The sequence below is a fragment of the Mycobacterium appelbergii genome (assembly GCF_032883035.1).
Taxonomy (GTDB): Bacteria; Actinomycetota; Actinomycetes; order Mycobacteriales; family Mycobacteriaceae; genus Mycobacterium; species Mycobacterium appelbergii.
Window position 1 is genome coordinate 567910 of sequence record NZ_JAMQTH010000002.1, and the last position, 55325, is coordinate 623234.

58 protein-coding genes, 1 tRNA gene and 1 pseudogene (1 of these 60 running past the window's edge) are annotated in these 55325 nt (G+C 66.2%); 47 read left to right on the forward strand and 13 right to left on the reverse strand.

Going from position 1 to position 55325, the window contains the following annotated elements:
- Together M1247_RS07025 and M1247_RS07030 are read left to right on the forward strand one after the other, a co-directional pair.
- On the forward strand, positions 1-593 hold the 3' portion of the coding sequence (locus tag M1247_RS07025) for a cysteine hydrolase family protein (protein ID WP_317155542.1). Its footprint begins 4 nt before the window's first position; only the last 593 of its 597 coding nucleotides appear in the window; the start codon falls outside the window, past its left edge; its stop codon occupies positions 591-593.
- A gap of 90 nt (positions 594-683) precedes the next feature.
- Positions 684-1154, forward strand: a complete 471-nt coding sequence (locus M1247_RS07030) for an Rrf2 family transcriptional regulator (RefSeq protein ID WP_317155543.1) — start codon at positions 684-686, stop codon at positions 1152-1154.
- Between the two features lie 12 nt (positions 1155-1166).
- Here the strand turns inward: M1247_RS07030 and M1247_RS07035 are convergent, their stop codons facing one another.
- Complete coding sequence (locus M1247_RS07035; RefSeq protein WP_317155636.1) at positions 1167-1550, reverse strand: VOC family protein; 384 nt, start codon at positions 1548-1550, stop codon at positions 1167-1169.
- A 55-nt stretch (positions 1551-1605) separates the two neighbouring features.
- Between M1247_RS07035 and M1247_RS07040 the strand changes: the two genes are divergently transcribed.
- On the forward strand, positions 1606-2130 hold the full coding sequence (locus M1247_RS07040; RefSeq protein WP_317155544.1) for a GNAT family N-acetyltransferase: 525 nt from the start codon (positions 1606-1608) through the stop codon (positions 2128-2130).
- On the forward strand, positions 2130-3146 hold the full coding sequence (locus M1247_RS07045; protein ID WP_317155545.1) for a nitronate monooxygenase: 1017 nt from the start codon (positions 2130-2132) through the stop codon (positions 3144-3146). The genes M1247_RS07040 and M1247_RS07045 overlap by 1 nt, the downstream gene beginning before the upstream one ends.
- Positions 3147-3157: 11 nt before the next feature.
- Here M1247_RS07045 and M1247_RS07050 read toward each other — a convergent pair.
- Positions 3158-3901 (reverse strand): annotated as a pseudogene (locus M1247_RS07050) (AraC family transcriptional regulator); the annotation flags it as partial.
- 84 nt (positions 3902-3985) lie between these two features.
- Here M1247_RS07050 and M1247_RS07055 point away from each other — a divergent pair.
- The gene (locus tag M1247_RS07055; RefSeq protein WP_317155546.1) at positions 3986-4735 is read left to right on the forward strand and encodes a TSUP family transporter; all 750 of its coding nucleotides are present in this window, start codon (positions 3986-3988) and stop codon (positions 4733-4735) included.
- Positions 4736-4758: 23 nt separating this feature from the next.
- Here M1247_RS07055 and M1247_RS07060 read toward each other — a convergent pair whose 3' ends face one another.
- The 4 genes from M1247_RS07060 to M1247_RS07075 all read right to left on the reverse strand — a co-directional run bounded on the left by M1247_RS07060 (position 4759) and on the right by M1247_RS07075 (position 8095).
- Positions 4759-5637 carry a hypothetical protein gene (locus M1247_RS07060; protein ID WP_317155547.1) on the reverse strand — a complete coding sequence of 293 codons (879 nt, stop codon included), beginning with the start codon at positions 5635-5637 and terminating at the stop codon, positions 4759-4761.
- 32 nt (positions 5638-5669) lie between these two features.
- Entirely contained in the window at positions 5670-6314 is a 645-nt protein-coding gene (locus tag M1247_RS07065; RefSeq protein ID WP_317155548.1) for a response regulator transcription factor, read from the reverse strand.
- Positions 6302-7609 (reverse strand): sensor histidine kinase, encoded by a 1308-nt coding sequence (locus M1247_RS07070; RefSeq protein ID WP_317155549.1) that lies wholly within the window; start codon positions 7607-7609, stop codon positions 6302-6304. Before M1247_RS07070 ends, M1247_RS07065 begins: the two co-directional genes overlap by 13 nt.
- Positions 7610-7681: 72 nt before the next feature.
- Entirely contained in the window at positions 7682-8095 is a 414-nt protein-coding gene (locus M1247_RS07075; RefSeq protein WP_317155550.1) for a VOC family protein, read from the reverse strand.
- Positions 8096-8171: 76 nt separating this feature from the next.
- Between M1247_RS07075 and M1247_RS07080 the strand changes: the two genes are divergently transcribed.
- The 3 genes from M1247_RS07080 to M1247_RS07090 all read left to right on the forward strand — a co-directional run bounded on the left by M1247_RS07080 (position 8172) and on the right by M1247_RS07090 (position 10832).
- The gene (locus M1247_RS07080; protein WP_317155551.1) at positions 8172-9062 is read left to right on the forward strand and encodes an LLM class flavin-dependent oxidoreductase; all 891 of its coding nucleotides are present in this window, start codon (positions 8172-8174) and stop codon (positions 9060-9062) included.
- A gap of 65 nt (positions 9063-9127) precedes the next feature.
- The gene (locus tag M1247_RS07085; RefSeq protein WP_317155552.1) at positions 9128-9355 is read left to right on the forward strand and encodes a hypothetical protein; all 228 of its coding nucleotides are present in this window, start codon (positions 9128-9130) and stop codon (positions 9353-9355) included.
- A gap of 238 nt (positions 9356-9593) precedes the next feature.
- Positions 9594-10832 (forward strand): hypothetical protein, encoded by a 1239-nt coding sequence (locus M1247_RS07090; RefSeq protein WP_317155553.1) that lies wholly within the window; start codon positions 9594-9596, stop codon positions 10830-10832.
- Positions 10833-11416: 584 nt separating this feature from the next.
- On the opposite strand, the gene M1247_RS07095 is transcribed toward M1247_RS07090, so the two are convergent.
- A complete protein-coding gene (locus tag M1247_RS07095) occupies positions 11417-12691 on the reverse strand; it encodes an MFS transporter (protein WP_317155554.1) in 1275 nt (424 codons plus the stop codon).
- Positions 12692-13015: 324 nt separating this feature from the next.
- Here M1247_RS07095 and M1247_RS07100 point away from each other — a divergent pair, with 324 nt between their 5' ends.
- The 16 genes from M1247_RS07100 to M1247_RS07175 all read left to right on the forward strand — a co-directional run bounded on the left by M1247_RS07100 (position 13016) and on the right by M1247_RS07175 (position 25969).
- The gene (locus M1247_RS07100) at positions 13016-14200 is read left to right on the forward strand and encodes a tyrosine-type recombinase/integrase (RefSeq protein ID WP_317155555.1); all 1185 of its coding nucleotides are present in this window, start codon (positions 13016-13018) and stop codon (positions 14198-14200) included.
- Between the two features lie 232 nt (positions 14201-14432).
- On the forward strand, positions 14433-14654 hold the full coding sequence (locus tag M1247_RS07105; protein ID WP_317155556.1) for a helix-turn-helix domain-containing protein: 222 nt from the start codon (positions 14433-14435) through the stop codon (positions 14652-14654).
- A 217-nt stretch (positions 14655-14871) separates the two neighbouring features.
- Complete coding sequence (locus tag M1247_RS07110; RefSeq protein WP_317155557.1) at positions 14872-15093, forward strand: DNA-binding protein; 222 nt, start codon at positions 14872-14874, stop codon at positions 15091-15093.
- Between the two features lie 93 nt (positions 15094-15186).
- A complete protein-coding gene (locus M1247_RS07115) occupies positions 15187-17601 on the forward strand; it encodes an AAA family ATPase (RefSeq protein ID WP_317155558.1) in 2415 nt (804 codons plus the stop codon).
- Positions 17602-18096: 495 nt separating this feature from the next.
- Positions 18097-18582: a hypothetical protein gene (locus tag M1247_RS07120; RefSeq protein ID WP_317155559.1), complete on the forward strand. Its 486-nt coding sequence runs from the start codon at positions 18097-18099 to the stop codon at positions 18580-18582.
- Positions 18579-19088, forward strand: a complete 510-nt coding sequence (locus M1247_RS07125) for a flagellar hook-length control protein (RefSeq protein WP_317155560.1) — start codon at positions 18579-18581, stop codon at positions 19086-19088. The genes M1247_RS07120 and M1247_RS07125 overlap by 4 nt, the downstream gene beginning before the upstream one ends.
- Before the next feature lie 179 nt (positions 19089-19267).
- Positions 19268-19840, forward strand: a complete 573-nt coding sequence (locus M1247_RS07130; RefSeq protein ID WP_317155561.1) for a recombinase family protein — start codon at positions 19268-19270, stop codon at positions 19838-19840.
- Positions 19837-19989: a hypothetical protein gene (locus M1247_RS07135; RefSeq protein WP_317155562.1), complete on the forward strand. Its 153-nt coding sequence runs from the start codon at positions 19837-19839 to the stop codon at positions 19987-19989. Before M1247_RS07130 ends, M1247_RS07135 begins: the two co-directional genes overlap by 4 nt.
- A 261-nt stretch (positions 19990-20250) precedes the next feature.
- Entirely contained in the window at positions 20251-20496 is a 246-nt protein-coding gene (locus M1247_RS07140; RefSeq protein WP_317155563.1) for a hypothetical protein, read from the forward strand.
- Positions 20493-21209, forward strand: a complete 717-nt coding sequence (locus M1247_RS07145) for a hypothetical protein (protein ID WP_317155564.1) — start codon at positions 20493-20495, stop codon at positions 21207-21209. Before M1247_RS07140 ends, M1247_RS07145 begins: the two co-directional genes overlap by 4 nt.
- Complete coding sequence (locus M1247_RS07150; protein WP_317155565.1) at positions 21206-21451, forward strand: hypothetical protein; 246 nt, start codon at positions 21206-21208, stop codon at positions 21449-21451. The genes M1247_RS07145 and M1247_RS07150 overlap by 4 nt, the downstream gene beginning before the upstream one ends.
- A 92-nt stretch (positions 21452-21543) precedes the next feature.
- A complete protein-coding gene (locus M1247_RS07155) occupies positions 21544-22131 on the forward strand; it encodes a hypothetical protein (protein WP_317155566.1) in 588 nt (195 codons plus the stop codon).
- An 87-nt stretch (positions 22132-22218) separates the two neighbouring features.
- Positions 22219-22512 carry a hypothetical protein gene (locus M1247_RS07160; protein ID WP_317155567.1) on the forward strand — a complete coding sequence of 98 codons (294 nt, stop codon included), beginning with the start codon at positions 22219-22221 and terminating at the stop codon, positions 22510-22512.
- Positions 22512-24005 carry a terminase large subunit domain-containing protein gene (locus tag M1247_RS07165; protein WP_317155568.1) on the forward strand — a complete coding sequence of 498 codons (1494 nt, stop codon included), beginning with the start codon at positions 22512-22514 and terminating at the stop codon, positions 24003-24005. Before M1247_RS07160 ends, M1247_RS07165 begins: the two co-directional genes overlap by 1 nt.
- 286 nt (positions 24006-24291) lie before the next feature.
- Positions 24292-24855, forward strand: coding sequence for a hypothetical protein (locus tag M1247_RS07170; RefSeq protein WP_317155569.1), 564 nt, complete (start codon positions 24292-24294; stop codon positions 24853-24855).
- Positions 24848-25969, forward strand: coding sequence for an XRE family transcriptional regulator (locus M1247_RS07175; RefSeq protein ID WP_317155570.1), 1122 nt, complete (start codon positions 24848-24850; stop codon positions 25967-25969). Before M1247_RS07170 ends, M1247_RS07175 begins: the two co-directional genes overlap by 8 nt.
- Positions 25970-26092: 123 nt before the next feature.
- Here the strand turns inward: M1247_RS07175 and M1247_RS07180 are convergent, their stop codons facing one another.
- The 4 genes from M1247_RS07180 to M1247_RS07195 form a co-directional block, all read right to left on the reverse strand.
- Positions 26093-26338, reverse strand: coding sequence for a hypothetical protein (locus M1247_RS07180; RefSeq protein WP_317155571.1), 246 nt, complete (start codon positions 26336-26338; stop codon positions 26093-26095).
- A 127-nt stretch (positions 26339-26465) separates the two neighbouring features.
- A complete protein-coding gene (locus M1247_RS07185) occupies positions 26466-27803 on the reverse strand; it encodes a PIN-like domain-containing protein (RefSeq protein ID WP_317155572.1) in 1338 nt (445 codons plus the stop codon).
- Positions 27804-27901: 98 nt separating this feature from the next.
- Positions 27902-28549, reverse strand: coding sequence for an HNH endonuclease (locus tag M1247_RS07190; protein WP_317155573.1), 648 nt, complete (start codon positions 28547-28549; stop codon positions 27902-27904).
- 144 nt (positions 28550-28693) lie between these two features.
- Positions 28694-28769: transfer RNA gene (locus tag M1247_RS07195), tRNA-Arg, on the reverse strand.
- 104 nt (positions 28770-28873) lie between these two features.
- Between M1247_RS07195 and argS the strand changes: the two genes are divergently transcribed.
- From argS to rho, 6 genes are all read left to right on the forward strand, one after another.
- Positions 28874-30523, forward strand: a complete 1650-nt coding sequence (gene argS, locus M1247_RS07200) for an arginine--tRNA ligase (protein WP_317155574.1) — start codon at positions 28874-28876, stop codon at positions 30521-30523.
- Complete coding sequence (gene lysA, locus M1247_RS07205; RefSeq protein WP_458695190.1) at positions 30520-31941, forward strand: diaminopimelate decarboxylase; 1422 nt, start codon at positions 30520-30522, stop codon at positions 31939-31941. Before argS ends, lysA begins: the two co-directional genes overlap by 4 nt.
- Positions 31938-33263 carry a homoserine dehydrogenase gene (locus M1247_RS07210; protein ID WP_317155575.1) on the forward strand — a complete coding sequence of 442 codons (1326 nt, stop codon included), beginning with the start codon at positions 31938-31940 and terminating at the stop codon, positions 33261-33263. The genes lysA and M1247_RS07210 overlap by 4 nt, the downstream gene beginning before the upstream one ends.
- Complete coding sequence (gene thrC, locus M1247_RS07215; RefSeq protein WP_317155576.1) at positions 33260-34342, forward strand: threonine synthase; 1083 nt, start codon at positions 33260-33262, stop codon at positions 34340-34342. Before M1247_RS07210 ends, thrC begins: the two co-directional genes overlap by 4 nt.
- A 5-nt stretch (positions 34343-34347) precedes the next feature.
- Complete coding sequence (gene thrB / locus M1247_RS07220) at positions 34348-35295, forward strand: homoserine kinase (protein ID WP_317155577.1); 948 nt, start codon at positions 34348-34350, stop codon at positions 35293-35295.
- Between the two features lie 306 nt (positions 35296-35601).
- The gene (rho, locus tag M1247_RS07225; protein ID WP_317155578.1) at positions 35602-37683 is read left to right on the forward strand and encodes a transcription termination factor Rho; all 2082 of its coding nucleotides are present in this window, start codon (positions 35602-35604) and stop codon (positions 37681-37683) included.
- A 98-nt stretch (positions 37684-37781) separates the two neighbouring features.
- Here rho and M1247_RS07230 read toward each other — a convergent pair whose 3' ends face one another.
- Positions 37782-38387 carry a TetR/AcrR family transcriptional regulator gene (locus M1247_RS07230; protein WP_317155579.1) on the reverse strand — a complete coding sequence of 202 codons (606 nt, stop codon included), beginning with the start codon at positions 38385-38387 and terminating at the stop codon, positions 37782-37784.
- Positions 38388-38515: 128 nt separating this feature from the next.
- On the opposite strand from M1247_RS07230, the gene fadD1 reads away from it, so the two are divergent.
- The 16 genes from fadD1 (at position 38516) to M1247_RS07310 (ending at position 53181) form a co-directional block, all read left to right on the forward strand.
- Positions 38516-40102, forward strand: a complete 1587-nt coding sequence (gene fadD1, locus M1247_RS07235) for a fatty-acid--CoA ligase FadD1 (RefSeq protein ID WP_317155580.1) — start codon at positions 38516-38518, stop codon at positions 40100-40102.
- Positions 40103-40361: 259 nt separating this feature from the next.
- The gene (gene rpmE / locus M1247_RS07240) at positions 40362-40595 is read left to right on the forward strand and encodes a 50S ribosomal protein L31 (RefSeq protein ID WP_317155581.1); all 234 of its coding nucleotides are present in this window, start codon (positions 40362-40364) and stop codon (positions 40593-40595) included.
- An 84-nt stretch (positions 40596-40679) separates the two neighbouring features.
- Positions 40680-41753 (forward strand): peptide chain release factor 1, encoded by a 1074-nt coding sequence (prfA, locus tag M1247_RS07245; protein WP_317155582.1) that lies wholly within the window; start codon positions 40680-40682, stop codon positions 41751-41753.
- Entirely contained in the window at positions 41750-42595 is an 846-nt protein-coding gene (gene prmC, locus M1247_RS07250) for a peptide chain release factor N(5)-glutamine methyltransferase (RefSeq protein WP_317155583.1), read from the forward strand. The genes prfA and prmC overlap by 4 nt, the downstream gene beginning before the upstream one ends.
- Before the next feature lie 27 nt (positions 42596-42622).
- Complete coding sequence (locus M1247_RS07255) at positions 42623-43288, forward strand: L-threonylcarbamoyladenylate synthase (protein WP_317155584.1); 666 nt, start codon at positions 42623-42625, stop codon at positions 43286-43288.
- A gap of 7 nt (positions 43289-43295) precedes the next feature.
- Complete coding sequence (locus tag M1247_RS07260; protein WP_317155585.1) at positions 43296-44504, forward strand: glycosyltransferase family 4 protein; 1209 nt, start codon at positions 43296-43298, stop codon at positions 44502-44504.
- A 242-nt stretch (positions 44505-44746) separates the two neighbouring features.
- The gene (locus tag M1247_RS07265; protein WP_317155586.1) at positions 44747-45193 is read left to right on the forward strand and encodes an ATP synthase subunit I; all 447 of its coding nucleotides are present in this window, start codon (positions 44747-44749) and stop codon (positions 45191-45193) included.
- A 10-nt stretch (positions 45194-45203) separates the two neighbouring features.
- Positions 45204-45989, forward strand: a complete 786-nt coding sequence (atpB, locus tag M1247_RS07270) for a F0F1 ATP synthase subunit A (RefSeq protein WP_317155587.1) — start codon at positions 45204-45206, stop codon at positions 45987-45989.
- 81 nt (positions 45990-46070) lie between these two features.
- Positions 46071-46331, forward strand: coding sequence for a F0F1 ATP synthase subunit C (locus M1247_RS07275; RefSeq protein ID WP_003931026.1), 261 nt, complete (start codon positions 46071-46073; stop codon positions 46329-46331).
- Positions 46332-46340: 9 nt separating this feature from the next.
- On the forward strand, positions 46341-46856 hold the full coding sequence (locus tag M1247_RS07280; protein WP_317155588.1) for a F0F1 ATP synthase subunit B: 516 nt from the start codon (positions 46341-46343) through the stop codon (positions 46854-46856).
- Positions 46857-48194 carry a F0F1 ATP synthase subunit B/delta gene (locus M1247_RS07285; protein WP_317155589.1) on the forward strand — a complete coding sequence of 446 codons (1338 nt, stop codon included), beginning with the start codon at positions 46857-46859 and terminating at the stop codon, positions 48192-48194.
- 46 nt (positions 48195-48240) lie between these two features.
- Entirely contained in the window at positions 48241-49890 is a 1650-nt protein-coding gene (gene atpA, locus M1247_RS07290; protein ID WP_317155590.1) for a F0F1 ATP synthase subunit alpha, read from the forward strand.
- A gap of 7 nt (positions 49891-49897) precedes the next feature.
- Positions 49898-50821, forward strand: a complete 924-nt coding sequence (locus M1247_RS07295) for a F0F1 ATP synthase subunit gamma (RefSeq protein WP_317155591.1) — start codon at positions 49898-49900, stop codon at positions 50819-50821.
- A 46-nt stretch (positions 50822-50867) separates the two neighbouring features.
- Positions 50868-52298: a F0F1 ATP synthase subunit beta gene (gene atpD / locus M1247_RS07300; protein ID WP_317155592.1), complete on the forward strand. Its 1431-nt coding sequence runs from the start codon at positions 50868-50870 to the stop codon at positions 52296-52298.
- Between the two features lie 63 nt (positions 52299-52361).
- Entirely contained in the window at positions 52362-52727 is a 366-nt protein-coding gene (locus M1247_RS07305; RefSeq protein WP_317155593.1) for a F0F1 ATP synthase subunit epsilon, read from the forward strand.
- 7 nt (positions 52728-52734) lie between these two features.
- Positions 52735-53181 carry a DUF2550 domain-containing protein gene (locus M1247_RS07310; protein WP_317155594.1) on the forward strand — a complete coding sequence of 149 codons (447 nt, stop codon included), beginning with the start codon at positions 52735-52737 and terminating at the stop codon, positions 53179-53181.
- On the opposite strand, the gene M1247_RS07315 is transcribed toward M1247_RS07310, so the two are convergent.
- Positions 53175-53747: a cob(I)yrinic acid a,c-diamide adenosyltransferase gene (locus tag M1247_RS07315; RefSeq protein WP_317155595.1), complete on the reverse strand. Its 573-nt coding sequence runs from the start codon at positions 53745-53747 to the stop codon at positions 53175-53177. The genes M1247_RS07310 and M1247_RS07315 overlap by 7 nt on opposite strands.
- A gap of 96 nt (positions 53748-53843) precedes the next feature.
- On the opposite strand from M1247_RS07315, the gene murA reads away from it, so the two are divergent.
- Positions 53844-55100 (forward strand): UDP-N-acetylglucosamine 1-carboxyvinyltransferase, encoded by a 1257-nt coding sequence (gene murA / locus M1247_RS07320; RefSeq protein ID WP_317155596.1) that lies wholly within the window; start codon positions 53844-53846, stop codon positions 55098-55100.
- Positions 55101-55325 lie beyond the last annotated feature (225 nt).

The window sequence follows — 55325 nt, forward strand, 5'->3', positions numbered from 1 at the left end:
CTCGTCCCACGCTGCGCGAACTGACCGGTCTCCCCGCGGCCCCGGTCAGCCTCGCCGATGCCGCCCTGGTGCTCATCGACTGCCAGAACACCTACACCGAAGGTGTCATGGAGCTCGAAGGAGTGCAGGCGGCGCTGGCCGAGACGGCGGCACTGCTCGACCGGGCCCGCACGGCGGGCATTCCGGTCATCCACATCCAGCACTCCGCGGGCCCTGGGTCGCCCTACGACATCGATGGGCACTCCGGCGCGATCGTCAATGTGGTCGCACCGCGTGAGGGCGAGCCCGTGGTGGTCAAGGAGTTCCCGAACTCGTTCATGCAGACCGACCTGCACGACCGGCTGCAGGCCGTCAACGCGTCGAACCTGGTGCTCGCGGGCTTCATGACGCACATGTGCGTCAACTCCACCGCGCGTGGCGCATTCAATCTCGGCTATGCGCCGACCGTGGTGGCATCGGCCACCGCCACCCGCTCGCTTCCCGGTCCGGACGGGCAGGCGGTGCCTGCCGCGGCGATCCAGTCGGCGAGCCTGGCAGGCATGGCTGATCTGTTCGCGGTGGTGGTCCCGGACACCGGCAACATCCCCGACTGATCTGGCCTACCGGACAACAGACCGATTGCGCAACACGCCCCCGCGATAGCGTCGGGCCGCCCGTATCGTCCGACTGGCACAATCCACAGCATGCGGATGTCGGCGAAGGCGGAGTATGCCGTCCGAGCCATGGTGCAGTTGGCCACCGTCGCCGAGGGCGGCCTGGTGAAGACCGAAGATCTCGCCAAGTCGCAAGGCATACCAGCGCAGTTTCTCGTCGACATCCTCTCGGATCTGCGCACCGATCGGTTGGTGCGCAGCCACCGCGGCCGCGACGGCGGCTATGAACTGGCCCGCCCGGCCGCCGACATCAGCATCGCCGACGTGCTGCGGTGCATCGACGGCCCGCTGGCCAGTGTGCGGGACATCGGATTGGGCGACCTGCCGTACTCCGGTCCGACTGCGGCCCTGACCGACGTCTGGCGTGCCCTGCGGGCGAGCATGCGCTCGGTGCTGGAGGAGACCAGCCTGGCCGATGTGGCCTGCGGGGGCCTGTCCCCGCACGTCGCAACGCTGGCCGATGCCTACATCAGTCAGGAAGAGCAGCGTGGGCACGGGTGAGCCCGGGAGTGCTCAGCCGCCGTAGGGCCGGGTGATGATCTCCAGGTAGTGCCCGGACGGATCCCGGAAGTACACCCCGCGACCGCCGTCGTTGTGGTTGATCTCGCCGGGGCGGGCGCCACGTGGATCGGCCCAATGCTCAAGGCCCCGGTCGCGGATCTTGCCGTAGATCGCGTCAAACTCGGGCTCGGACACCAGAAATGCGTAGTGCTGTGGGTGGATCTCGGTGTCCGGCGGCGCCTGCGCGTAGTCCAGGCTCACGCCGTGATTGAGCGTGACGGCCAGGAACGGACCGAACTCCTGCGGGCTCGGCAGGCCGAACAACTCGGTGAAGAAGTCTGCCGATTTCTGCCGATCTTCGGCGGCGACGATGGTGTGGTTGAAGGTGATGGCCATGTTCATCCAGTAAACCCGCGATCCCGTGCGATCGGCAACGGTGCAGTATGAGGTCATGTCCTACGCCGAGATCCTGAACGGTTCGCGGGTGCGTCTGCGGACACCGGTCGCCGAGGACGCCGAAGCCCTGTTCGCCCGTGTCGCCTCCGACCCCGAGGTGACGCGGTATCTGTCCTGGCGCCCGCACCCGAGCGTGTCGGAAACACGGCGGGTCATCACCACGTTGTTCAACGTCGGCGAAGAACGGACGTGGCTGATCGAGTCGGAGGGCCAGGTGGTGGGTCTGTGCGGGTTGCGACGTCTGCAGCCGCACGTGGTCGAGATCGGTTACTGCCTGGCGCGCGATTGGTGGCGCAACGGCCTGGTGTCGGAGGCGGTTTCGGTGGTGCTGGAGGAGGCCCGGCGAGATTCCGCCGTGTATCGGGCGTCGGCGTACTGTCACGTCGACAACGTTGGATCGGTGGCCGTGTTGCGCCGGTGCGGGTTGACGCTGGAAGGTCGGTTGGTGCGGTACGCCATGTTTCCCAACATCAGTGACGAACCGCAGGATGTGTTGCTGTTCGGAAAGGCGGTGCGGTAATGGGCGGGTTCGATATGAGGGGTCTGCAGCACCCGGTGGTCGTGGCTCCGATGGCAGGCGGGCCGTCGACACCGGAGCTGGCCGCGGCGGGCACCAACGCCGGCGGTCTCGGCTTCATCGCTGCGGGGTATCTCACGGCCGCCGTCCTGGCTGAGCGCATCCGCGCTGCCCGCGGACTGACCACCGGAGCGCTTGGGGTGAATCTGTTTGCGCCACAGCCCAGTGCGGGTACACCCGCCGAGATCGCAGCCTACGCGTCGGCGCTGGCCGGTGAGTCCGACCGGTACGGTGTGGCGCTCGGGGAGCCGCGGTATGACGACGATGACTGGTCGGCGAAGCTGGAGGTGGTGCTGGAGCTACGGCCCGAGGTGGTGTCGTTCACCTTCGGGCTGCCTGACGACGACGAGGTCGCGCGCCTGCGAGGCGCGGGGATCACGACGGTCGCCACCGTGACAACCGTCGAGGAGGCGCAATTGGCGGTCGCCCGAGGTGTCGATGCGTTGGCGGTGCAGGGCCCTGCGGCCGGTGGTCACCGCGGCACCTTCGACCCTGGCGTGCATCCGGCCACCCAGCCGCTGGATCAGCTGCTGGGCGAGGTGCTCGGCGCCGTTGACGTCCCGGTGGCCGCCGCTGGTGGTCTGACGACGGGCCGAGACATCGCCGGTGTTCTTGCCGCAGGCGCCGTTGCCGTACAGCTCGGTACGGCGTTTCTCCTGGCCGACGAGGCGGGCAGCAGTCCGGTTCACCGCACCGCGCTGCAGAACCCCGATTTCACCGAAACTGTTGTGACGCGGGCCTTCTCCGGTCGTTATGCGCGCGGGCTGCGCAACAGGTTCATTGCCGAGCACGATGCGGACGCTCCGTTCGGGTACCCCGAGATCCACTACCTGACCAGCCCCGTGCGTAAGGCTTCGGTGGCTGCGGGTGACCCGCAGGGCACGAATGTCTGGGCCGGCACCGGGTTCCGGGACATCCGGACCGGTTCGGTCGCTGAGATCATCGCTGCGCTGATCTGACCTGTCATCCGCGACGGCGGCATCCCGAACTCGGTGGAGAACGCGGAGGTGAACGCGGCGGGCGTCGCGTAACCGAGTCGGCCGGCCACCTCGGTCACCGTCGCATCGCGCAACAGCGGCACCGCGGCCAGCAAGCGCGCGCGGCGGCGCCAGGCGGCGGGGCTGATGCCAGTCTCGGCGCGGAATCGCCGGCTGAACGCCCGCTCACCCAGTCCCAGCCGAGAGGCCCACTTCGCGTTGCCAATCCGTACGTCTGGCGTCGCGAGGTACTCCCGGCAGAGTGCGGCGAGGTCGGCAGCTACCGGCAGTGCCACGTGCAGGGACACCGGCGCCAAAGTAGCGATCTCGTGCAGGAGTAGTGCTGTGACCGCTCCTTCCCGTCCGGACAGATCGTAGTCAACCGCGAAATCCCCTGCGACGAGCAGAAGTTCACGTAGCAGCGGTGTCACCGCGACCACGGTGCAGCGGTCGGGCCACCACGGCACCGCGGCGGGATCCACATAGAGGCTGCGCGTGCTGACCTCGGATGTGCGCATCAGGTGTCGCACACCGGCCGGAATCATCACCGCGAGGTCGGTGGGCACCGTCCAGGTGCCGTCGCGTGTCTCAACCACCATCACGCCGGTCGCGCTGTACAGGAACTGCGCCCGTCGGTGCGAGTGCCAGTCGAGCACGAACCCGTCCGGATAGTCGGATCCTGCGGGAAGGACCGCACGCGGCACGTCGTCGTAGTCGTCCACGGAAACGTTGCGCACGGTCTCCAGATTACTGCCGGAACTCGAAGGTATTCGACTGATATTCGATTGTCGGCTCGCGTGCACCCGAGGTTGGCTGGGCACATGGAACTTCTGGTCCTGGTGGCGATCGGTGCTGCCTCCGGCGTGACGACCGTGTTGTTCGGGTTCGGCGGAGGCTTCGTCACGGTGCCGGTATTGGTGTGGGCGAACGCCGAACTCGGTCCTGCCGCCATGCGCAGCGCCGTCGCCACCTCGGCGGTGGTCATGGTGGCGGGCGCCGCATTAGCCACTGCCGCCACCCGGCGGGAGGTGCTGTCCGGCCTTCGGGGCGAACGTCGGCTGGTGGTGTTGCTGGGCGTCGGTGGGGTGCTCGGCGGTGTCGCTGCCCGGCTCGCCCCGGCCATGCTGGCGCAGTGGTGTTTCGTGGCATACCTGGGCGTGACACTCGTCGACACACTCGTGCGGCCCGGTTTTCTGCGGCCCGCCGGCACCGGGAGCGAACCGGCAGCCATCCGCGCCGCCTACGGTGTGCCACTCGGTGCGGTGGCCGCGTTCCTCGGTGTGGGTGGCAGCGTGCTCACCGTACCGCTGCTCCGTCGCGGCGGGTACCCGATGGAATGGGCGACCGCGCTGGCCAATCCGCTGACTCTGGCGATCGCGGCCCCGGCGGCGCTGTCGCTACTGGGATCGGTCGATGGCGCTGCGGCGGCGGCACTGCTGGCCGGGGCCGCACCGGTCATCGTCACGCTGCGTCGGCGTGGGCCCATGATCCCCGATGCCGTCCACGCGAAGGCGTACATTGCTCTGCTCGCCACAGTGACGGTCGCGATGGTGGCCGCCGTGCTCCGCTGAGGGTGCGCACCACCCCGGGTGGATCAACCGTCTTCCGCACGCAGGTCCTCCACCACCACTTCGCCGTTGTCAGATCGGGCGGTGATCTGCGCGACCGCGCTTGCGGGACTGGTGGTTTCGGATACCCTCACCTTTGTCGACTCTCCCGAACCGGCATGCACCAGATACGGGCCCGGTTCGGGTAACCCGAGCACCACGTCCCCATCGCGACTGGTGGCGTCCACGGTGGCCGGTGCGGTGCTGCGGAAGTCCACCACGATATCGGCGTCGGCGGTGTTGGCAGTGAACCGCTCGGTCACCGAGATCGGCTCTCGGGATGTCACTTCACCATGTACGACGTCCACTTCCATGCTGCGGGCGCTGCCACGTAGCATGGCCACCCCCTTGGAAATGCGCGCGGTCAGCCGATCCACGTCGGCATCGGCCAGCAGCACCCCGGCGTCCTGCTGGGTGCGTACCGACAACCGGCGGGCCTGATCGGGCGGCAGCGCCACGGTCAGCTCGCCGCCGCGGCCCCAGTCCATCGTGGGCGCCTCACCGCCGTCGATGCTGACGCGGGTGCCCTCGCCGTCAGGACTGACCGTCAGCCGGGATTCGCCTGCCCGGCCGGAGTTGACCAGCCGCAGCTTGACGCGGGCCTCGGTGGCATCGCGTTCGGTGGTGAGGCGGATCGCGACCGGCACGCCGCCGGTGTCTATTGTCAGTGCCCGCATGGCGGCCGGCAGGTTCTGGCTGTCGGCGATCACCCGGAATCCGCTCAGCCCCCAGGCGCCGAACCCCAGCGTGGCTGCTGTGGCGGCGATCAGGGCGGCGGCCGCGATGACCAGTGCGGTGCGGGTGGCAGTGCGCCCGCCCGGCGACTGTTGTGGCGGTGGGCTGGCTGGTGCGGCGATTGTGGTCACAATGAAAGTCCTTCCCGCAGTGGATGGCTGGATTACGACTCGAGGTAGCGCAGCACCGCGAGGACGCGGCGGTTCTCGCTTTCGCCGGGAGACAGATCCAGCTTGGTGAAGATCGATGCGATGTGCTTCTCGGCGGAGCCGACGGAGATGTGCAGCCCGGCAGCGATCGCCGAGTTCGTTTTGCCCTCGGCCATCAGCTGCAACACGTCACGTTCGCGTGGGGTGAGCTGGTCCAGGGCGCTGCGCCGGTGGGAGCGGACCAGGATCTGGGAGACCACTTCGGGATCGAGGACCGTACCGCCGCTGCCCACCACCTCGACGGCGTCAAGGAAGGCTGGTACATCGGCCACCCGGTCTTTGAGTAGATAGCCGAATCCTTTTGTGTCCGAGGAGATCAGGTCGGCTGCGTAGCGCTCCTCGACATAATGGGAGAGCACCAGCACCGGCGACTCAGGGTTCTGAGACCGCAGCAGGGCGGCCGCGCGGATACCTTCGTCGGTGAAGGTCGGGGGCATCCGCACATCCACAATCGCCAGGTCGGGTCCGTGTTGGTTGACCAGCCGCAGCAGGTTCGTGGCATCGGGTACCCCCGCCACGACGTCGTGCCCGGCGTCGGTGAGAATCCGTTCGATACCCGCCCGCAGCAGGGCCGAGTCCTCGGCGATCACGATGCGCATGGCAGCACCGCGGTCACGATCGTGGGGCCGGTGGCCGGACTGGACACCTCGAACGAACCGCCCGCGGCGCGGACGCGGTCCTGCAGCCCGTGCAGGCCGGTGGCGTTCTCGTCGTCGCTGATCAACGCCCCGCCGTGGCCGTCGTCATACACCGAGATGTGCACCCTGGCAGCGTTCTCGTCGAGTCGCACGGTGACGACCGCCTGGGTGGCGTCGGCATGTTTGGCGACATTGGTCAACGCCTCGGCGACGACGAAGTAGGCGACCGATTCGACTTCGTCGGGCAATCTCCGTGGCAGGTCGAGATGCAGCGTAGTGGGGACACCCGAGGTTTCGGCGCGTTGCGCGACCGCCGACAGCGCGGCGTCGAGGCCGCGGTCGGCAAGGATCGTCGGTGCGATACCGCGCACCACGTTGCGCAATTCGACCAGGGCGGCCTTGGCGTCGTCGTGCGCCTCGGCGATCAGTGTTTTGGCGGTGGGTGGGTCGGTGTCGAGTTTGGTCTTCGCCAAGCCGATCGTCATCGCCAGCGACACGAGCCGCGGCTGGACGCTGTCGTGCAGGTCCCGTTCGATGCGGGTGCGTTCGGTCTGGGCTGAGGACACCGCGCCCGCACGTGCATCGGCCAATGCGTTGACCTGGTGTTGCAGCGCCGCGGTGGGGGAAGCGGACAGCAACCACCGGTCGATCGTGGCGTCCAGTGCCGGGGCGAACACCACGATCGCAACCGCGCCGGCCAGCGCCACCGCTGCCAGCAGCCACACCAGCGGTAGCGGCAGCGGCAGGGACGGCAGGCCGGCGTCCTCGTCGCTGTGCTGTACAGCGATGGCGGCGGCAGGCCCGAGGAAGGCGAAGGTGAGCAGCGCCAGCGCAAGACCGACGGCCAAGAGGTCGTAGATCATCCGCAGGTAGTGATGCGCAGCGGCTTTCCAGAACCGCGTGCCGCTGATATCCAGCCACAGTTGATGCAACCAGCGCTGGAATCCGGTGTAGTGCGACAGCCGGCGCGGCGGTACGCCGATACCCAAACCGAACACCGCCTCGCTGCGGTGACGTTCGATCCATTCCGCGCCGCGGATCAGATAGATGAACACCACTGCGGACAGCGCGAACCCTATCACCGAGGGGATCGACGAGATGCCGATAACCATGACGGACAACGGAATCCAGAACCACACCGACGCGATCGCGGCGCCGGTGAGCATCGACGCCGACGGCACCAGACCGATATTGCGGCGCGCCCGCTCGGCAGGGGCCTGCACGGGCAGGGGGCCAACTTCGCTTATTGCGACCATGCATACAACTTACGAACCCGCACCGCCCGGCGACACAGAGTTTTCCCGAGAACCCGCTGGGGGATAACCCCCCTACTTGGGTGCAGTCAGTTCCAGGGCAATGTTGTCCGGATCGCGGAACTCCAGGATGTAGGACGGGCCGATGTCCTTGACCGGCTCGTGCGCGATACCAAGCTCATCGAGATGGCGTGCCGCATCGACGATTTCGTCCTTATCGGTAACCCGGAACGCCAAATGGTCCAGACCGGCACGGTCCTCGTGGAACTCATCGTCGGCGACGGGCCGCAACCCGATCAGCGCACCACCGAGGTCGTAGATGACCCCGCCGAACAGGAAGCCCAGTTGCGCGCGGGTGGCCGCGTCGGCGTCGGTGGGCAGTTCGACCAGCACCGGCCAGCCGAACACGCTCTCGTAGAACTGCCGTGAGCGTTCGATATCGGTGACAGTGAGCCGGACGTGCGCGATGGATGAGGTGGCTATCGGCATGAGTTCATGGTGCCAGTTTCGGTGAGGGCGCAGGGCCGATCCGGAAGCGTGCCAGAATCGCGGTGTGCGCGTAGGGATGACAATGCCGGTCATGGAACCCGATCTCGATGCCCGAATGCTCAGGGACTGGGCGAGGGTGATCGACGAGGGGCCGTTCTCCTCACTGTGCTGGGGGGAACGCATCGCCTTTGACAACCCCGACAGTCTCACGCTGCTGGGCGCACTGGCCGCCTGGACCGAACGGGTCCAACTGGTCACCACGGTCATCGTGCCGCAGCTGCACGATCCGGTGATGCTGGCCAAGGGCCTGGCCACCGGTGATGTGCTGTGTGACGGTCGGCTCACGGTCGGCATCGGCGTCGGCGGCAGGCATGAGGACTACCACGCCGTGGGTGCCGACCCGTCGACCCAGACGCGGCGGGGCATGGCCGAACGCGTCGAGATCATGCGGAGGGTGTGGGCGGGGGAGCGGGTGACCGACTCGGTATTGCCGGTCGGACCGCGACCCGCACGGGCCGGTGGTCCACCGTTGCATGTCGGCACCATCGGGCCCAAGACGGTCCGCGATGCCGCGGCCTGGGCCGATGGCGTGGCGGGCACGACCCTGGATCTGGACGTCGGTAAGCAGGCCGAACTGTTCGATATCGCGCGGGTCGCCTGGGCGCAGGCCGGTAAGCCCAAACCACATTTGGCCACCTCATTCTGGTTCGCCATCGGGCAACCTGAGGAGGCGCGCACCCAGGTGCACCGCCATCTGCGCCGCTACATGAACTGGATCCCCGCCGAGTATGTCGACGCAATGGCGCCGGTCACCGGCTGGGCCGGCACCGAAGAGGACCTGCTCGAGGTGCTCGGAAAATTCGCAGGCATCGGTACCGACGAGATTCACCTCATCCCGACCAGCTCCGACGTCGGCCAGCTGCGCCGGGCGGCCGAGGTGGTCAGTGAGCTGGCCCGCATTGGTTAACACCGGCACACCGGAGGACGATGTAGGTATACGGAGGCCGCAATTCGGCTGATGAGGAGTGAGAGATGTTTGTGAAGAAGATCGCGGCGGCAGCAGCCACCGTGGGCGCCATGGGCTTTGCCGCTGTCGGGCTCGGCGCAGGTCAGGCGAATGCCGACCCCGACTGGTGGGTGCCGATCCCACCGCCGGGCCACGTCGGCCAGATCGTCGGTGTTCCGCCGGGCCACATCAGCCACCTGCCGTTCGTCCCGCCGCCAGGGCATTGGGACAAGCCCGGCAAGTGGTGGCGGTAGCCGCACGCAGTCGACAGCCGCCCCGCTGATTACGCGGGGCGGCTTTCTCTTTGAGAAGCCTCTTTGAGAACCCTGCGGCCAGCGCTGAGCAGCATCGATCGTTGGTAACGGATCACGCGGTATTTCCCAAGAAAAACGACTGAATACGCGTTCAGTAAAGCTCTATACAAGCGAATCCGAACGGTGCCACAATTGGCGCGCCTGATACTGGGGCTCGTCAAGCGGTGGGGTAGTGGCGATGGGGCGGTCGTATATCCATGTTGTCGCGGGTACGTGTGTGCTCGCGCTGAGCGTGATGATCGGTGCACCGGGAATCGCGGTTGCGGACCCAGCTGCAGACGGTGCCGACAGTGTCGGCGTCGATGACAGCTCGGGCGTGACGGAACCGGTCACGACGGCGTCGACCGGCGTCCCCGAAACTGCCGCGGCGGAGCCGAGCGCCGCCGACAGCGCAGCTGACAGCGCGGCCGCCGCAGAGCGGAATGCGGTTGAAGGCGTGTCGAGCACCGTCGGATCGGGTCGTCAACCCGGTGACCCGGCGGTCACCGCCGGGTCTACGACGGAAGCCCCGATCGTCAGCACAAGCTCGAGCGCGGCCGTCTCCGGTACCGTCGCACCCGATCCTCTCGCGACGAGTTCGGATTCCGGATCCGTGCGCAGCGATTCCGACGCGAACACGGACTCCTCGACGGCCGACTCGCACACGTCGACCGGGGCCACGGGCACTGAGGTGGCGCCGGCAACCACAGAAGACGCAGCGGTGACCACGGATCTGGCGCCCGTCGCGGCGACGCAGGTGCCCTACCTGGCGCTGTTGGGGTCCAGCGTGATGGCGGCGATTTCCGATGTCGTCGAGGCCGTGACATGTCTGATCACAGACGTTGTGGTCGGTACGCTCGCGCAACTGCAGTCCGGCCTTGCCATGCTGTTCGAAATCGCCGGCGTCGAACCGGCGGTGGCCAGCCTGGCCCGAATCGGCATCGAACTGCCGGCACCGGTGCGGGCGGCGCTGGCGGTGAAGTACTCCGCGTCGGCGCCCCGCGCCCTTCCGTCGCACAAGACACTGCTGCCCGTCAATCCCACAACGACCAAGACCACAGCACTGCACGCGCTCGCGACTGTCGGCGCCACACAATTCGCCGCGGCCGCACCGTCGGCACCCGTAGGGCCGGCGCCGACCGGACCGCGGTCGTTGCTCGATGGCGTCGGCGAGAAACTGTTGGCGATACCGTCATTGATGGGGTTGGCCGTCGCCGCGCTACCGGGCCTCAGCGGGCTGGTCCTTCTCACCACCGCCGGCGTACGGTTGGGATATCGCCAGGCGAAAGCCGGCTTTGCGGCCCAGGCGTGTGGCGTCGCGCGCTTCGCTCGGGTGGAGCCGTCGGAAGTCGGGCGGGGCGCGGTATTGCTATTCCTGCGCCCGAGGTCGCGCGCGCAGTCGCTGACTGCCACAGCGACTCTGGACGAGGCCGCGTAAGGAATTCGGCTCGCGCACCCGCGCTGGTGCGATGTAACTCACAATGTGCTGAGCGGAATGCTCGGATTGTTGATCTGGTTCTTACACTCATCGGGCTGTTCTCCGCGGTCCGCGGGGGTTTTCTGTCCGCTGTTCGCGACCGGTACGCCCGAAACAGATTGGGGCCGACCGGCGCTGGGCGGTGAGGTAACGCCAGAACTTCGGGACTTTCGGAATATCGGCGGCGCCCGGCGGATTGAACTATTTGGCGCCGCACAATCCTGTGCGACAGAGCCGAGACCGAGTGAGACGGGTCAATGGTGAATTCGAACAACAAACGGACACAACTCAAATCGTGGTCAGCGGGCATTGGGCTGACGGCGGCAGCAGCGATGGCGGTGCTGGGCGTATTGACGAGTCAGACTCCTGCCGGTGCGCAGAATTGGATTGAGGCTCCGATGACGACCGGTGCAACGGTCACACAGTCGACGGCGGCAAATGCGCCGGAAGTCTCGGTGGCCAAGCCTCCGTTCACTTTCACGACACCAGAGGGCTTCGCGGTACCGCACTGATCGAAGCCTGCGCACGCTGGTGAAAGTTCCTGCCTACGAACAGCATTGCGTGCTCGACACCGACGGTGCGTGCCGGGCAACGATGATGGCGATCACGCTGAGCGCCAACATGATCGCAACCGGCCAGTGGCTGGAGTGGTTCTGGGCGATGTCACCGACAACCGCCCCGATGAGGCACGTCGCGATCGCGATCAGCGCTGACCCAAGACCGATCAGGGCGGCCCGGTCGCGGCCGTCGGCGAACAGGCCGACCCACGTCATCGACGCGGTGTAAACGGCCTGGTTGGCCATGGTCACCAGCAGAAACACGGTGGCGAGCAGCCATCCGGACGACCACATGTGCAGCAGCTCGGCGGTCAGGGCACCCGCGGCGGCGGCGGCGCTCATCACGGCGCTGCCCATCAGCATTCCGCGGACGCCGTAGGCGCGGTACACGGCCCGCCAGAGGGCGGAGCCCACCATCAGCGCGGCGCTGGAAACGACAATCAGGACAGGCAGTTTGTCCTGGCCCTGGGCGGCGCGCAGGCTGTAGAAGGTGGTGCCGAGGGAGACCGGGATGAATACGAGCTGGGTCAGCGCGTACCGGCGAAACCAGGGCTGGGACTGTGCGGCGCGGATGCCGTCGCGCATGGTGTCCTGCAGCGTCTGCCGCACCACGTTCGTCGACACCTCGACCGGTCCGACGAACAGCGCCGCGACTCCCGCTGCCGCCAGGCCTGCCGCACCGAACCAGAGCAGGGACAGGCACTGCGTGGAGGCGTCGCCGTTCACCAGCGTCGGAACCAACAGCAGCGTGACCGCGGCGGCCAGCAGTGATCCGCCCGCGCTCTGGCGGAGCAACAGGTCACCGCGACGGCCATCGGAGAGCCGGCTCGACGCAATGTCGTTGAACGCGACATTGGAGACACCGCTACCCAGTCCCAACAGTGCGGAGGTGCCGAGCAGCGCGACGGGCACGGCCCCGCCGATCGTCGACATCGCCGCGGTGAGTCCGACGAGCACCGCCATCGCCGCCACGGTGGCAGCGACCACGAGATGCCGTTGATGGCGTGACCACTGCAGGATGTACGGGGACACGGCGTTGCCGACCGCCTTGCCGATGCAGTAGGCGGGATACATCAGCGCCGCCAACCAGCCCATCCCTTGTCCTGCGCAGATGAACGGCAGGACCACCGACACATTGCTGAGTTGGCTGCCTGCGCTGTAGAACGTGCCGTGCGTGATCAGCTGACCGAACCCGCCACGCTGCGCCGCGTTGTCGAAGTTCGCGACCATCGGGCGTAACGAGGTGTCCAAAACTGCTGTCATACGCAAGAACTTATGGACGCCGGGAGGTGACCGGGATCGGGCAATCAGCCGGTCAACAGGATGACGAGCCGTCCACCGATCGGGGGACATCGGCACCAGGACCGAGACGGCCGGCCAGGGCATAATTCCAGCATTTCCGCTGGTAGAAGGAGTGCCCCCGGCAGGATTCGAATTAGCCGGAAGGGCGATATGCTCACCTGGTGCCACCTGCGGTGACGCGCGAAAAGCACCAACTAGCAGGTCAGATGCCTAAAGTTGCTGTTAGGTTCTGTTAGGTTCTGTCGGAACCACTGTTGCCCGCTAGTTGCCCACGGAGGAGTCGCCATGACGCGCCAGAAGCCGCCGACCAAGCCCGTCGGCGAACGCACCCGGCGGGCGTTCGGACGCCTGCGACAGCGCGACAGCGGGCGCTGGCAGGCGAGCTACTTGCACCGCGGCGTCGTCTACGCCGCCCTGGCCACGTTCCCGACGAAGGCGAGCGCGGTGGCATGGCTGGAGGACGAGCGTGAGTTGATCGAGCTGGACCGACGCAATCCCGGCACCTGGAGCCCGCCCGCCGAGCGGGCCGCCAGGAGGCAGGCCAAGAAGCTGACGTTGCGGAGTTACAGCAAGACGTGGTTGGACAACAAGACCAAGCTGGCTCGGCGCACCCGCGGCAACTACCAGGGCCACCTGGACAACAGCATCTTGCCGGAGCTGGGCGACCTCGGGCTGGCCGAAATCACGCCCGAGACGGTGCGCACCTGGTTCGCCGGGCTGGGCACCGTCAACGAGACACGGAACGCGCAGGCGTACGCGGTGCTCAACGGTGTGTTCAACACCGCCCTGGCCGATGACCTGATCGAGAAGAACCCGTGCCGCATCCGCGGCGCTGCTCAGGTGAAGCACGCCAAACGGTCGGTGGTGTTGCTCGACGCAGGGAAGCTGTCCGAACTGGCCGAGGCGCTGCCCGACGAATTGAGCCTGGCCGTCCTACTGGCCGGGTGGTGCGGGCTGCGCAAGGGGGAGGTGTTCGCGTTGCGCCGCGCCGACATCGCCGCTGACGGCTCCACCGTGCGGGTCGAGCGGGCGGTGACCTACCGGGATGGCAAGTTCGAGGTCGGCCCGACGAAGACGCGGGAATCGCGGCGCGCGGTATCGGTGCCGCCGCACGTGCGCCCCGCGGTGGTTGAGCACCTGGCTGCCCACGTCGGCGAGGGCAAGGACGCGCTGGTGTTCGTGGAACCGTCCACGGGATCGTTCGCGGGGGAGAAGCGGTTCCGCACGGCGTTCGAGGCCGCGCGGGAGACCGTCGGCCAGCCGCAGTTGCACTTCCACGATCTGCGCCACGCCGCGGGCGTGATGGCCGCACAGACCGGCGCGACGCTGCGTGAGCTGATGGACCGGCTCGGCCACACTTCGCCCAATATGAGCATGCGGTATCAGCACACTGCCGAAGGCCGGGCAGCTGCGCTGGCTGACCGCTTGTCGGCCTTGGCGACGGCACCGGGTGCGCCATCAGCACCATGACACGCCGTAGACGAGCGTCAAAGTGGTTGACTACCAACAATTCTGATCTGTTCGCTTAGAACCTCAGCCATTCCTACACCCTCGTGGGGTAACCTAGTGCCCGGCCACATCCTCCAGGCCCGCCTTCCGCAAAACGCACTCCGCTTCGCGCCATCGCGCACCCTGTCTCCCCGTCACACGCACTCCGCACCGTCCAACGCGCCGGAGGTAGCACCGACGACGGAGAAACACCGTGAGCCGCAAGACACCATCCGCCCCTGAGTTCATCTCTCTGCAAGACGCCGCCGACCGTACTGGGTTCTCGGTGTTCACCTTTCGCGATCTGGTCAGCTCCGGCAAGCTGTCCGCATACCGGCTAACTGAGAAGCCCGGCAGTGCCATCCGCGTGCGTGTGCGCGACGTAGACGCTCTGCTCAAGCCGGTCATCCCCGCCGAGATCGCGGCCAGCCGATAGACCGGGACCGGACCCGGCGCGCCCCTTGGATCGCCCGCAGCCCCGAGGGTAGTCGCGCCGGGTCCGGCCCCTTCGACCACGAAATCGCCAGGGCCACAATACGTCTGAACCGCTGCATTGTAGAAACGCTCGGCGGCGATGAGCGATGTTTGTGCACCACGAATCCGTAACGTCAACAAACACAACGTAATCGGCACTAACCGATAGGAGGCCGACCGTGGCCGTCACCCTCGACAACCCCGACGCCTTATATCCCCCCAAGGACGTTGCAGAGTTCCGGCACACGTCCCCCGGTGCCCTGGCCCAGGAGCGGTTCCGCGGAGCCGGGCCGCGATACATCCGCGTCGGACGCCGGGTGCTCTACCGCGCACGCGACCTCGCGGACTACCTCGATACGCACACCGTGACTCCGCAATCCGCCACCGCACAACAGGACTGACCTAGAAACAGCGATGCCGCCGAGGGCGTGGATTTGGCCTCGCACGCGATCCCCGACGGCATCACCACCATCGACACTCCGAGTGAGGGAGATATGAGCAACGATATCAAGAACGACGGCACACGCGCAGATTCGTTGACCGCGTTGCTGGCCGGGGCACCCGAGGCTACCGATCACGACGGCGTGCGCGCCTATTTGCACGCGCTGGCTGAGGCAAGCTGCGCGCCGCTGCTGGTCTACCCCAACAGCAAGCTGCCCGCCGACGGCCGCGCCAGCCGCACCAGGTTCGCCGCCGACGCCGCCGCCCAGGCCGCCGCCAAGGATGCCGGAAAACGCAACTGGCACAAGGTCAAGTCGCCTGCCGGTGTGCACCTGGCCACCGCCAACACCTCGGTGTTGGACGGCTACCTGGACGAATACATCCGGCTGTTCGGCGAGCAGTATCCCGACGAGGGCGTGCCGGTGAACGTCGCCGTCTCCACGGGCCGCAGCGGCCTGGTCGTGGTCGACTGCGACACCGCCGAGCAGCTGGCGGCGTTTCTGGCCGATGTCGGTGCGCCGCAGGACGCTGAGCCAACGGTGCGCTCACCCGGCCAGGCCAACGCCGATGGCGAGATGGTGCACAAGGACGGCGGGCATTTCTGGTTCGTGGTACCGGACGGCGTGGCACTGCCGGACAATCTCGGCGCGATCACCGACCCGGCGGGCGGCTACGCAATTCTTTGGGGCGCTGGCCGATACGTGCTGACGCCGCCCAGCGTGCGCCCCGAAGGGTCGTACGCCGCCGTCGGTGAGGTGCATGAGCTGCCGACGGGGTTGCGCGACCGCATCACCGCCGAGGGCGAGAAACGCGCGCAGCGTCCCGCACAGCGCCAGGAGCACGCCAGCCAGAGCGGAGACGGGATCACCACCTGGGGCGCGACGGTCACGTGGGCCGACATCCTCGACGGCACCGACTGGATTAACACCGGCAAGGCCCACAACTGCGGGTGCGATATCTGGACCGCGCCGGGACTGCACGCATCCGAGAAGTCGGCCACCGCTCACGAGCCCGGGTGCGCGTGGAGCGACTCGCCGGATCCACCGCTGCACTTCTGGACTGACCACGATGTCGCGCCGTTCGATGCCTATCTGGTCAACGGCACCAAGACGGTGTCCCGGCTCCAGGCCGTGGCCGCCATTTACTTCAACAACGACCTGGGAGCCGCAATGACCGCGATGGACCTGCACCCCACCACACCCGGGTTCGGGTTCGGCGCGGAGTTCGGCGCGACCGACGACGCCGCCGGGTCGGAAGGTGCCGACGCCGACCAGCCACATGCGGGCGGTCGTGCTCTGCGCATCACCTGGGCGTGCGAGATCGAACCCGAACCCGTTGTGTGGCTGTGGGTGGACATCTCCACCCGCAACTCCGCAGGCCTCGCACCCGAGGGCACCTCGGCTCCGGACCCCTTCTCGATTGAAGACATCGCGTGCGTCGCACCGGGGCACCCGTGGTCACCACCAGAGGTCGAAACCGATGGGCGCATTGCCTGCGGCATGGTGTCCATCGCCGCCGGGCGCGAGGGTTCGGGCAAGTCCAGCTTCGGAATATGGCTCGCGGCCAAGATCACCCGGGGCACGCTGCCGGGTGCGCACTACGGGGTGCCCAAACGCGTCTACTACCTAGCCACCGAGGACTCGTGGAAGCACACCCTGGTACCGCGCCTGATGGCGGCTGGGGCTGACCTGACGAAAATCGCCCGTGTCGAGGTCGCCGTCACCGAGCACTCGACGGTGACGCTCAGCCTGCCTGACGACGTGGACCTGCTCACGCAGTCGATCAAGGACAACGACGTTGCTCTGATCGTCATCGACCCGCTGATGTCCACGATGGGTGCAGGCCTGGACACCAACGGAACTCGTGACGTGCGCACCGCCCTGGAACCGCTGGCGGCAATGGCCGATCAGACGGGTGCTGCCGTGGTCGCCATCGCGCACTTCAACAAGGCGACCGGCCTGGACTCGTTGACCCGCATCAGCGGCAGCGGCGCGTTCAAAGACGTTGCGCGTGCCGTGATGGTGTTCGCCAACGGCGAGGACGACGAGCGGGTGTTCACCGAGCCAAAGAACTCCGTCGGGCGCACCGATCTGCCGTCGCTGGTCTACAAGATCACCGGGGCGGTGGTGGACACACCGAAGGGCAAGACATCCACCGGCAAGTTCACCTTCACCGGCGTGGCAGAGCGGTCGGTTGACGACATGTTGGCCGAGCAGCGCGGCGGGGGCCACCGCAGCTCGCCGGTGCGGGAGTTCCTGGTGGACTACATCACCGAGCACGCCGACGAGAAGACCGGCGAGGTTGACGCCGCCGAGGTGATCGCCGCCGCCGAGGGTGAAGGGTTCACTGCCCGCCAGATCACCGATGCCCGTGGCCGGTGCACCGATCCGAAGATCAGCACCCGCAGCGAGGGTTACGGCAAGGACAAGCGCCACATCTGGAAGGCCGAGCGACGACGGTCGCGTTGAGCGGCCTCGCGCGCGTGCCCCCGTGCGGCCTAAGCGTTCTAAGCGGTCTAAGTAGGTCAGAGCCTGTTTCGGGGGTGCGTTCTAAGGAGCGTTCTAACGTTGGGCGTATGCGTTCTAAGCTGGCCCTTTACAACGCACATGGTCCCGTTAGACTGCCCTTTAGAACGCGCTTAGGCCGCACATACCCACCCCCTTTGACCTGGGGGTTTGCCTTAGAACGCTTAGACCGCAATACGTGGCCTCGCGCGCGCGTGCGTGCGTGGACCACGAACGGCGACCGCCTGGGGGAGGCGGTGGTGCGGTGGTCCCCTGCTCGCCCGGCCAGATGTCGGGGAGGGCGGTGGAGGCCGTGGAACCGCAATGCCCATCACCGACAATGCCGCCGGTCGACCGTATTGTGTTGCGGCTCAGTCGCTCCCGTTGTCGGCATCGTTGCCTGCCAGGGCGGCGTGGCACCTCGACGGCTGCACTGTCCGTTGACAGGATGTTCACACCATGACGAACCGACTGGATTCCCGGCACCGCGCCGAGCAGGCTGCGCGTATGCAAGGCACCGGCGCAACGTGGCAGGAGATCGCCGACGCTCTCGGTTACCGGAGCCGCCAGGCCGCGCGTCAGGCGGTGGACCGACTGCTCGACAGAACTCCCGCCGAGTCCGTCGAACAGGCCCGCACCAAACATGACGCGGCGCTACAGATTATCCAGCGGAACAGCTTCACGCGGTACCTGCACGCGGTGCAGGCTGGCGACGACGACAACGTACTGAAATACAGCAAGGACATCAGGGACACCGTGACCGAGCGCGCCAAGCTCGCTGGTGCTTACGCACCGCAGCGCCAGCAGGTGGAGGTCAACGTGACCCACGACGCGGTGGCCATCATTGATCGGATGGAGGCCGAGCTGCTGGCTCTCGTCGCCCAGCGGCCACCACAACAGCAGGCGTTGCCCGGCAACGTCATCGACGCGGAGGTAATCCAGTGACCGAGACCAGCACCACCGACGACGTGATCAAGGCGGCGGCCTCGATTGCACGGGATGCCGCCGAGGGCCGCCTGGACCCCGCGCACTTGGACGCCAGCCTGGAGGCGGCGTGCCGCGACCTGGTGGGCACCGTTGTCGGTGAAGGCGATCCGCTCTGGCCGCTCCAGGTGCAGATCGCGAACGGCGTCCTCGCCGCGGGCGGCATCGAGCCGAATACCTTGAGCGAGTGGGCCGCTGTCGGCCGTCGCCGCGAGAATCCCGACGCCGCCACAGACGTCCAGGGCGGCGCAGAGCCCGCCGAGGTTCCCGATGTACTGACCGACGCCGATTCGAGCGCCCTGGAGCCGTACAGCGGCGAAAACGCCGCCGCGCCAGACGATGCCGCCGTGCAGTCGACCGCAGACACCACCGTGCCGGAGCCGGATCAGCATCCCTACGGTCGCAACCGCCGCATCCTGGCGCGCGGTCGCAGCCTGCCGGTAGATCCCGGTCTGCGCCCGCTGTAGGCGTAAATCGGTGCCGCAGCGGGGGTTACGTGCACACGGCGGCATTGTCGAGATAGGTCACACCCATGGTGACCCCGCCGTCGTCCTGAATCCCGCGTCTCGGTTGAGTCCATCGTGCCGTTGATTGACACTCGTCTAACAGGGCCTAAAGGCCAAGTGAGACACCGACGGAGGACATCATGGGCAACGGGCAGACGGTCGGCTACGTGCGGGTAAGCACCGCCGACCAGAACACCGCACGGCAGTTGGACGGCATTCAACTGGACAGGGTGTTCACCGATCACGCCAGCGGCAAGGACATCAATCGCCCGGAGCTGAAGGCCGCCCTGGACTACGTCCGGGAAGGCGATACCTTGGTGGTGCACTCGATGGACCGGCTATCCCGATCCACCGTCGACATGCTCAGCACCGTGCAGGGCCTGGCCGCCCGTGGTGTGCAGGTGCGGTTCGTCAAGGAGGCGCTGACCTTCGGCGACACCGCCAACCCGTGCAACGAACTCATGCTGACCATCATGGCGGCGGTGGCGCAGTTCGAGCGGTCGCTCATCCTGGAGCGCCAACGTGAGGGCATCGCCATTGCCAAGGCCGCCGGGAAGTACACCGGGCGCAAGCCCTCGCTTACCACCGACCAGGCCGAGGCCGTGGCTACCCGGCTCGACGGCGGCGAGTCAGCAACCACCCTGGCTCGCGAATACGGCATCAGCCGGGCCACGGTGTACAACACCCGCGACCGGCTGGCGGTGGCCCGATGAACAACACCATGACCGACGCCACCGAACACCGCGCCGCGTGGAACCAGCGGTGGGCCGATGCCTACGCCACCGACGCCGAGCGTGACGCCGCCTACTGTGAACACCAGCGCCAGCTGGCGACGATGCGGGCGGTGTTCGGCATCGAGTAGCAGCACCCGTGCCACAACCACCGACGCCGCCTCGACCTCACCCGGTCGGGGCGGTGCTTGCATTGAGGCTCAGGACAACACGTGCAGCCGGCGGCATTGTCTCTGCCGTAGGTGCAGGTAGAACCATTTAGGCGGTCGCGGACGCGCATCAGACAATGCCGCCGTGCGGCCGTATTATGTTCGCCCACAACAGTTTTAGCGACACGCCGGAGCATTCGCGGACAATGCTGCAATGCACCGTCCCGCTCTAAAGTTGGCCGCATGGCAGGAACATCAACCCCCGCGAATCCCTCGCTGATGCCGCCCTCGTCCTGGCGAGCAAGGCGGGCCGGACTGATCTCCCACGGTGCCCAACTGGATGACCCGCGCGTGGTCGAATGCGACCAGGCGATGGCGTATTGGCGGTGCCGCCGTGTCATCGACACCGAGCGCGAACAGCTCGACCCGCGGCACGTGCCCGCGCTGGCCGACATGCTCAAGCACGCCCACCCGGCGGTGATGGCGTGACGATATTGCCGCGCCGCAACCGCGGTCTGGGCCTGCCTCCAGTGCAGCCGTTGGCACCGTCTGGCCTTCCGGCACCGCTGGCGACCGCATCTCAGGACCAGCTGCGCGAGCGTCGCCGCAAGCGCCTGCGCGTGCACTACACCGGCAAGAACTACGTCCAGTCCGCCGAAGTCCGCGCGGTGTGCGGGCAGGTGGCCGTGGACATCTCGCGCGTCCCGAACCCACTGCCGATGCGGCGCGACATCGAGGCCGTGGCCGATGCTGCGCACGAACTGCTCAGCGCGGCGGTTGGTCTCATCGCCGCCGACCGCAACCAGAGCAACGAGGCACGCGCGCGCACCCGCCAGGCCGCCGCCGACCTGGCCGTGCGACCCGCGGCACCGGCCATCAGCGACAACCAGATCATCAGCGGTTCGTGGGTGCATGCCCTGGTCGACTGGCTGGCTCCCTATGACGGCGATCTGTCTGCCTTGTTGAGCCGTGCACTGCCACCGGACGCTCCGAGCCTCAAGGGCAGCCCATCGGCCTCCGAGCGCATCGAGCGCGCGTTGCGCACCCTCGACCAGGCCGTGCTGGAGCTGGAGCGCCGAACCGTCAAAGCTGCCAAGCGCCAGGCACTCCCGTCGCTCCAGGAGTTCAACGACGAGCTGCGCGTCAAGGCTGACGCCGAGCGCCGCGAACGCGCCCTGGCCAAGCTGCGAGTGCCGACATGAACCGCTACAGCGAACCCGAGGTGGCCGGTCAGTGCCGGTCATGCGCCGGCCCCTGCCTGACGTTCAAGGGCAGCGCCCACCGCTGGACCTGTACCGCGTGTCTGGACCGGTACATCGCGGACAGCGTCGCGCGAGCCGAAGCCCGCGAAGCCGCCGAACTCGAACGCCGCGCGCGCAAGGCCACGCGGGTATGGGAACAGGCTCCGAGCTTGGAGAAACGAAGCTTTCTTGGCGCCCGGTAGGTGCCGGAGCCGGTCGGATGGTGGCTGTGGGCCCGTCCGACCGGCTCCGGCACCAACACCACTAATCACTTCCAAGAGAACGGATCAGCACCATGACCACTACGACCGCGACGCCGCGCACCATCACGCGGCGCGACTTGGCCGCCAAGGTCACCACCGACGAGATGGCCGAGCTTGATGTATGCATCCACGAAGGACTGCATTGCATCGCGACAGCCCTCATGGGTGGCCGGGTGCGTTCGGCGATAGTGACCCGGCCCGACAAAGTCGCCGGCCACTCCCACGGTGCAACGGTGTTCGACCCCGGCATGTCGCGTGACCGCAACGCCGCAATCGGTTTTGCCGGTCCCTGGTCTGATGCACGTTGGCTCACCGGCGAACGCCCGACGAGGCGCGCGCTGGCGATCACGCTTGAAAATGCATCCAAGGAAGACACCGCGCTGATCGCCGCGGGCGGCGGATACCATGCCGTCGATCCCGGCGTCCGCGATCTGCTGGAGCGGTGCTGGCCATCGGCCGTGGCCCTGGCCGGGAAGCTGTTCAAGAACGGCGAGGTGCGCCATGAGCACGTCCTGGCCGCCCTAGGTCTGACCGAAGAGAACGCCGCGCACGGCCTGGCCATCATCAAGGCAGGCAGTGCGCCGGGCAGTTTCCGTATTGACGGCACCGTGCGCTTCTAGTCCACCCACCATCGCCGCCGCCGGGGCCTCGACCGGCAGTGGTGCCCAAACAGGTTCGACCCCAACGACATCTCCGAGGAGATCACCATGACTACCGCCCCATCGGACTACGCCCCACGAACCAACCCGGCCATCAACGACGAGATCGACGCCGCCGTCCTGGCCGCCCTGGAGGCCGCTAACGGCGAGCTGGTGCCGTGGCGCACCATCCGTCCGCAGCTGCCCGGTGACTGGCATTCGCAGGGTGAAGCGTTGACCCGGCTGTTCGAGTCCCGTGCCGTCTACGTCGTCAAGATCGCGGGCCGCAACTACTGCCGCCTGGAGCACGGCGCCAATGCGCCCGGCCCCGAACGTCATCCGCGCGAGTTCCAGGTGCTCTGATGACGTCGAACAGCGTGGCCACCTTGACCGCCGCCGGTGCGCTGGCCGTTCGCCGCAGCCGCCGTCGACCGGCATCCCCAGCTGAGTTGGCGGTGATGTTGATTCCCGGCTACCACGTGACCCCGAGCATCCGGCTTATCAGCGACGAGCTGGTGCGCGCGGTGGAGGAGGACGACGGTCGCCTGGTGCTCACCATGCCGCCAAGGCTCGGCAAGTCGACGCTGGTATCGCGGATCTTCCCGGTGTGGCTGCTGATGCGCGACCCCGACTGCGAGATCATTCTGAAGTCCTATGGCGACCAGCTGGCCGAGGAGCACTCCGCTGCCGCCCGGGCGTTGATCGCTGAGCACTCCGCAGCGTTGGGATTCGCGTTGGCCGAGGACCGCAAGTCCGTTGGTCGCTGGCGCGTTGACGGCCGACGCGGTGGCATGCTCGCCGGTGGCATCTTGTCGGGTACAACGGGATTCGGTGCCAACTACCTGATCGTGGACGACCCGGTGAAGGGCGCCCAGGACGCCGACTCCGATGCCTACAAACGCCGCCTGCTCAACGAGTTCAAGGCGTCGTTGCTGACCCGCCTGATGCCAGGAGGCAGTGCCATCGTGGTCCTGACCCGGTGGGCCGAGGACGACATCGCCGGGTCGCTGCTGGCCGAGTCCGATAGCCGTTGGCGGTCGGTCAACATCCCCGCCATCAGCACCAGCGGGGTACCGGACGCGTTGCAGCGCAACATGTCCGGTACCGCGCTCACATCGGCCAACGGATTCACCCTCGAACGGTTCCACGGCATCAAGGCCGAGGTCGGTTCGCGAGAGTGGGCGGCGATGTATCTGGGCACCCCGACCAGCCCCGAGGGCGGGCTGATCAAACGCGAGTGGATCGACGGGCACCGCCTGATCGCCGCGTCCCGCGGCCCGACTCTCACGGTCGTCGGCGTCGATCCTGCCGACTCCGGCGAGGGCGACGAGACCGGCATCGTCGCCGGGCAGGTGGGCCGCGACGGCCGCATCGCGCTGACCCACGACGTCTCGGCCCGCATGACGTCGGACACCTGGGCGTCCAAGGCGGTGGAGTTGGCCGTCGCCATCGGCGCCTCGCGGATCGTGGTCGAGGGCTACAGCGCCGCCACCACCTACACCCGCCTGCTGCGCGAGGCCGTCGAACGCCACGGTCTCGACAACACGGTCACTGTGAGCAGCTGGCCGCCGAGGGGCAGCCCGCGCCGTGGCGACGCTCTGGCCCGCTCGCAAGGCCTGATCGCCGCGCTGGAGACCGGCAGGTGCCGCATCGCGGGCCAGCTGCCGCACCTCGAGGCCGACATGTTCAGCTGGGAGGCCGGACAACACCAGCCCGACTCGGTGGCAGCGGCGGTCATCACCTACGACACCCTCGCTTCGGCAGCCGGTGCAGTGATCACCATTGCCGCGCCGGCCGGCCGCCTGGGCCAACTGCCGCCGCCCCCGGCGTGGATGCGCCGACGTATCGGCGGGTAACGAGCGGCCGCTCACTGTTCCGGCGGTCGCCAACCCGGCTCGCTTTGCGCATTTTCACTGTGCAGATGAAGCCTTTGTGCGCGATGCGTGTGCAATACTAAAGTCGCGTCCTGTTCGATCCACGCTCCCGGACGCGGATACAGGAGACGCCGCCATGGTTTCGACTTCGCCCAACAACGCTCTCGGCCCGCACGCGCGAACAGTCCGTGACGTGCTGGTCGAGGTCATTCGGTCTCGACATAATCGCTTCGCAGATGCTCATCAAGTCGCGGGCACGCGATATTCGATGGCCTTCGGAAGTCAGTGGCGCGACCTGCTGGACGACACCAATGATGCGCTGACGGGGCGCGGCTTCCAGTCGCAGAAGCTCACTCCGGCTGGCTACAAGATCCCAGTGGTGAACGACTGCCTGGTGTACGTGTGGCGGGTCCCCGGGTCTGCCGATGCGGTCAGCTTCTTCGCTTCGAGTCCGACGCGAAAGAACGGCTTCGCCGCGTCGCCCCCGCCACCGATGTTGTTCGATCCCGTCCTAGTGGACGAGGGCCGGGCTGACGACGACGATCCTCCGGGCGGCGAACTCGGTCACACACTGCGGGCAGCAGGCGACAAGATGCCGGTGGTGCTGGTGATGGTTGAATCGTCGCCGTGGCAGTTGCAGTCGATAAGTTGGGGAGTCGCCGTTCTGGACGAACCCACCGGCAAGGTCGAAGTTCGTGGGCTGGAGTCGATCTGGGAGCCCACCTCGGACACCGATCGCGATACGTCGAGTGGGGACTCGTTCGACAGCGGCACGCCAGACGGTCCCTCGGTGGAGCCGCGGCCGCAGGAGCGCCCGAACACGGATGAGTGATGATCCGCCAAGCTTGTTCGACTGGCCCGAGGCCGGCCAAACGCATGGTCGATTCGACCCAGCGCGGCTGACTCAGGCCCGTGTGCGCCTTTCGATAAGCAAGACGGACCTCGCCGCAGAAGTGGGTGTTTCGCCTGCTGCGATCGGACAGTACGAGGCAGGTGTCAACTCGCCGCGTCCTGATGTAATCGATCGAATGGCGAAGGCTCTGAAGGTTCGACCGGGGTTCTTCGGGGTGGGCCGTCCTCTCGCCCGTATGGACACCGTCCATGCGCATTTTCGGAGCTTGAGATCCGCGCGCGCGAGCGACCGTCAACGAGCAGTCGCGACGGCAACATTGATGTGGGAACTGACCTTCGCGCTTGAGCGGTACGTCAGGCTGCCGGTACCAGACCTACCGCAAATTGAGCCTGGCACCGCGCCTGCGGACGCCGCTGTGATGCTGCGCAGGCACTGGAACCTTCCCGATGGGCCGGTGAAGCACTTGGTAGCCAAAGTGGAGTCCCACGGCATCGTGGTAGCGGTGCGTCCCCTTGGCGAGGTCGATGCGGTCGACGCCTTCTCCGTAGTGATCGTGGACCGTCCTATCATCATCACAACACCCCGCCGCAGCGAAAACGTATTCGGACATCGATTTTCGATCGCTCATGAGGTCGGCCACTTGCTCCTACATGGAGACTCCGGCGAATCGAGCCAGGCGGTGGAGCGTGAAGCAGACGAGTTCGCCGCGGCATTTCTAACTCCTGCCGCGTCTATGGATGCGGTGCTGCCCGAAAGGCTCGATCTACCGGCCCTGCATCGACTGGGTCGAACGTGGGGTGTTTCGCCAAAGTCATTGGTCCGTCGGATGGTTGAGCGGCATCGCACCACCGATTCGTCCGCACGGCGGGCCTACCAGCGATTGGCCATGACATACGACCCTTCGGCGGACCCCACCAGCGCGTACCCCGGTGAGGTAGCGACGCTTCTGCGAAAGGGCGTCGATCTGGCTGGTCAGCACGGCGCTGGCGTACCCGTTCTCGCGGATGTTCTCAAGATCAGCCCTGGGCAGCTGCGTGACCTCTTGGGAGAGGAGGACCAGCGCCCGGTTCTGCGCCTCGTCAAGGACGACTGACGCCCATGAGCGCTCGGCCCAGCTACTGCTTCGACTTATGCGGCTGTCCGTGGCGAAACTTCATCGCGTCGCTCGGCAATCTCCCGTCGGTCGAACCGAGCCGAGCTGGGGTGTGCTCGGTGATTACCGACGCCAACGATGGTCTAACTCACGCTCACTCATGGAGCCGTCTTGCTTGATTTGCAGGCCGTAGATGCGGGTCTCCACTACGCCTTTCGGGTCGAACTCCACATCAATGTGGGTGGGCCGGAACCACGTCTGCTGTGCCACTCCGTTGACGCCGCAGGCCATGTCGGGCAGCTGGCCATCGACCAGTTCGATGCGATGCACCGAGGTGCCCGACGACGACCGAATCTTCTTCTCGCTCATACTTCTCCGTGCTCAGCACTGCGGTTTGCTAGAACTAAACTCTTACCAGACGCCGGACTCCATGCGGTTCCGTCAGACACACACTGACAAATCGTCGCTACTGCTTCACCGCAGTCGCCAGGCGCGACTAGTCGAAATCAGTTTCGGATTCCCGCATCAAAGATGCCTGAATTATGCGCATCTTGCGTTCAAAGTCTCGCAGCCGGATGACGACCACGGGAGGCGAAGTCAAATTGTCGATGTACTCGTCGGCCGCCTGACGCCGGAGCCAAGCGCAACTCTCGGGATCGACGACGAGAACGTTGTGCGCAGGAGGGCGCTCTCCACAGGTGAAGTCGCTGATCCGCGCAAGTACGTCGTCGTCGGCACCAGCCTCTCGTGCCCGGGCGAGTATCGAGGCGCGACGAACATCAGACCAGTGCCATCTGGATTCCGCCGCAGGGAGCCACCCCTGGGCTTGAAACTCTTCGAGCTCATCGGGGCGCACTCTAGCGATTACGGCAACGTCGGCGAAGTCGACCTCCTGCGCCGGCTTTTGGGAAGCGGCTATGGACCGCGCCTCATCGACCGCTTCGGCGGAAACCTCAAAGTCGAAGAAGCGAGCACCGTCCCCAAGAAATTCGCTAGTGGACCGCATGTAGAAGCCATGTTCGGTGATGTCTTTTACTTCGCGAACGAGTCTCGGGTCTGGCCCGATTACGATCCCGCGAGAGCTGTGGGTCCAGTCACCCTTCGCTCTATCGTTACTCACGACGATTAGAGGGACTTTCTTACCAGCCAAATAGCGCAGAATTTCGGCCCACCACAGATAATCTCCGTATGGGTTGTCGTCTTTACCTCGGTCCTTAAATCCCGGTGGCTCCTCCGCGTCAGCGCGACGACGGCCTTCGACCTCGTCGCTTGCGATCTGACTCGGGTCTGGCGCTCGGCCCACGCGTCCGGCGACCGCGAGACTGAGCCTGTCGTAGATTGCCTCGGTTCGTCCGATCATCGAGTCGGGCTCTAGGTCGTACTCAGCTGCCGCTTGGTCAACGAAGTCGAAAGCGATTTTAAATCCAGCAATCACGGCGTTGATCGAATCGGTGGCGCGGGCAGCAGTGCCGTATGCACGGGTCGCTATATGGCGGATCGTTCCCTTTGCCTTGTTGCGAACCTCATCGAGTTGAGACCGTGAGTGCTCGATTTCCTCCAAACGCTCCGCGACTGCGCGGGCTCGGCCGCGATGAAACTCGCTGGCCACCTGATGTGGGACGAAAATGCTTCTGTTAAGCCCCTCGATAACGTTCATCAAGCTGTTTCGCGCGGTAGGAGACAGCCGATAGAGGTCGAGGAGGACGTTGGTGTCAAGCACCACTACCCCGGTGGCGTAAGACGACCGCAGAGTTTCGTCGTCCGGCCGGTAGTAGGCAACGAACTCGTCACCGAGACCATTCAGACCGCCACCTGCCGACACGGGGTCCTCCATGGCAGCAACATATCAAGGACGAAGCCCTTAACACGCGACCGATGAAAGCTGCGGCATGGTGCGATGACGGGCCTGGCCGGGCCGATTCGATAGAACACCTACACCTCACCCTTCGATATAGATGGTTGTCCGTGACGGAATTCCACCGGTAGGCCGTGCGCTTCTAGCGCCACCTTCGTAACCGTCAGCCAACGTCCGATGTAGCCACGGTGAGGATCGGCCGCCTCCTCCAACACGGTCGGATTCGCCGCGAGATAGTCGACCAGCCACCGCGACAGCCCGTCCCACTCCTGCACCGCACCAGGCGAATGCAGCGTCCAACCGAGTTCGTCCACCGACCAGTGGGCCTTAGCCTGATTGCTCAGCATCGACGCTGTGACCCAGTTCCGCTCTTCGTCTTTCCCACCTCGACTGACTGGCACTAGGTGATCGACCGTCGGGAACAACTCCCAGAAGGCGATGTGCGTCTCTGAGGCCTTCCAATTCGGATGCGCGGGGAAGTCGTCCCTGAGTACAACATGGAGGAGGCGGAGAACACCGGGGTTAATGAGTCGGTTGCCCGTGTAGCGGTCGATGAAGCCATCACGCAGGAACAGGCCCATCGACTGGCCTATCGAGTACCGGCGGACGATCTTCTCTGCCGGCTCGAACGGATAGCGCGACTTGAGGATCGCCTTGGCGGAACCAGGGTCTCCGACACGAAGAGCGTCGCATACATCGCCCAGCACCTCAGCGTTTGCGTCCACCCGTGCACCCCCTGCTACTTAACCACGGCCTTGCCACCTGATGCTTGTCCGTGGCGGAACTCCACAAGGTTGCCGTCGGCCGTGACGTTCGCGCCCCGCTATTGCCCGGTAGTTGCCCGATGATGTCGAAAATACGCGCTGAACTGGTGCCCCCGGCAGGATTCGAACCTGCGGCCTTCTGCTCCGGAGGCAGACGCTCTATCCCCTGAGCTACGGGGGCGCGTGCTCGTGAAAGCTGCGCCGATTGGGCTTGCACAGCCTAGCGCATGCAGAGCCGAATATGGATTCGGGGCGTGAGGACCCCAGACCATAGGATGGACCCTCGTGACCCCCGCCGACCTCGCTGAGCTGCTCAAGGCTACTGCCGCCGCGGTGCTGACAGAACATGACCTGGACACCGCCGCGTTACCTGCGACTGTGACCATCGAGCGACCACGCAACCCCGAGCACGGCGACTATGCGACCAACCTTGCGCTGCAGCTCAGTAAGAAGGTCGGCGTCAACCCGCGGGAGTTGGCGGGCTGGCTGGCGGCCGCGCTCACCGCCGCCGACGGCATCGCGGCTGCCGAGATGGCAGGCCCCGGCTTCGTCAACCTGCGCATCGAGGCCTCCGCACAGGGCGTCATCGTCACCGACGTGCTGTCCGCCGAGGCGGCCTATGGCAGCTCCACCGATCTGGACGCCAAGATCAACCTCGAGTTCGTCTCGGCGAATCCGACCGGCCCCATCCACATCGGCGGTACCCGCTGGGCCGCCGTCGGGGATGCGCTCGGGCGACTGCTCACCACGCAGGGCGCCGCGGTCACCCGCGAGTACTACTTCAACGACCACGGGGCCCAGATCGACCGGTTCGCGCGGTCCCTGGTGGCAGCGGCGCACGGACAGCCCGCCCCGGAGGACGGCTACGCAGGCACCTACATCGCCGACATCGCCGCCAAGGTGCTCGAGCAGGCGCCCGACGCGCTGACCCAGCCTGCCGAGCAGCAACAGGAGACCTTCCGGTCTATCGGAGTGGATCTGATGTTCACCCATATCAAGGAGTCGCTGCACGAGTTCGGCACCGACTTCGACGTGTACACGCACGAGGATTCGATGCACACGTCGGGACGCGTCGAGCAGGCCATCGCGAAACTGCGTGAGACCGGGAACATCTACGAGAAGGACGGCGCAACGTGGTTGCGCACCACCGAGTTCGGCGATGACAAGGACCGTGTCGTCATCAAGAGTGACGGCAACCCGGCATACATCGCCGGTGACCTCGCTTACTACCTGGACAAGCGGCAGCGTGGCTTTGATCTGTGCATCTACATGCTGGGCGCCGACCACCACGGCTACATCGCACGGCTCAAGGCGGCGGCCGCCGCCCTCGGCGACGACCCGGACACCGTCGAGGTGTTGATCGGGCAGTTGGTCAACCTGGTCCGTGACGGCCAGCCGGTGCGGATGAGCAAGCGGGCAGGCACTGTGATCACCCTCGATGACCTGGTCGAGGCCATCGGTGTGGACGCCGCCCGGTATTCGCTGATCCGTTCGTCGGTGGACACCCCGATCGACATCGATCTGCAGTTGTGGTCGAGTGCATCCAGCGAAAACCCGGTCTATTACGTGCAATACGCGCACGCGCGGCTGTGTGCGCTGGCTCGCAACGCCGCCGACCTGGGTGTCACCGCCGACACCGCCCACCTGGATCTGCTGACCCACGACAAAGAGGGCACGCTGATCCGCAACCTGGGCGAGTTCCCACGGGTGCTCAAAGCTGCCGCCGCGCTGCGGGAGCCGCACCGCGTGTGCCGCTACCTGGAGGACCTGGCAGGCGATTACCACCGGTTCTACGACTCCTGCCGGGTGTTGCCGCAGGGCGATGAGGAGCCGGGCGACCTGCACGCGGCGCGCCTGGCGCTGTGCCAGGCCACCCGGCAGGTCATCTCCAATGGGTTGGCCATCCTCGGTGTCAACGCTCCGGAGCGGATGTGAACGCGCACCCGGCCGGTCCCCGGCACGCCGAGGAGATCCATCACACCGAAGCTCCGGAGAAGCCGCAGGGTGCTGACGAGATCCTGCTGCTGGCCCCGAATGTGTGGCCACGCAACCTGGTTCGCGGCGACGACGGTGTGGTGTCCATCGCCGGGGTCTCGGTGGCAGACCTGGCGGCGCAGTTCGGCACCCCGCTGTTCGTCATCGACGAAGACGACTTCCGATCACGCTGCCGCGATATCGCCGCGGCATTCGGGGGTGGCGAATACGTCCACTACGCGGCCAAGGCCTTCCTGTGCAGTGAGATCGCGCGGTGGGTCGACGAGGAAGGTTTGGCGCTGGATGTGGCGACCGGCGGGGAACTGGCCGTCGCGCTGCACGCGGGCTTTCCGGCGGATCGAATCACATTGCACGGGAACAACAAATCCGTCGACGAGCTGACAATGGCGGTCAAGGCCGGCGTCGCCCACGTGGTACTGGACTCGATGATCGAGATCGACCGGCTCGACGCGATCGCCGGACAGGCGGGAGTCGTCCAGGACGTGCTGGTGCGGGTCACCGTGGGAGTGGAGGCCCATACCCACGAATTCATCTCCACCGCGCACGAGGATCAGAAGTTCGGACTGTCGCTGGCCACCGGCGCTGCGATGGAAGCGGTGCGGCGGGTGTTCACCGCCGACAATCTGCGACTGGTCGGCCTGCACAGCCACATCGGCTCCCAGATCTTCGACGTCGCCGGATTCGAGCTTGCCGCGCACCGGGTGATCGGCCTGTTGCGTGATGTGGTCGCCGAGTTCGGTGTGGACAAGACCGCGCAGATCTCGATCGTCGACCTCGGTGGTGGGCTCGGCATTTCGTACCTCCCGCACGACGACCCGCCACCCATGCAGGACCTCGCCGACAAACTGCTGGCCATCGTGCGCAGCGAGTCGGCGGCCGTCGGGTTGCCGGCGCCGAAACTCGTCGTCGAACCCGGTCGGGCCATCGCCGGACCGGGGACCATCACCCTCTACGAGGTCGGCACCGTCAAAGACGTGGCGATCAGCCCGACAGCCCACCGCCGCTACGTCAGTGTCGACGGTGGGATGAGCGACAACATCCGGACCTCGCTGTATGCGGCCGAATACGACGCGCGCTTGGTCTCCCGGGTGAGCGATGCCCCGCCGGCGTTGGCCCGGATTGTCGGAAAGCACTGTGAGAGCGGCGACATCGTCGTCCGCGACACCTGGGTCTCCGACGATATCGCGCCCGGCGATCTCTTGGGCGTGGCAGCCACCGGGGCGTACTGCTATTCGATGTCGAGCCGCTACAACCTGCTCTGCCGCCCCGCCGTGGTGGCTGTCCGGGACGGCAAAGCACGGCTGGTGTTGCGGCGAGAAACCGTCGAGGATCTTTTGAGTCTGGAGGTGGGCGTGTGAGCGCTGCGAAGAAGTCCGTCGGCGTGGCAGTACTGGGTCTGGGCAACGTCGGCAGTGAAGTGGTGCGGATCATCAAGGAGAGCGCACCCGATCTCGAGGCGCGCATCGGTGCGCCCCTGGAACTGCGGGGCATCGGGGTGCGTCGGGTCTCCGACGACCGCGGCGTCCCGGCGGAGTTGCTCACCGATGACATCGATGCGCTGGTATCGCGCGACGACGTCGACATCGTGGTTGAGCTGATGGGCCCCGTCAAACCCGCACGCAAGGCCATCCTGGCGGCCCTCGAGCAGGGCAAATCGGTTGTCACCGCCAACAAGGCGCTGATGGCGCAGTCCACCGGGGAGTTGGCGCAAGCTGCCGAGAAGGCGCGTGTCGACCTGTATTTCGAAGCGGCGGTGGCCGGCGCCATCCCGGTGATCCGTCCGCTGACCCAGTCACTGGCCGGTGACACCGTGCTACGGGTGGCCGGCATCGTCAACGGCACCACCAACTACATCCTCTCCGAGATGGACAGCACCGGGGCCGATTACACCAAGGCTCTGGCCGATGCGGGCGAACTCGGGTATGCCGAGGCCGATCCCACCGCTGACGTGGAGGGCTACGACGCGGCGGCCAAGGCTGCGATCCTGGCCTCAATCGCCTTCCACACCAGAGTTACGGCCGACGACGTGTACCGCGAAGGCATCACCAAGGTCAGCTCAGAGGATTTCGACTCGGCCCGTGCACTCGGCTGCACCATCAAGCTGCTCGCCATCTGTGAGCGGCTCACCAACGACGAAGGAAAGCAACGGGTTTCGGCGCGGGTTTACCCGGCGCTGGTTCCGCTGACGCATCCGCTGGCCGCGGTCAACGGTGCCTTCAATGCGGTGGTGGTAGAAGCGGAGGCCGCAGGCAGGCTCATGTTCTACGGTCAGGGCGCCGGTGGTGCCCCGACTTCGTCCGCGGTCATGGGAGATGTGGTGATGGCCGCGCGCAACCGCGTCCAGGGCGGCCGTGGGCCGCGCGAATCGAAGTACGCCAAGCTGCCGATCGCGCCCATCGGGTTCATCCCCACCCGCTATTACGTCAACATGAACGTCTCCGATAAGCCCGGCGTGTTGTCTGCTGTGGCAGCGGAATTCGGAAAGCGTGAAGTCAGCATCGCCGAGGTGCGCCAGGAGGGCATGGTCGACGACGAGGGACAGCCGTGCGGCGCGCGCATTGTCGTGGTCACCCACCAGGCGACGGACGCGGCGCTGTCCGAGACTGTCGAGGCGCTGGCCGATCTCGACGTCGTGCAGACCATCAACAGCGTGCTCCGCATGGAAGGGACCAACCCATGACCGCAGTACAGAGCCCGGTGCACCAGCCCTGGCCGGGTCTCATCGCCGCCTACCGCAACCGGTTGCCAGTGACCGACGACTGGACACCGATCACCCTGCTGGAGGGCGGCACCCCGCTCATCCACGCGAAGCGGCTGAGTGAGCAGACCGGCTGCACAGTGCATCTGAAGGTCGAAGGGCTCAACCCGACCGGCTCCTTCAAGGACCGCGGCATGACCATGGCGGTCAGCGACGCACTGGCCCGCGGCCAGCAGGCGGTGCTGTGCGCATCCACCGGCAACACGTCGGCGTCGGCTGCCGCCTATGCCGCCCGGGCCGGTATCACCTGCGCGGTGTTGGTACCGCAGGGCAAGATCGCGATGGGCAAGCTGGCGCAGGCTGTCATGCACGGCGCCAAGATCATTCAGATCGACGGCAACTTCGACGACTGTCTGGAACTGGCCCGCAAGATGACCGCGGACTTCCCGACCATCGCGCTGGTGAACTCCGTCAACCCGGTCCGCATCGAAGGGCAGAAGACCGCGGCGTTCGAGATCGTCGACGCGCTGGGCACCGCCCCCGACGTGCATGCGCTGCCCGTCGGCAACGCGGGCAACATCACCGCGTACTGGCGGGGCTACAGCGAATACCACCGCGACGGCCTGGCGGATCGGTTGCCGCGGATGCTGGGCACCCAGGCTGCAGGCGCGGCCCCCCTGGTCCATGGTGTGCCGGTGAGCAACCCCGAGACCATCGCCACGGCAATCCGAATCGGGTCGCCGGCGTCGTGGAACTCGGCGGTGGAGGCCCAGGAGCAGTCCAACGGACGCTTCCTGGCGGCCACCGACGAGGAGATCCTCGCGGCCTACCATCTGGTGGCCCGCACCGAGGGGGTCTTTGTCGAGCCCGCCTCGGCGGCCAGCATTGCCGGCCTGCTCAAGTCGGTCGAGGATGGTTGGGTCAAACCGGGCTCCACCGTGGTGTGCACCGTCACCGGTAACGGTCTCAAGGACCCCGACACGGCCCTCAAGGGCATGCCGCCGGTCACTGCAGTGCCCGTCGATCCCGTCGCCGTCGTCGAGAAGCTCGGTCTGGTCTGATTCAGGTGAGGAAGATTCTGCCCGCCGGGCTGACGGCTACCGCAGTCGTCGCGGCATCGAGTGCCAATCTTGGTCCCGGCTTCGACAGCCTCGGTCTGGCCTTGAGTCTCTATGACGAGATCGTCGTCGAGACAACCGAATCCGGCCTTCGCGTGGAGGTCGAGGGCGAGGGCTCCGGGCAGGTGCCCCTTGATGCCTCGCATCTTGTGGTCCGAGCAATCGAGGCCGGATTGCGGGCGACCGGGTATACCGCTGCGGGACTGATTGTGCGTTGCCGCAACGATATTCCACATTCGCGTGGTCTCGGGTCGTCGGCTGCTGCTGTGGTGGGCGGCCTGGCTGTGGTCAATGGCCTTGTAACACAATCTGGTTCAGATCCAATGAGTGAAGAACAGCTGATCCAGTTGTCCAGTGAGTTCGAGGGCCATCCGGACAATGCCTCGGCCGCAGTGCTCGGTGGCGCGGTGGTGTCGTGGACCGACCTCGACGAAGGTGCGCAGGCGCGGTATGCCGCCGCACCGGTGCGGTTGCATCCCGACATCCGGCTGTTTCCAGCGGTGCCGAAGCAGCGGTCGTCCACCGCGGAGACCCGCGTCCTGTTGCCCGAGCAGGTCAGCCATGTCGAGGCCAGGTTCAATCTCAGTCGCTCCGCACTGTTGGTCGTGGCGCTCACTGAACGGCCGGACCTGTTGATGGCGGCCACGCGGGATGTGCTGCATCAACCCCAGCGCGCGGCGGCCATGCCCGCGTCGGCGGAATACCTGCGGATCCTGCGGCGTTATGGCATTGCAGCGGTGCTGTCGGGGGCCGGTCCCTCGGTTCTGGGGCTGAGTCCGCAGGTAGGACTACCCGCGGAGGCCCTCGAATACGGCACCGCCAACGGGTTCACCGTTGCGGAGATGACGGTGGGTACGGGTGTGCGCTGGCGAGCCGGCGTTCCGGCCCGGAACTGACCGGTCGGAGAGCCAGTGCGCATCAGGCGCCACACGCGGAGCACGGATGTTGCTTGCTTCCTGCACCAAAGCGGGATATTCTCGCTGACGTCCAGTAATCGCAGCGTCTCTGCCTGCGCCAACACCAGGACGACCACCCAATCTTCTTGTGTTTTACACGTGGACTGACGGTTCGCCGTTCATCGGCGGGCCCGGCAATCACCGTTGCTCAGGTGACGGTGTGCGCAGTCAGCGGTTTCGCTGACTGCGAGTTGACCTTTGGGGAACCCTCGCGCAACGCAATCAGCGGGGAAAGAAAGGAAATCCGTGACTGAAACGGACCTCTTCACGGCAAATAGCTCCAATGACAGTGGGGATCTGTCGAACGCCGTGACATCAGACATCAACGCCGTGCGTGCCACGGAAACACCATCCGAGGCACCAGCCGCTGCCTCGTCGGCGCCCACCTCCGGCACCACGTCGCGCGCCGCGGGCGCACGTCCTGCGTCGCTGTCGACGATGGTGCTGCCCGAGCTTCGCGCGCTGGCCAAGGAGATTGGTGTCGAGGGCGCGTCGGGCCTGCGCAAGAGCGAACTCGTCGCTGCCATCCGCGCCCATCGTGAGCAGACCAACGGGCGCAGCGCGGGCGCTGCCACCGAAACGGCCGCGCCTACCGATACCCAGCAGGCCGAGCAGCCTGCCGCACCACGCCGTGAGCGGCGTGGCTCGTCCCGTCGCGCAGCCGGCGCGCCGGCCGCCGACGCCCCGCAGGCACAGTCCGAGGGCGAGGCTGAGAAGCCGGCCGAGGTGCAGCCCAAGCAGGCCGAGCCCGCTGAGGCACAGCCCAAGCAGGACAAGCAGCCCAAGCAGGACAAGCAGCCCAAGCAGGACCGTCAGCCCAAGCAGGACCGGCAACCCAAACAGGACAAGTCCGAAAAGCCGGAGAAGTCCGAGCAGGGCAACACTGCCGACAAGCAGGACCGGTCCGACCGGCAGCAGGACAAGCAGCAGGACCGGTCCGACCGGCAGCAGGACAGGCAGCAGGACCGGCCCGACCGGCAGCAGGGCGGCGATCAGTCCGATCAGCAGGGCGATCAGCAGAATCGCGGCGGCAACTTCGGTGGAAACTCCGGGGACGACGACGGTGACGGCCGCCAGGGCAGGCGGGGTCGCCGGTTCCGTGATCGTCGGCGTCGTGGTGAGCGCGGTGGCGAGGCCGGCGGCGGCGGTAACGAAACGGAACTGCGTGACGACGACGTCGTGCAGCCCGTCGCGGGCATACTCGATGTCCTCGACAACTACGCCTTCGTCCGCACCTCGGGCTACCTGGCCGGACCCAATGACGTCTACGTCTCGATGAACATGGTGCGCAAGAACGGTCTGCGTCGCGGTGATGCCGTGACCGGCGCGGTGCGCGTGCCTCGCGAGGGTGACGGCGGCGGCCAGAACCCCCGCCAGAAGTTCAATCCGCTGGTACGCCTGGACACCGTCAACGGCGGGCCCGTGGAGGATGCCAAGAAGCGCCCGGACTTCAACAAGCTGACCCCGCTGTACCCGAATCAGCGGCTGCGTCTGGAGACCACGCCCGACCGGCTCACCACCCGGATCATCGATCTGATCATGCCGATCGGCAAGGGCCAGCGCGCCCTGATCGTGTCCCCGCCCAAGGCGGGCAAGACCACGATCATGCAGAACATCGCGAACGCGATCACCACGAACAACCCCGAATGCCATCTGATGGTCGTGCTCGTCGACGAGCGGCCTGAAGAGGTCACCGACATGCAGCGTTCGGTCAAGGGCGAGGTCATCGCGTCGACGTTCGACCGGCCGCCCTCAGATCACACGCAGGCTGCCGAGCTGGCAATCGAGCGGGCCAAGCGCCTCGTCGAGCAGGGCAAAGATGTCGTCGTGCTGCTCGACTCGATCACCCGCCTCGGTCGCGCGTACAACAACGCGTCGCCGGCCTCGGGCCGCATCCTGTCCGGTGGTGTGGATTCCACCGCGCTGTACCCGCCGAAGCGGTTCCTCGGCGCGGCGCGCAACATCGAGTTCGGTGGTTCGCTGACGATCATCGCCACGGCGATGGTCGAGACCGGCTCGACCGGTGACACGGTCATCTTCGAGGAGTTCAAGGGCACCGGCAACGCCGAGCTCAAGCTCGACCGCAAGATCGCCGAGCGTCGGGTGTTCCCTGCGGTCGACGTGAACCCGTCCGGTACCCGTAAGGACGAGTTGCTGCTCTCGGCGGACGAGTTCGGCATCGTGCACAAGCTGCGCCGGGTGCTGTCCGGTTTGGACAGCCACCAGGCCATCGATCTGCTGATGAGCCAGCTGCGCAAGACCAAGACGAACTACGAGTTCCTGGTGCAGGTCTCCAAGACCACGCCGGGCAACATGGACAACGACTGAGTCGGTCCGACGAGAAAGCCGCCACCGTGAGGTGGCGGCTTTTTTCGTGCGTCGGTCCCGGCGAGCGCGGCCCGGCCGCCCGATCTGCCAGATACGGCCTAGACCGCCGGGTCGACCCGTAAACCCGGCATGACATACCGGCGAAGGTGGGTCAGCACGGCGTCGAAATCACCGGCATCCAGCTGCTGGCCGGGCACTGTGGTGAACGAAAGAATGACGCGTGCAAGCCATTCCGAGGCCTGAGGGATGTCGGTGTCGGCATGGATCTCGCCGGCGTCACGCGCCGCGACCACGTAGGGCGACCAGAATTCGGCCAGGTCGGGGACCAGCCCCTGGACTCCGGCGCCTGCACATGCGGCGAACTCGTCGGGTTCCTCGACGCGCAGCTTCATCAGTAGCGCGCCGGGGTCGTCATAGGCCGAGCGGGCGTGCCGGATCCCGGCGGCGAGCTGCTGATCGAGCCCCTCGTACTGCTTCAACACGGCGTGGGCTTCGGACCAGTACGCCTCGTTGAGCCGCACGATCGCGGCACCGAGCAGCGTGGCCTTGTCGGGGAAGTGTCGATACAGCCAGCCGCGGGATACGCCCGCGGCCTCGGCCACCTCCGACACCGTCGTGGCGCGGATGCCCTTGGCGCGCAGACACCCCTCTGCCGCGTCGATCAGCCGATCGCGCACGGTGCGGGGTGCCGTGGTGCTATTCAACGGAGAGGCTCCTGGTCTCGGGGTGCGGGACAAGCAATGATTCTGCCAAGGGGCAGACACTACCGGGTCGAGCCTCGACCGTGGTAGACAGTTTTCTCAATCTGTTCACTCGTCCCGAGGGGTCACCGATGGCCGACACGCTGCAGCAATTGCTACGCGAACGTGCCGGGCAGGACACCGTCGCCATCAGACACGGCGACCAGCGGTGGACCTGGCGCCAACATGTCGCCGAGGCCGAAGCCCAGGCCGTGACGCTGATCGACGCGGCGGATCCGGCGCGTCCGCTACACGTGGGTGCACTCATGGGAAACACCCCGCAGATGCTCACCGCGCTGGCATCGGCGGCACTCGGTGGCTACGTGCTGTGTGGGATCAACACCACCCGCCGCGGTGATGCGCTGGCCCGCGATGTCGCCCGTGTCGATTGCCAGATACTGCTCACCGATGCCGATCACCGGCAGCTGCTCGATGGCGTGGAACTGCCCGGCGTGAGGGTCATCGACGTGTCCACCGCCCAGTGGGCAGGCGGTCCCGGTGCTCGGCCGCGCCTGATCCCGCACCGTGAGGTCACCCCCGACGACACCTTCATGATGATCTTCACCTCCGGTACCAGCGGAGAACCCAAAGCGGTCGAGGTGCCTCACGCGATGGTGCTGTTCGCAGGCAGTGCGCTCGTGCAGCGATACGGGCTGACCGCCGACGACGTCTGTTATCTGGCCATGCCGCTGTTCCACTCCAACGCCGTGTACGCGGGCTGGAGCGTGGCGTTGGGCGCGGGAGCGGCGATGGCTCCGGCGACGTTCTCCGCCTCCGGATTCCTGTCCGACATCCGCCGCTACGAAGCCACCTACATGAACTACGTGGGCAAGCCGCTGGCCTACATCCTGGCCACCCCGGCCCACCCCGACGACGACGACAATCCGCTGCGGATCGCATTCGGCAACGAGGCAGCCGACCGTGACATCGAGGCGTTCTCCCGGCGGTTCGGTTGCGCGGTGTGGGACGGGTTCGGATCGACCGAGACCGCGGTGATCATCACCCGTCCCGACGACTGTCCGCCCGGCTCGATCGGCAAGGGTTTTCCCGGGGTGGCGATCTACGATGCCGACACCGTCAGCGAGTGCGCGGTCGCCGAGTTCGACGACACCGGCGCCCTGGCCAATCCTGACGCCGCGGTGGGGGAGTTGGTCAACACCAGTGGCAGCGGGCTGTTCCGCGGCTACTACAACGATCAGGGCGCCACCGACCAACGGATGCGTCACGGCATGTACTGGTCGGGGGACCTGGCCTACCGCGATGCCGACGGCTGGATCTATCTGGCCGGACGCACCGCCGACTGGATGCGCGTCGACGGGGAGAACCTCACCACTGCGCCGATCGAACGAATACTGTTGCGGCTGCCCGCGATCAATCGCGTGGCGGTCTACCCGGTACCCGACGAATACGTAGGTGATCAGGTGATGGCGGCGATTGTGCTGCAGGATGACGCCACCTTGACCCCCCGAGAGTTCGAGCAGTTTCTGGCCGCCCAACGGGATCTCTCGCCGAAGGCGTGGCCGCGCCACGTGTGGATCGCCGAGGATCTGCCGATCACCGCGACCAACAAGATCCTCAAACGTGAACTGGTGGCCCTGGGCGCCGAACCCGACAATCGGCTGGTGTGGCGCCGCGAGGGCCGGTCGTTCTCGGTGAACAGCCGGGCGCCCCACCGCTGACGGGGTTTGATCCAACGGTGAGGCGCCTAATCTCGGTTACCCACCGGCCGCCCGCACAACACCCTCCTCACGCGGCGTTCCACATATTGGGAGCCACGGCCTGTGGGGGGCCGCACCAGGCGTGGAATAGCAGCTGCTCATCATGCGTTTAGGCTGCTGGCGGTTGATTTGGCATAATGGGCCGCTGACCCTCGGTACCGGTTCACGTCTGATTTCTGATAAGTGCGGGCGACCCGGGCCAACGATTGAAGAGGACACCATGAAAACGGGCATTCACCCTGAGTACGTCGAGACCACCGTGCAATGCGGTTGTGGCAACTCGTTCACCACGCGCAGCACGAAGCAGAGCGGACAGATCGTCGCAGAGGTCTGCTCGCAGTGCCATCCCTTCTACACCGGCAAGCAGAAGATCCTCGACAGCGGCGGCCGCGTGGCGCGCTTCGAGAAGCGCTACGGCAAGCGGGCCGGCACGAAGGCTGCAGCCGACAACTAGCTACGTCAACGGCGCCCGATCTGTCGCATTCGCGTCAGGTCCGGGCGCCGTTCTCGTTTCAGGAAACATGTGGAGGAGGTTGGCGTGACAGACACCGCACCAGCGGTCGAGGCGCTGCTCGCCGAGCACGCCGACCTCGAACGCCAACTCTCCGACCCCGCTCTGCATGCCGACGCCGCGGCCGCGCGGAAGGTGGGCCGCCGCTTCGCGCAACTCGCCCCCGTCGTGACGACCTACCGCAAGCTCGAGGCCGCGCGCGGTGACCTGGAAGCGGCTCGCGAACTCTCCGCCGACGACTCCAGTTTCGCCGCCGAGGTGGACGAGCTGACCGCGACGGTCGGTCAGCTGGAGACACAGCTGACCGATCTGCTCGCCCCGCGTGATCCGCACGACGCCGACGATGTCGTGCTCGAGGTCAAGTCGGGTGAGGGCGGTGAGGAATCGGCATTGTTCGCCGCCGACCTGGCCCGGATGTACATCCGCTACGCCGAACGACACGGTTGGACCGTCACCGTCCTCGACGAGACCACGTCGGACCTCGGCGGGTACAAGGACGCGACCCTCACCATCGCCAGCAAGGGTGACTCCGCCGAAGGGGTGTGGTCGCGGCTGAAGTTCGAAGGCGGCGTGCACCGGGTGCAGCGGGTTCCCGTCACCGAGTCACAGGGCCGGGTACACACCTCGGCCGCCGGAATTCTCGTCTACCCCGAGCCCGAGGAGATCGAACAGGTCCAGATCGACGAGTCGGACCTGCGCATCGACGTCTACCGATCGTCGGGCAAGGGCGGCCAGGGGGTGAACACCACCGACTCGGCGGTGCGCATCACCCACCTGCCCACCGGAATCGTGGTCACCTGCCAGAACGAACGCTCGCAGCTGCAGAACAAGGCCCGTGCGATGCAGGTGCTCGCGGCCCGGTTGCAGCTGCTCGCCGAGGAGCAGGCGCAGGCCGATGCCTCCGCCGACCGGGCCAGCCAGATCCGCACCGTGGACCGCAGCGAGCGGATCCGCACCTACAACTTCCCCGAGAACCGGATTGCCGATCATCGGATCAACTTCAAGGCGCACAACCTTGACCAGGTGCTCGACGGTGAGCTTGATCCCCTGTTCGACGCGCTGGCCGCCGCCGACAAGCAGGCCCGACTGCAGCAGGCATGACCCCCATCCGCGAGGCCATCGACGCCGCGACTGCGACCCTGGCGCAGGCCGGCGTCGGATCCCCACGCGTCGACGCAGAACTGCTGGCCGCCCACGCCGCGGACACCGATCGGGGGCGGCTGATGCTGATCGACGAACCGGGCACGCACTTTCAGCAGGCCTACGACGAACTGATCGCGGCCAGATCGCGGCGGGTGCCGTTGCAGCACCTGATCGGCAACGCGGCGTTCGGACCGTTGACGCTGACCGTCGGCCCTGGCGTCTTCGTACCCCGCCCGGAAACCGAAGCGCTCCTGGAATGGGCTGCCGGCCAACAGCTTCCCGCCAACCCGCTGATCGTCGACCTGTGTACCGGATCCGGTGCATTGGCGCTGGCGCTGGCGCAGCTACGAGCCGATGCGCGGATCATCGCCATCGACGACTCGCCCGCCGCCCTTGACTACGCCCGGCGCAACGCCGCCGGAACCCGCGTCGAGGTGCAGGCTGCGGATGTCACGACCCCCGGGCTCATGCCCGAACTCGACGGCCGGGTCGACCTGCTCGTGGCGAACCCGCCCTACATTCCCGATGGGGCCGAACTCGAACCCGAAGTGGCCGCCCATGATCCGGCACACGCCCTGTTCGGCGGCCCCGACGGGATGTCGGTGATCGGCCCGATCGTGACCCTGGGCGCCCGGTGGCTGCGCGGCGGCGCCCGGTGCGCGGTCGAACACGACGACACCACCTCGCACCGCACGGTCGCGGCGTTCACCGGCAACGGTAACTTCACCGGGGTGACGCCGCACCGCGATCTGGCCGGACGACCCCGCTTTGTCACCGCGGCCCGGGTTGGGCGAAGCTGATTCGATGGTCTTGCGCGAGGAGCTGAGATGACCGAGCTGTTCGACTGCGCGGACGCCGACCAGCGGGCCACGGGTATCGCCTCGGCGGTGAGCGCGGTCAAAGGCGGCAGGCTCGTGGTGATGCCGACCGACACCGTGTACGGAATCGGTGCCGACGCGTTCGACCCGGAGGCGGTGGCCGCCCTGCTCTCGGCGAAGGGCCGCGGCAGGGACATGCCGGTCGGCGTGCTCGTCGGGTCGTGGCACACGATCGAGGGATTGGTCTACTCGGTGCCGCACACCGCCCGCGAACTGATCCGGGCATTCTGGCCCGGCGCGTTGAGCCTGGTGGTGCAGCAGGCCCCGTCGTTGCAGTGGGACCTCGGCGACGCCAACGGCAGCGTCATGCTGCGGATGCCGTTGCACCCGGTGGCCATCGAACTCCTGCGGGAGGTCGGCCCCATGGCAGTGTCCAGTGCGAACGTCTCCGGGCGTCCCGCGGCGGGCACCGCCGCAGAGGCGCGCGAGCAGCTCGGCGATCTCGTCGAGGTTTACCTGGACGGCGGACCGGCGCAGCGACAGGCCGCGTCCACCATCGTCGATCTGACCGGCGCGCAGCCACGCATCCTGCGGACCGGTCCGATCAGCGCCGAAGACATCGCACGCGTCCTCGACGTGGATGTCTCGGCACTCGCCGCGACAAACACGGAGTGATCACAGCTTGCTGCAGTACGGTGCACCGGTGATCACGGCCGACGGGATTCTGGCGCTGTCGGACCGGGGCGCCGGCGTACCGCTGCGTGAACTCGCGCTCGTCGGCCTGACCGCCGCCATCATCACGTACTTCGCCACCGGTTGGGTGCGGTTGCTGGCCATCCGGCTCGGCGCGGTGGCCTACCCGCGCGAACGTGATGTGCACGTTCAGCCCACCCCGCGCATGGGTGGCCTGGCGATGTACGTCGGCGTGGTGGCGGCCGTCCTGCTGGCCTCCCAACTGCCCGCGCTGACGAGAGGCTTCGTCTACTCGACAGGCATGCCTGCCGTGGTGGTGGCGGGCGGGCTGATCATGGCCATCGGACTGATCGACGACCGGTGGGGCCTCGATGCGTTGACCAAGTTCGCCGGGCAGATCACCGCCGCGAGCGTGCTGGTCACCATGGGCGTGGCGTGGAGCGTGCTCTACATACCGATCGGGGGAGTCGGCACCATCGTGCTCGACCAGGTCGCCTCGATCCTGCTGACCCTGGCGTTGACGGTGTCGATCGTGAACGCGATGAACTTCGTCGACGGGCTGGACGGCCTGGCCGCCGGGCTCGGGTTGATCACCGCGCTGGCCATCTGTGTGTTCTCGGTGGGGCTGTTGCGTGACCACGGCGGTGACGTGCTGTTCTATCCACCCGCGGTGATCTCGGTGGTACTGGCCGGAGCTTGTCTGGGGTTCCTGCCGCACAATTTCCATCGCGCCAAGATCTTCATGGGCGACTCCGGCTCGATGCTGATCGGTCTGATGCTCGGGGCAGCCTCGACGACCGCCGCGGGCCCCATCTCACAGAACGCCTACGGAGCCCGCGATGTGTTCGCGTTGCTGTCGCCGTTCCTGCTGGTGGTTGCCGTCATGCTGGTGCCCGCGCTGGACACGTTGCTGGCGATCGTGCGGCGCACCCGGGCCGGCCGGAGCCCGCTGAGCCCGGACAAGATGCACCTGCACCACCGGCTGTTGCAGATCGGGCATTCGCATCGTCGTGCCGTGCTGTTGATCTACCTGTGGGTCGGCATCATCGCCTTCGGTGCGGCCAGCACGATTTTCTTCGATCCGCGCTACACCGGGGCGGTGATGGTGGCGGCCATTCTCGTCGCGATCGTCGTCACCCTGATACCTCTGTTACACCGCAGCGTGGAGAGCCCGGAAGGCGAGTACGACGAAAAGTAGTAGGCCCCGTTTTTGGGTGCCTACCATGTGGTACCGTGCTGCCAGAACCCGAAAAACCTCGCGGGTTGCCGGCCCGGCCCATCGGTGAAGAGCCGATCGGCGCCGATCAACGACCGACAAAGGGAGCTACCCCTTGGGTGATTCCAGCGCGCCTGGAGCCCTCCGATACGCTCGGCGGGCACGCACAGGGTTTTGCCAGTGAACCGGGATAGCTCTCATGACCGCGAGATTGAGGTGAAGCAGTGACGACGCCAGCGCATGACGCGCCGTTGGTGTTTCCATCAGTGGCGTTCCGGCCGCTGCGCCTCTTGGTCGTATGCGTTGCGCTCACCGTTGTCGCAGTACTGGCCGCCGGTTTCACCGGCCACATCTTCTTCGGGGTCTTCTTCGGCGTCGGACTCATCCTCGGGCTGATCAACGCCCTGCTGGTGCGCCATGCGGTCGAGTCGATCACCGCCGAGGAGCATCCGCTCAAGAAGAAGATGGCCGTCAACTCCGCGACCCGGTTGCTGGTGATCACGGCGATCGCGCTCGCGCTTGCATTTGTCTTCAGAACCTCGGGCGGTATCGCTGTGCTGTTCGGGCTTGCGGTGTTCCAGGCATTGCTGGTGATGAGCACCAGCATCCCCGTGCTGCGGAAGATCCGCGGCGAAGGCCTGGACGTCTTGGATACGGAATCGAAGGGTTGAGCTGACCTCTATGACTCAGACGACGACCGTGCTGGCCGCCGAAGAAGGTGGCGCTGCCATCCACGTGGGTCACCACACAATGGTGTTCGAACTGTTCGGCATGACGTTCAACGGTGACACCATCCTGGCGACGGCGATCACGGCGGTGATCGTGATCGCCCTGGCCTTCTTCCTCAAGTCGAAGGTGACCTCGACCGGCGTGCCCGGCGGTGTCCAGCTCTTCTGGGAAGCGCTCACCATTCAGATGCGCCAGCAGATCGAGGGCTCGATCGGAATGAAGGTCGCGCCGTTCGTGCTGCCGCTGGCGGTCACGATCTTCGTGTTCATCCTGATCTCCAACTGGCTGGGCGTGCTCCCGCTGCAGTACGGCGGATCCGACGGCGCCGCGGGCGAGTTGTACAAGCCGCCCGCCTCCGACATCAACTTCGTGCTGGCGCTCGCACTATTCGTCTTCCTCGCCTACCACGCTGCAGGCATCTGGCGGCGCGGGATCGTCGGTCACCCCATCAAGGTCGTCAAGGGGCACGTCGCGTTCCTCGCGCCGATCAACATCGTCGAGGAACTGGCAAAGCCGATCTCGCTGGCACTCCGACTTTTCGGCAACATCTTCGCCGGCGGCATCCTGGTGGCGCTCATCGCGATGTTCCCCTGGTACATCCAGTGGGCGCCCAACGCGATCTGGAAGACCTTCGACCTCTTCGTGGGTCTGATCCAGGCGTTCATCTTTGCGCTGTTGACGATCCTGTACTTCAGCCAGTCGATGGAGCTGGACCACGAAGAAGAACATGCGCACTGACCACATTCACTAGATCCCTACGACCAGAACGATACGAACCTCTGGCGGCACGGCCACCAGTTATCAAGGAGGATAAAAGGAATGGAAATCGATCCAAACGCCATCATCACGGCCGGCGCTCTGATCGGCGGTGGATTGATCATGGGTGGCGGCGCAATCGGCGCTGGCATCGGTGACGGCATTGCGGGTAACGCGCTGATCTCCGGCATCGCCCGGCAGCCCGAAGCGCAGGGCCGACTGTTCACCCCGTTCTTCATCACCGTCGGTCTGGTTGAGGCTGCCTACTTCATCAACCTGGCCTTCATGGCGCTGTTCGTCTTCGCCACCCCGGGCCTGCAGTAGTCCGTCGGCATGGGTGAACTGAGCGCAACAATCCTGGCCGCCAGCCAGGCAGCGGAAGAAGGCGGTGGGGGTCAGAGTAACTTCCTGATCCCCAACGGCACCTTCTTCGCCGTACTGATCATCTTCCTGATCGTGCTCGGCGTGATTGCGAAATGGGTTGTGCCACCGGTCAGCAAGGTGCTGGCGGAGCGGGAAGCGATGCTGGCCAAGACCGCAGCGGACAACCGCAAGTCAGCCGAACAGGTTGCGGCGGCACGAGCCGATTACGACGAGACGATGGCTGGCGCGCGTACACAGGCGTCGGCCATCCGGGACGAAGCCCGCGCCGCGGGCCGGCAGGTGGTCGAAGAGAAGCGGACCGAAGCCAGCGGTGAAGTGGCCGAAACCGTGCGCCAGGCGGACGAGCAGTTGTCCTCCCAGGGCGAACAGGTCCGGTCAGGGCTCGAGTCGTCGGTGGATGGGCTGTCAGCCAAGCTGGCCAGCCGGATCCTCGGCGTCGACGTGAAATCAGGTGGGACGCAGTAGATGTCGATATTCATCGGGCAGCTGATCGGCTTCGCTGTCATCGCATACATCATCATCAAGTGGGTGGTGCCGCCGGTGCGGACCCTGATGCAGAAGCAACAGGACGCCGTGCGCGCCGCACTCGCTGAAAGCGCGGACGCTTCGAAGAAGCTCGCCGATGCCGATGCGATGCACGCCAAGGCGCTCGCTGACGCCAAGGCCGAGTCGGAGAAAGTCACCGACGAAGCCAGGCAGGACTCCGAACGCATCGCCGCACAGCTGACCGAGCAGGCCGGTACCGAGGCCGAACGGATCAAGGCCCAGGGCGCTCAACAGCTTCAGCTGATGCGTCAGCAGCTCATCCGTGAGCTGCGCACCGGCCTGGGGGAGGAGTCGGTGGCCAACGCCGCCGCCTTGGTGCGGGCTCACGTCGCCGACCCGGCCGCACAGGCGGCCACCGTCGACCGGTTCCTGGCCGAACTCGATGAGATGGCGCCCTCGGCAGCGGTGATCGATACCGCCGCCACCGCGAAGCTGCGCGCCGCCAGCCGCGAGTCACTGACCGTTCTGGTCGCGAAGTTCGACGAAGCGGCGGGCGGGCTCGACGCTGCCGGGTTGACCACACTGGCCGACGAACTCGCGTCGGTGGCCAAGCTCCTGCTGTCCGAGTCGGTGCTCAACAAGCATCTGGCCGAGCCCACCGACGACGCCGCCGCCAAAGTGCGGCTGTTGGAGGGACTGTTGTCCGGCAAGGTGGGCGACACCGCGCTGGACGTGTTGCGGACCGCCGTCTCGCAACGCTGGTCGATCGAGTCGGACCTGGTCGACGGCATCGAACACACCGCACGTCTGGCTCTGCTCAAGCGGGCTGAAACGGCAGGCGAGGTCGACGAGGTGGAGGACCAGCTGTTCCGGTTCGGCCGGGTCCTGGACTCCGAGCCGCGCCTGTCGGCACTGCTGAGCGACTACACCACCCCGGCTGATGGCCGCGTCGCCTTGCTGGACAAGGTGATCACCGGTGGTGCGGGCGTGAACAAGACCGCTGCGGCGCTGCTGACCCAGACCGTAGGACTGCTGCGTGGTGAGCGTGCCGACGAGGCAGTCATCGATCTCGCCGAGCTGGCAGTGTCCCGCCGCGGTGAGGTGGTGGCTCATGTGACGGCCGCCGCCGAACTCAGCGACACCCAGCACACCCGGCTGACAGAGGTGCTCACCCGCATCTACGGCCACCCCGTATCGGTTCAGCTGCACGTCGACCCGGAACTGCTCGGTGGCCTGTCGATCACCGTCGGCGATGAAGTGATCGACGGCTCCATCGCATCCCGGCTGGCTGCGGCGCAGAGCCAGCTGCCGGACTGATAACCCCCACGAACCACCCAAGAACAAGGTAGGAAGACGAAAAACCATGGCAGAGTTGACAATCTCGGCTGCTGATATCGAAGGTGCCATCGAGGGCTACGTATCCTCGTTTTCCGCCGAGACCGAGCGCGAAGAGATCGGCACCGTCGTCGATGCCGGTGACGGCATCGCCCACGTCGAGGGCCTGCCCTCGGTCATGACGCAGGAGCTGCTCGAATTCCCCGGTGGAGTGCTCGGTGTGGCGCTGAACCTCGACGAGCACAGCGTCGGCGCCGTCATCCTGGGTGAGTTCGAGAAGATCGCCGAGGGCCAGCAGGTCAAGCGCACCGGCGAGGTGCTCTCGGTGCCGGTGGGCGACGCCTTCCTGGGCCGCGTCATCAACCCGCTGGGCCAGCCCATCGACGGACAGGGCGATATCGCTTCCGACGCCCGGCGCGAGCTGGAGCTGCAGGCGCCGTCCGTGGTGCAGCGCCAGGGCGTCGGCGAGCCGCTGCAGACCGGTATCAAGGCGATCGACGCCATGACCCCGATCGGCCGCGGCCAGCGTCAGCTGATCATCGGTGACCGCAAGACCGGCAAGACCGCAGTCTGCGTCGACACCATCCTCAATCAGCGTGGGGCCTGGGAGACCGGCGATCCCAACCAGCAGGTGCGCTGCGTCTACGTGGCGATCGGCCAGAAGGGCACCACCATCGCCAGCGTGAAGCGGGCGCTGGAAGAGGGCGGCGCGATGGAGTACACCACCATCGTCGCGGCCCCGGCCTCCGATGCCGCCGGCTTCAAGTGGCTGGCGCCCTACACCGGCTCGGCCATCGGCCAGCACTGGATGTACGACGGCAAGCACGTCCTCATCGTGTTCGACGACCTGTCCAAGCAGGCTGACGCCTACCGGGCGATCTCGCTGTTGCTGCGCCGCCCGCCGGGCCGCGAGGCCTTCCCCGGCGACGTGTTCTACCTGCACTCCCGTCTGCTGGAGCGTTGCGCGAAGCTGTCCGACGAACTCGGCGGTGGATCGATGACCGGGCTGCCGATCATCGAGACCAAGGCCAACGACATCTCGGCGTTCATCCCCACCAACGTCATCTCGATCACCGACGGCCAGTGCTTCCTGGAGTCCGACCTGTTCAACCAGGGCGTGCGGCCGGCCGTCAACGTCGGTGTGTCGGTGTCCCGTGTCGGTGGTGCCGCTCAGATCAAGGCGATGAAAGAGGTGGCGGGCAGTCTCCGCCTCGACCTGTCGCAGTACCGCGAGCTGGAGGCCTTCGCCGCCTTCGCCTCCGACCTCGACGCGGCCTCCAAGGCCCAGTTGGATCGCGGTGTTCGGTTGGTCGAGCTGCTCAAGCAGCCGCAGTACAGTCCGATGCCGGTCGAGGACCAGGTCGTCGCGATCTTCCTCGGCACCAAGGGACATCTGGACTCGGTTCCTGCCGAGGACGTTTCGCGATTCGAAGCGGAACTGCTGGAGCACGTGAAGGCCAGCCACTCCGACATCCTCACCGGGATCAAGGAATCCAAGAAGCTCTCCGAGGAGGCCGAGGAGAAGTTGGTCTCGGTCATCAACGAGTTCAAGAAGGGCTTCGCGGCATCCGACGGCAGCTCCGTGGTCGCCAACGAGGCGGACGCCGAGGCACTGAACCCCGAGGACCTGGAGAAAGAATCGGTCAAGGTCCGCAAGCCTGCACCCAAGAAGGCCTAGGTAACACATGGCAGCCACAGTGCGCGAACTCCGCGGACGCATCCGCGCCGCGGGTTCGATCAAGAAGATCACGAAGGCTCTGGAGCTGATCGCGACGTCGCGGATCGGCAAGGCGCAGGCCCGAGTCCAGGCGGCTCGGCCCTACGCCACCGAGATCACCAACATGCTGACCGAGCTAGCGGGGGCCAGCGCGCTGGATCACCCGCTGCTGGTGGAGCGGCCGAACCCCAGGCGCGCGGGTGTGTTGGTGATGTCCTCAGATCGAGGCAAGTGCGGCGGGTACGACGCCAATGTGCTGCGCCGGGCCGAGGAGCTGTTCTCGTTGCTGCGCGATGAGGGCAAGGATCCGGTGCTCTATGTCGTCGGCCGGAAAGCGCTGGGCTACTTCAGCTTCCGGCAGCGCGCGGTGGCGGAGTCGTGGACCGGCTTCTCCGAGCGTCCCACGTACGAGAACGCAAAGGAGATCTCGGAGACCCTGGTGACCGCGTTCATGTCTGGCGTCGACGACGAGGGTGACGACGCAGGCGCCGACGGAATTTTGGGAGTCGACGAACTGCACATCGTGTCCACCGAGTTCCGGTCGATGCTGTCGCAAACGGTTGTCGCCGTGCGGGTCGCGCCGATGGTCGTCGAGTACGTGGGCGAGCCCGAGACCGGTCCGCACACGCTGTATTCGTTCGAACCGGATGCCGAGACACTGTTCGACGCGTTGCTGCCCCGCTACGTCGCGACGCGCGTCTACGCGGCGCTGTTGGAGGCAGCCGCTTCGGAGTCGGCGTCGCGCCGCCGCGCCATGAAGGCGGCGACCGACAACGCCGACGATCTGATCAAGGCGCTGACACTGGCGGCCAACCGCGAGCGTCAGGCGCAGATCACCCAGGAAATCAGCGAGATCGTCGGTGGCGCCAACGCGCTCGCCGATGCGCGCTAGCCGGATTAACGACAGAGCCCCGTAGGAAAGCGAAGAAGAGATAAACATGACTACTGCCGTAGACACCAAGACCGCGGGTCGCGTTGTCCGAATCACCGGTCCGGTGGTGGACGTCGAGTTCCCGCGTGGCGCCGTGCCCGACCTGTTCAATGCGCTGCACGCCGACATCACGTTCGGTGCGCTCGCCAAAACCCTGACCCTCGAGGTCGCCCAGCACCTCGGCGACAACCTCGTGCGCTGCATCTCCATGCAGCCCACCGATGGCCTGGTGCGTGGCGTCGAGGTCTCCGACACCGGGGCCTCGATCTCGGTCCCGGTCGGCGACGGCGTGAAGGGCCATGTGTTCAACGCCCTCGGAGATTGCCTCGACGACCCGGGCTACGGCAAGGACTTCGAGCACTGGTCGATCCACCGTAAGCCGCCGGCCTTCGCCGATCTCGAGCCCCGCACCGAGATGCTGGAGACCGGCCTGAAGGTCGTCGACCTGCTCACCCCGTACGTGCGTGGCGGCAAGATCGCGCTGTTCGGCGGTGCCGGCGTGGGTAAGACGGTGCTCATCCAGGAGATGATCAACCGCATCGCCCGTAACTTCGGTGGCACCTCGGTGTTCGCCGGGGTGGGGGAGCGCACCCGTGAGGGTAACGACCTGTGGGTCGAGCTCGCCGACGCCGACGTGCTCAAGGACACCGCGCTGGTGTTCGGTCAGATGGACGAACCGCCGGGCACCCGTATGCGTGTCGCGCTGTCGGCTCTGACCATGGCGGAGTACTTCCGCGATGAGCAGAACCAGGACGTGCTGCTGTTCATCGACAACATCTTCCGGTTCACCCAGGCCGGTTCCGAGGTTTCGACCCTGCTCGGTCGTATGCCTTCGGCCGTGGGTTACCAGCCGACGCTGGCCGACGAGATGGGTGAGCTGCAGGAACGCATCACCTCGACGCGTGGCCGCTCGATCACTTCGATGCAGGCCGTGTACGTGCCCGCCGACGACTACACCGACCCGGCGCCTGCCACCACGTTCGCCCACCTGGATGCCACCACCGAACTCTCCCGTGCGGTGTTCTCCAAGGGCATCTTCCCCGCGGTGGATCCGCTGGCGTCGTCCTCGACGATCCTGCACCCCAGCGTGGTCGGTGACGAGCACTACCGCGTGGCGCAAGAAGTGATCCGGATCCTGCAGCGCTACAAGGACCTTCAGGACCTCATCGCGATCCTCGGTATCGACGAACTGTCCGAAGAGGACAAGGTGCTGGTGTACCGGGCTCGCAAGATCGAGCGTTTCCTGAGCCAGAACATGATGGCCGCCGAGCAGTTCACCGGGCAGCCCGGCTCGACGGTGCCGCTCAAGGAGACCGTCGAGGCCTTCGACAAACTGGCCAAGGGCGAATTCGACCACCTGCCCGAGCAGGCGTTCTTCCTGATCGGTGGTCTGGACGACCTGGCGAAGAAGGCCGAAAGCCTCGGCGCCAAGTTGTGATGAGCGCTTGCGCGAAGAACCAATGGGTTGAGTTGAGTCCTCCTATGCGAAAGGCGGTGTGACATGGCTGATCTGAACCTCGAGATCGTCGCCGTCGAGCGTGAGCTGTGGTCAGGTAAGGCCACGTTCGTCTTCACCCGCACTACCGCCGGTGAGATCGGGATCCTGCCGCGCCACATTCCGATGGTGGCGCAGCTGGTCGACGACGCGATGGTGCGGGTCGAACGGGAAGGCGAGGATGATCTTCGGATCGCCGTCGACGGTGGCTTTCTGTCGGTCACCGAGGAAGCTGTGCGCATTCTGGTGGAGAACGCCCAGCTCGAATCCGAGATCGACGCCGACGCGGCGAAGCAGGATTCGGAATCCGATGACCCGGCCACCGCAGCGTGGGGACGGGCGCGACTGCGCGCCCTAGGCCAGATCGACTGATATGTCGATGAGCGCGTCCATGATCGTCATGGTCGCGCTGATCTGTGTGCTCTTGCTGGCCGTGTGCGCACTGTCGTACCGGCTGTGGAAGCTGCGTCAGGTCGGAGGTACGGCCGCCATCCTGCGGGATTACCCCGCGGTTGGCGGTCACGGCTGGCGGCACGGTGTGATGCGTTATCGCGGCGGCGAGGCAGGGTTCTACCGGCTCTCGAGTATGCGATGGTGGCCGGATCGCCGATTGGGCCGGCGCGGCCTGGAAGTGGTGTCCCGCCGTGCGCCGCGTGGTGACGAATTCGACATCATGACCGATCAGATCGTGGTGCTCGAACTGCGCGATACCAGTAACGATCGACGGCAGGGCTATGAGATCGCACTGGACCGCGGTGCATTGACCGCATTCACGTCGTGGTTGGAGTCCCGGCCGTCACCACGCGCGCGGCGCCGCAACTACTGAGTCGAACCGGGCTTCCACAGCACGTCACCGTCGGGGTTCGCGACGCGCGACAGGATGAACAGCAGATCCGACAGCCTGTTCAGATACTTGGCAGGCAACACGCTGACGGAATCTCCGTGCTCATCCACGGCCACCCACGCCGCGCGCTCGGCCCGTCGGGTGATGGTCCGCGCCACCTGAAGTAGCGCGGAGAGCGCGGTGCCACCGGGCAGGATGAACGAGTTCAATGCGGGCAGGTGCTCGTTGAACTCATCGCACCAGCCTTCCAACCGGTCGATATAAGCCTGCGTGATGCGCAGCGGCGGATATTCGGGGTTCTCGACCACCGGGGTGGCGAGGTCGGCGCCTGCGTCGAACAGATCATTCTGGATCTGCCGCAATACCGCGGTTATTTGCGGGCTGGGATCGCCCATCGCGACGGCGACGCCGATCGCGGCGTTCGCTTCGTCACAATCGGCGTAAGCGGCCAGCCGCGCGTCGTTCTTCGAGACCCTGCTGAAGTCGCTGAGTCCCGTCGTCCCGTCGTCGCCGGTGCGGGTGTAGATGCGGGTGAGATGAACAGCCATGCTCGCACCGTACCGGTCGCGCGACCGGAGAAATCCGGAGTCGTACTTATGCCTCAGCGTTCTGATTCTGACCCGCGGGCTGCTTACACTGACCGCGTGAGTGAGCGTTTCGTGGTGACCGGCGGAAACCGGTTATCGGGCGAAGTTGCTGTCGGCGGCGCGAAGAACAGCGTGCTCAAGCTGATGGCCGCAGCACTGTTGGCCGAGGGCACGAGCACGATCACCAATTGCCCGGACATCCTGGACGTTCCGCTGATGGCGGAGGTGCTCAGAGGCCTTGGCGCCACGGTCGAGTTGGACGGCGGTACGGTCCGGATCACCTCCCCGGACGAGCTCAAATACGACGCCGACTTTGCCGCTGTTCGGCAGTTCCGCGCCTCGGTGTGTGTGCTCGGACCGCTCGTCGGCCGATGCAAGAAGGCCAAGGTGGCACTGCCCGGTGGGGACGCCATCGGATCGCGGCCGCTGGACATGCACCAGGCCGGCCTCCGGCAGCTCGGCGCCCGGTGCAACATCGAGCACGGCTGCGTCGTCGCCGAGGCCGATCACCTGCGTGGTGCGGAGATCCAACTGGAGTTCCCGTCGGTCGGGGCGACCGAGAACATTCTGATGGCGGCTGTCCTCGCCGAGGGCGTCACCACGATTCACAACGTCGCCAGAGAACCCGACGTCGTCGACCTCTGCGCGATGCTCAACCAGATGGGCGCCCAGGTCAGCGGCGCGGGGACCTCGACGCTGACGATTACCGGGGTCGACCGGCTCTATCCGACCGAACACCGGGTGATCGGCGATCGGATCGTGGCCGCCACTTGGGGGATCGCGGCAGCCATGACGCGCGGGGACATCTCGGTCACCGGCATCGATCCGCAGCATCTGCAGTTGGTGCTGCACAAACTGCACGACGCCGGGGCGACTGTCACCCAGACCGATGACGGTTTCCGGGTGGTCCAGTACGAACGACCGAAAGCGGTCAACGTTGCGACACTGCCGTTCCCGGGATTCCCGACCGACCTGCAGCCGATGGCCATCGGCCTGGCGGCGGTCGCCGACGGGACCTCGATGATCACCGAGAACGTGTTCGAAGCGCGGTTCCGGTTCGTCGAGGAGATGATCCGGTTGGGCGCGGATGCACGAACCGACGGACACCACGCGGTGATCCGCGGTATTCCCCAGCTTTCGAGTGCGCCGGTGTGGTCCTCGGACATCCGTGCCGGTGCCGGGCTGGTGCTCGCCGGCCTGGTCGCGGACGGAGACACCGAGGTCCACGACGTTTTTCACATCGATCGGGGGTACCCGTTGTTCGTGGAGAACCTCCTGAGTTTGGGTGCGGAGATTGATAGGGTAAGCTCTTGAAACGTGCCCGACCGGGCGCTGACCGGCCCACAAGCCGGTAGCGTCCACCGAGCGGAGTCAGCCGGAAAATCGGGACTTGACTTCTCTGCCAGATAAGTATTAAGCTGGCAGGGTTGCCCCGATACGGGCAAAGAATCAAAATCTGGTCTGTTGTTTGAGAACTCAATAGTGTGTTTGGTGGTTTTTGTTTGTTGTTTTTGGCCACATTCTTTTTCCCGTTTAGGG

Excerpts from the sequence above, each read along its gene's own strand:
- M1247_RS07030 (WP_317155543.1), top strand. The coding sequence starts at position 684 with ATGCGGATGTCGGCGAAGGCGGAGTATGCCGTCCGAGCCATGGTGCAG.
- M1247_RS07035 (WP_317155636.1), bottom strand. The coding sequence starts at position 1,550 with ATGGCCATCACCTTCAACCACACCATCGTCGCCGCCGAAGATCGGCAG.
- M1247_RS07040 (WP_317155544.1), top strand. The coding sequence starts at position 1,606 with ATGTCCTACGCCGAGATCCTGAACGGTTCGCGGGTGCGTCTGCGGACA.
- M1247_RS07045 (WP_317155545.1), top strand. The coding sequence starts at position 2,130 with ATGGGCGGGTTCGATATGAGGGGTCTGCAGCACCCGGTGGTCGTGGCT.
- M1247_RS07055 (WP_317155546.1), top strand. The coding sequence starts at position 3,986 with ATGGAACTTCTGGTCCTGGTGGCGATCGGTGCTGCCTCCGGCGTGACG.
- M1247_RS07065 (WP_317155548.1), bottom strand. The coding sequence starts at position 6,314 with ATGCGCATCGTGATCGCCGAGGACTCGGCCCTGCTGCGGGCGGGTATC.
- M1247_RS07070 (WP_317155549.1), bottom strand. The coding sequence starts at position 7,609 with ATGGTCGCAATAAGCGAAGTTGGCCCCCTGCCCGTGCAGGCCCCTGCC.
- M1247_RS07075 (WP_317155550.1), bottom strand. The coding sequence starts at position 8,095 with ATGCCGATAGCCACCTCATCCATCGCGCACGTCCGGCTCACTGTCACC.
- M1247_RS07080 (WP_317155551.1), top strand. The coding sequence starts at position 8,172 with ATGACAATGCCGGTCATGGAACCCGATCTCGATGCCCGAATGCTCAGG.
- M1247_RS07085 (WP_317155552.1), top strand. The coding sequence starts at position 9,128 with ATGTTTGTGAAGAAGATCGCGGCGGCAGCAGCCACCGTGGGCGCCATG.
- M1247_RS07090 (WP_317155553.1), top strand. The coding sequence starts at position 9,594 with ATGGGGCGGTCGTATATCCATGTTGTCGCGGGTACGTGTGTGCTCGCG.
- M1247_RS07095 (WP_317155554.1), bottom strand. The coding sequence starts at position 12,691 with ATGACAGCAGTTTTGGACACCTCGTTACGCCCGATGGTCGCGAACTTC.
- M1247_RS07100 (WP_317155555.1), top strand. The coding sequence starts at position 13,016 with ATGACGCGCCAGAAGCCGCCGACCAAGCCCGTCGGCGAACGCACCCGG.
- M1247_RS07115 (WP_317155558.1), top strand. The coding sequence starts at position 15,187 with ATGAGCAACGATATCAAGAACGACGGCACACGCGCAGATTCGTTGACC.
- M1247_RS07120 (WP_317155559.1), top strand. The coding sequence starts at position 18,097 with ATGACGAACCGACTGGATTCCCGGCACCGCGCCGAGCAGGCTGCGCGT.
- M1247_RS07130 (WP_317155561.1), top strand. The coding sequence starts at position 19,268 with ATGGGCAACGGGCAGACGGTCGGCTACGTGCGGGTAAGCACCGCCGAC.
- M1247_RS07135 (WP_317155562.1), top strand. The coding sequence starts at position 19,837 with ATGAACAACACCATGACCGACGCCACCGAACACCGCGCCGCGTGGAAC.
- M1247_RS07140 (WP_317155563.1), top strand. The coding sequence starts at position 20,251 with ATGGCAGGAACATCAACCCCCGCGAATCCCTCGCTGATGCCGCCCTCG.
- M1247_RS07150 (WP_317155565.1), top strand. The coding sequence starts at position 21,206 with ATGAACCGCTACAGCGAACCCGAGGTGGCCGGTCAGTGCCGGTCATGC.
- M1247_RS07155 (WP_317155566.1), top strand. The coding sequence starts at position 21,544 with ATGACCACTACGACCGCGACGCCGCGCACCATCACGCGGCGCGACTTG.
- M1247_RS07160 (WP_317155567.1), top strand. The coding sequence starts at position 22,219 with ATGACTACCGCCCCATCGGACTACGCCCCACGAACCAACCCGGCCATC.
- M1247_RS07165 (WP_317155568.1), top strand. The coding sequence starts at position 22,512 with ATGACGTCGAACAGCGTGGCCACCTTGACCGCCGCCGGTGCGCTGGCC.
- M1247_RS07170 (WP_317155569.1), top strand. The coding sequence starts at position 24,292 with ATGGCCTTCGGAAGTCAGTGGCGCGACCTGCTGGACGACACCAATGAT.
- M1247_RS07175 (WP_317155570.1), top strand. The coding sequence starts at position 24,848 with ATGAGTGATGATCCGCCAAGCTTGTTCGACTGGCCCGAGGCCGGCCAA.
- M1247_RS07180 (WP_317155571.1), bottom strand. The coding sequence starts at position 26,338 with ATGAGCGAGAAGAAGATTCGGTCGTCGTCGGGCACCTCGGTGCATCGC.
- M1247_RS07185 (WP_317155572.1), bottom strand. The coding sequence starts at position 27,803 with ATGGAGGACCCCGTGTCGGCAGGTGGCGGTCTGAATGGTCTCGGTGAC.
- thrC (WP_317155576.1), top strand. The coding sequence starts at position 33,260 with ATGACCGCAGTACAGAGCCCGGTGCACCAGCCCTGGCCGGGTCTCATC.
- fadD1 (WP_317155580.1), top strand. The coding sequence starts at position 38,516 with ATGGCCGACACGCTGCAGCAATTGCTACGCGAACGTGCCGGGCAGGAC.
- rpmE (WP_317155581.1), top strand. The coding sequence starts at position 40,362 with ATGAAAACGGGCATTCACCCTGAGTACGTCGAGACCACCGTGCAATGC.
- prmC (WP_317155583.1), top strand. The coding sequence starts at position 41,750 with ATGACCCCCATCCGCGAGGCCATCGACGCCGCGACTGCGACCCTGGCG.
- M1247_RS07255 (WP_317155584.1), top strand. The coding sequence starts at position 42,623 with ATGACCGAGCTGTTCGACTGCGCGGACGCCGACCAGCGGGCCACGGGT.
- atpB (WP_317155587.1), top strand. The coding sequence starts at position 45,204 with ATGACTCAGACGACGACCGTGCTGGCCGCCGAAGAAGGTGGCGCTGCC.
- M1247_RS07275 (WP_003931026.1), top strand. The coding sequence starts at position 46,071 with ATGGAAATCGATCCAAACGCCATCATCACGGCCGGCGCTCTGATCGGC.
- M1247_RS07280 (WP_317155588.1), top strand. The coding sequence starts at position 46,341 with ATGGGTGAACTGAGCGCAACAATCCTGGCCGCCAGCCAGGCAGCGGAA.
- M1247_RS07285 (WP_317155589.1), top strand. The coding sequence starts at position 46,857 with ATGTCGATATTCATCGGGCAGCTGATCGGCTTCGCTGTCATCGCATAC.
- atpA (WP_317155590.1), top strand. The coding sequence starts at position 48,241 with ATGGCAGAGTTGACAATCTCGGCTGCTGATATCGAAGGTGCCATCGAG.
- M1247_RS07295 (WP_317155591.1), top strand. The coding sequence starts at position 49,898 with ATGGCAGCCACAGTGCGCGAACTCCGCGGACGCATCCGCGCCGCGGGT.
- atpD (WP_317155592.1), top strand. The coding sequence starts at position 50,868 with ATGACTACTGCCGTAGACACCAAGACCGCGGGTCGCGTTGTCCGAATC.
- M1247_RS07305 (WP_317155593.1), top strand. The coding sequence starts at position 52,362 with ATGGCTGATCTGAACCTCGAGATCGTCGCCGTCGAGCGTGAGCTGTGG.
- M1247_RS07310 (WP_317155594.1), top strand. The coding sequence starts at position 52,735 with ATGAGCGCGTCCATGATCGTCATGGTCGCGCTGATCTGTGTGCTCTTG.
- M1247_RS07315 (WP_317155595.1), bottom strand. The coding sequence starts at position 53,747 with ATGGCTGTTCATCTCACCCGCATCTACACCCGCACCGGCGACGACGGG.